This is a genomic window from Pleionea sp. WD8-19 (genome assembly GCF_055326765.1).
Window position 1 is genome coordinate 1 of sequence record NZ_JBUZOU010000022.1, and the last position, 57,671, is coordinate 57,671.

Sequence of the window (57,671 nt, forward strand, 5' to 3'; positions counted from 1 at the left end):
CACCACACCAAAGCCGGTATCCACTTGGCTACTCGATTCGAGCACATTGCCGTAATGGTCGGTACTGAGCACGTTGCTTTTGCTGTACTGCGTTTGGCTGCGGGTTTCCAAATCGTACTGCCAACTTTCGGTTTGACTTGGATACACCCAGGTGACATCGCTGTTGCCACTGACGGTGTGTTGGCTGGTGTAGGCGTAACGTGTTTTGGTCAAAGGATTGATGGCACAGGTGTCATTACCGTCACTGATTAAACAAGTGCGTGCTTCTAAGACTTGCCCGGCCAACGGAAAGGTTTGATGAAAGTCCGTCACACTGCGTGTGCCATCGGGACTGTCGACAATAATACTGTGAAAGCCCTGAAAGCCTCGACCTTGCACATGATGACGTGCGTCTCGGTACTGATATTTGGTGGTATTCTCACCACCGATACCGTTGGACTGCTTAAACGCGCTGACTACCGTCATGGTATTACTGAAATTGAAGTATGGCGGATTAGCGCCACTGCGACTGGTGAGCACATACAGTGCTCGGCCATCGGCGTGCGGTTGCGTTAATGGTTGGTACGTCCATTCGCTGGTTACATTGAAGCCATTGGTGACCTGGGTAAGGCTATCGGTGTTTTGATAAGCGAACTGATAAACGAATAAATCGTGAGGCGTTTCTGTGTTGGTGCGTGTGCCATCGTCTTCGTAACCGACCCCTGTCACAAGTTCTTTCACACCATCACCGTTAATATCCAGCAGTTTGGTGTTTTGCAAAGCGGCGACCATTTCGCTGCTGCCAATGTTGGCCACTTCAAAACTCAAGCTGCCGTTATGAAAACGCGTTAAATGAATTTCGTATTTCCAGGTATCGTATTTGTGCGGAATGCGATCGCCGCCCATGCCGCCGTCTTCGCTCGCCATCGGATCAATAGGACACACCACACCGGGCGGCAAGTCGGTTTGACACATCGCCCAAGCACGACGATTGACGGGCACTATCCAATCGTTAATGCCATCACCATCGTAATCCACCTGGCGAATGCGATTGGCAAGCGATTGTTCTTTGCGCGCTTCTTCGTTGTGTATTTTTCGGTAAACCGGCTCCGCAATGTTGGTATCCACACCGGTTGCTAAACTGCCATTGCCTTGGTTCAGAAACAGCTTCCAGGTGTAATGGGTTGATGTGGATTGGTACGACAAAACCAGTAAATCTTGTAAGCCATCGCCATTTACATCCATCCATTGCTGCATCCCTGGACGATAGTTGCGCTTTACCAGCGACAGTGCCACCGACAGTTGAGTAAAACTGTGATCGGCGTTTTGTCGATACCAAACCACACTTGTGCTGTAAGCGCCAAGGCGGACCAAATCCAAACGGCCGTCGCCATTGAAATCCATCACTTGAAACTCAGTGGCACTAGCGTTAGCGGCCGACATAACGTTGCCATTGACCAAATTGAATTGAGGGGCACTCGGATTGCCATTGTGCAAATAAAGCTTGAAATACAAGTTTTTATCACCGCCGCTACAATTCACAATGGGCGTTCCGGAGTTGTCCGGGTTGGGCGGTAAGTCACTTTGTGTACAAGCGTAACGATTAGGCACCAAGAAGTCGGTGTAACCATCACCGTTAAAGTCGCCCGTATGCCCTTGACAAAAAACAAACGTACCGTATGCATCGCGCGTGTTGTAACAGGTTGCATCAATGCCCGTGTTGAACACTTCAATAACCTGGTTGTTTTCCCAACCGAACAGCACCAGTTCGCCATTATTGTTGGCTCGAATGAATTCGGCTTTACCATCGAGGTTGTAATCAACGTATTGGTTGCCAAACTGTGCGGTCAGTGCCATGCCACCGTTATTGCTATTGTTGGTGGTAGGCGTAACCCATTGGCCTACGGAAGTGATAAAAAACTTCCCGTCTCGGTGCATGTCCAAACCACCGTCACCGTCCAAGTCTTTGCTTTGGTCGAGCGACCAAAAACTGAATTCACCGGCGCTTTTATCGCTACCGTATTGGCCATTCAGTGTTCCAACGGTGTGTTGGTTGCTGTTTAACTTGCTGAACGCACGCGCCGATTCCTGCCAATCGAATTCCGTTTTCGGCAAACAGGTTTCGGTGCCGGTAACGTATGAGCACTCCTGCACGCTGCGCAGCACACTGCGACCCGTGGCATTACTGACCGAACCGTACTCCAATTCGTAACGGCGTAAGCGATCACTGGTATTAACGAAAGTTTCAATGGCTTTTAAGCGCTGGGTGCTTTCGGTTTTTCCTCCAGCCAAAAATGCCACACTGGCATCGGGACGGGTTTCGTATGTGAAGCTGACTTTGCGATTACCACGCACACTGGTACCGGTGTAATCAATGTTGCTCAATAACCACTCGCCTTCACCGTACTGGCTGTAATCAAAGTGAATGGTGTTGCCCGAGGGGTCTTCAACTTTATCCAAAGCCCAACGAAGTACTTCATTGCGACCGCCCGCTTTATGCCGTGCGTCACTGCTCCCGTAATGGTAAGTGCGTCCGTTTTTAAACTGTGCAACGAAATAGCTCGACGTTGAGTTGATGCTGTAGGTTTGTGTCACTTTAACAAAGCTGTCGAGCTCGGTGCGATACACTGCACCACTCTGTCCGTAAGTACCACTAACCACCATCAATCGCTGACCGTCCAAACACAATCGGTCGTCGCTGGCGGAATAAGTCACTGTTAAACTTTTCCCATCTTGCGCCACGGTTTGCCCACAACGATGGATGGATGAAGTGCTGGCGTTTAAACTCCAACCGACTCCGGCAATGCCATTACCACTGCGCGAAGAATAACTGAGGGAAACCGCCGGCTGCATGCCCGCTCTTCCTGGCGCAATCGCAATCGGAATGGAGTAAGTGGCAGCACCACCGGAAACGCCAGCGCCACCTTCGAGTGCACCAACAGTAGCATCGTGGTTGGGAATGGAGTCGCTTGGCAATGTGGCATCAGGGATTAGGCTGCCCGCATCAATGGTCACCGTCACACGCAAATAGCTGCTGTACGCCGAACACATCGCATCCGAACCGTTACAAGCACGCACGCGATAATCGTAAGTACCACTGGTTTTATTACTGAACGCCATGCTGGTCGTGCTGTGCTTGCTGGAAATCTGCACCCAAGCACCGGAATTTTTACGCTCTTGCACGCTGTAGTAAGTCACGGTGCCGGCCGGTTTACTCCAAGAAACCGTGTAATTGCCGCTGCTACTGCTGGAAGGTCCGGTGGGTTTAACAGGCGTATTCGGCGACGATGCCACCGTCACCACATTGCTCGGTGATGACATGCTGCACTCAAGTCCACGGAAGGGACTGAGGTTACACGCCTCTATTTTATAGAGGTAGCTAGCATCAACCCGGTCGGTTACCGTAAACGAGCTGCTTTTATCCGAACGCGCTTCAACAAACGCGTAACTGCCCCCATTTTTGCTTTCGTATAAGCGATACATGTAAGCATTCGAACGCGTGTACGTAATGGTGTAGGTGCCATCGGCATCCGTAGCCGGCCCTTTTACATTCGTCGCAGGATAAGGCGCAGCGGCCGATAAAGTGGTAGCAAAAAACGCGGCCAAAAACAGACCGAGCGCAGATAAAATGCGGTGCATGACAAACCCCTGAAAAATCGGTGTGATACTTTTTTTGTTTGCGAAGTGTTTTTATTGGCGCAAACGGTTATTCATTTGGTGTCCCTGTAAAGCAACAACTCCCTATTGAGACCGCGCGAAGTATCGCAAAAGTGGAAAGTTGGCTCAAGTGAGAAATGTCTCAAATGACACTCATACATTCACCATTATAGGTAAATATTCACATGCGAGATACATCAAAAATCAAACGGAATAATACGCTGTTTTAAGAAACTTTTAACTTCGAGTTCCACTCAATGGGATACACCAATGTTCTTAAACGATCGGCCACTTATTTTGGTGTCATTTGTTTTTCAAGACGAGCGCCGTGATAGCGATCATTCATAAATGGACATTCATTCAGAGTTAAATAAAGAGCGTGAAGCTTTTAAGTTCCAATTTAAAAAACAAGAGTCCTTTAAAAACAAAAAAGCCACTCTCATTAGAGTGGCTTTTTGTAGTGAATGCAATACTTACACTCGTCGACGTCCGATTGCTAATCCAGTTAATCCTAGCAATACAAACCATCCCATTGACCCACTGCTGGCCGGTTGAACGGTATAAGGCACGTCCGATAATCCATCATCTTTTTCAACGATTCGAACGTACTCTAAACGCCAAGTCGGTGCACCGTCATCCGAACTGGCGTATTGAAAAGCAACGGTAATGTTTCCACCAATAAAGTCGGTAATATCAACTTCACCAGACTCTTTCCATTCGCGATTTCCTTCCGACCAAGCCGCTCGATTGGAAATATCAGTCCAAGTAGCTGCACTTACATCACCCGCATAATCAGTCGAAATTAAATGAAATTAAACCATGGACAGGACACCCTTACTTCAATCGTATTGCCCCAAAGATTAGTGCAAGTGTATGGGCGTTAAAATGTTAAGCCACCTTATTACCGAGCGATCACTAAGCAACGCTCAAAACTCTACCACTATCTCATCACCTTATAACCAATCATTCGCATTTATGCCTTGCTTGTAATTTCCGTTCAAACTTCATACAGTAAGACCATTCGACATAAAAGGAGAAAGGCATGCGTTTATTACTCGCTTTAGTGGCCCTGTTGGCAGTTATCGCTGGTTTGGTCTTACTGGTAAATCGTCAGAATACAGTCGAACAAAACGTATCTCATAAACCTTCAAGCCAAAGTACGGACTATATTAAGACAATTAGCGAGCCTGTCTTGAACCAAAAAGAATCGTTTTCGCAGCAACAAATTGCTGCTGCCGAAGCCTATTTCGACCAACTCGAAAATAGCCACCGTATCAAGCAACAGATTAAACAAATGGATGAACTGGATGACGAAGAGCGACAACAAAAAGCCAATGATTTGCTTAAAGAAGTGACCAGTCTCGAACAAGAAAAGATGATAAACAATGCGGAGTCGTTGTTTTTAAAACTCAGCGTAATGCGCTTTTTAATGGATGAGTACGAATACAAAAAGTACGCAGAGCAAGAAATTGGTCAACACAAGCAAGCCGTGGACATAGCATGGCAAAATTACCAGGAAAATCGCGATCCACAGTTTCTTGATTACAAACAACGAGAAAAAGAGCTGGTCCAACGTATTTTACAAATGACGGAGTTTCCCGATGGCTTAACACGTGATCAGTATTTGAGACAAGAAATCGAAAAGTTAAAGCGTGAAGCTTATCGATTGGATAACGGGTAAGAGGTTCGAGGTTCGAGGTTCGAGGTTCGATAAGATTTTGAATTCGTAACGCAACTCGAAACCGCTTTTATCATTTCGTTCCCCGCTCCCAGCTCCTCGCTCCTTTCTTTCCCAGCCACCTCTTGTCACCAATATCAAATCCCCTTACCATTTAGCCCAAATCTAACGCATTTAACCCTTTCTTATCCGTTTCGGAGTTCCAATGAAAATACTCATCACCGGTGGTGCAGGTTTTATCGGCAGTGCAGTTGTTCGATTAGTACTCGAAAATACCCATGATCAGGTCGTTAATGTCGATAAGTTGACCTACGCCGGTAACCTGGACTCTCTCCCCGGCTGTACCGAAAACCCTCGCTACGCATTTGAGCAAGTCGATATTTGCGATGCGTCGGAACTCAACCGTGTGTTTAATGAACACCAGCCAGATGCCGTCATGCACTTGGCCGCCGAAAGTCACGTCGATCGCTCTATTGATGGGCCAGATACCTTTATCCAAACCAATTTAGTCGGTACCTTCACCTTGCTGGAAGCGGCTCGCAAGTTTTGGAGTAACCTTTCTCCAAGTAAGAAAGAAACTTTCCGCTTTCATCACATCAGCACCGACGAAGTATACGGCGATCTAGAAGGTACAACCGATTTGTTTACAGAACAAACCCCTTACGCGCCCAGCTCACCCTACTCCGCGTCTAAAGCCGGCTCCGACCATCTTGTACGCGCTTGGGGACGGACCTACGATTTACCCATCTTAATGACGAATTGCTCCAACAACTATGGCCCCTATCATTTCCCAGAAAAACTGATCCCACATATGATTTTAAATGCCCTCTCGGCTAAACCTCTTCCTGTATATGGTGATGGAAGCCAAATTCGCGATTGGTTGTATGTGGATGACCATGCACGCGCACTTTATAAAGTGGTGACCGAAGGTAAAGTTGGCGAAACCTATAATATCGGTGGGCATAATGAAAAAAAGAACTTGGAAGTGGTGCAACTTATTTGTGATTTACTAGAAGAATTAGCACCAGAAAAACCTCAAGGCATTTCGCAATACCAAGACTTGATAACGTTTGTAAACGATCGTCCTGGGCACGATTTACGTTACGCGATCGACGCCAGTAAAATAGAGCGCGAATTGGGCTGGCGACCACAAGAAAGTTTTGAATCTGGTATTCGAAAAACCGTGCAATGGTATTTGCAAAATCAAAGTTGGTGGCAGCGAGTTCTCTCTGGAGACTATCAACTGCAACGTATAGGAGCATAACCATGAAAAAATACAAAGGGATTGTGCTAGCGGGCGGTTCTGGTACACGTTTACACCCTATTACTCAGGGTTCTTCGAAACAGTTGCTGCCCATTTACGATAAACCCATGGTTTATTATCCTTTGTCCGTTTTAATGCTGGCAGGCATTCAGGATATTCTGGTGATATCCACACCGGAAGATATGCAAGGTTATCAACGACTATTGGGCGATGGCAGCCAGTTTGGCCTTAGCATTTCTTATACCGTTCAACAAAACCCCGACGGTTTAGCACAAGCCTTTTTACTCGGTGAAGACTTTATCGGTAACGATAATGTGTCTTTGGTGTTAGGCGATAATATTTTTTATGGTCAGCATTTTACCGATAAATTAAAAGCCGCAGTGGCTCGTGAAAGTGGAGCGACAATATTTGGCTATCATGTGAATGATCCGGAACGTTTTGGCGTGGTTGAGTTTGATGAACAACAAAAAGCAATCAGCATTGAAGAAAAGCCAGCCAATCCCAAATCGAATTACGCCGTGACTGGTTTGTACTTTTATGACAACGACGTGATTGACATTGCACACATTATTAAACCATCAGCGCGTGGAGAGCTGGAAATCACCGACGTGAATAAAACGTACCTTAAACGTGGTGATTTAAATGTGTCTTTATTAGGTCGCGGTTTTGCCTGGCTCGATACCGGCACTCACGATTCGTTATTGGAAGCCGGTCACTTTGTACAAACCATTGAGCACCGACAAGGCCTAAAAGTCGCCTGTTTAGAAGAAATAGCCTATCGAAATGGCTGGATCACTCAAGAGCAATTATTGAAACAGGCCGAAGCATTAGAAAAAACCGGCTACGGACAATACCTGCAAAAAGTTGCGGAGGGCTACCGATGAAAATCATCGAAACCCCATTAAAAGATTGTGTGCTCATCGAGCCGAAAGTGTTCGGTGATGACCGTGGTTTCTTTTTAGAAAGTTTTCAGGAAAAACGCTATCAAGACATGGTAGGAATTGAGCAACCGTTTGTGCAAGACAATCACTCACGTTCCTCTAAAGGTGTTTTACGCGGATTGCATTTTCAGCACAAAAAACCACAAGGCAAATTAGTGCGAGTGGTACGAGGCGAAGTACTCGATGTTGTGGTGGATGTGAGAAAAGACTCTCCTTCTTTTGGGCAATGGTACAGTGCTGTCTTGTCTGAACAGAATAAACAGCAACTGTGGGTTCCCCCGGGTTTTGCACACGGTTTTGTTGTGTTGTCGAATAGCGCCGACTTTGAATACAAATGTACCGATTACTACGATCCCAGCGATGAAGGCGGCATTATATGGAATGACAAAACCTTAAACATTAACTGGCAAGTACAAAACCCTATTTTATCCGACAAAGATCAAAAATTAGCGAGTTTTAAAGAGCAATTTTTATGAGAGTATTAATTACCGGCAGTAAAGGACAACTGGGGCGTTGTCTCATCGATCAACTTCAAAACACCCCGTTCGAATACTTAGCAACCGATCGCGAAGAGCTCGATATTATCGATGAACAAGCGGTTGACGCTTTTTTCCGTTCTACAGACATCAACTTAGTGATAAATGCTGCCGCTTATACCGCTGTCGATAAAGCCGAATCCGATAAACAACTTGCTTATCAAGTGAATGTTCAGGGACCGAAAAATCTTGCTAACGCATGTGAGCAACAAAAAATACCTTTGATTCATATTTCTACCGACTATGTTTTCGATGGTGAAGCCAATGAGCCCTATTGCGAAAACGCCGCGGTTAGCCCACAGTCGGTTTATGGCCACTCCAAACAGGAAGGAGAGCAAGCAGTTCAAAGCACATGCTCACAGAGTATGATTATTCGAACCGCTTGGGTGTTCAGCGAATACGGCTCAAACTTTTTAAAAACCATGATGCGGCTGGCGCAAGATCGCGACCAACTGTCGGTTGTGAATGATCAAATTGGATGCCCGACTTACGCTGGAGATTTAGCCAAAGCACTACGGGTCATTATTGAAAAAGTTCAGCAAGGGAAACAATTACAAGGCATTTATCACTTTTGCGGCAACTCATCTTGCAGTTGGTACGATTTTGCAAAAGAAATATTCGCTCAAGCTAGGCATAAAAAATTACTGGACAAAACGTTAAACGTCAACAAAATATCTACCAAACAATACCCCACTCCGGCTAAACGCCCAGCGTACTCCGTACTCAGTAATGCGAAAATTGAAAAAGAGTTTGGCATTAAAGGTTCAGACTGGAAACAAGCAATTGGCAAGGTATTGGAAAAGCTTTAAGTATTTTTCGCCTATAAACGTTGCCGACATTCCGCTGTTTTATCCGGCTCTGGCCCAACATACTTGGTGCTGATGTTAGCCAGTAAGTTATCCCCCTTGTTGTCGAAACGAATTTTTCCACTGGCGCCTTGATAACTGAGTTGATTGTGTTTAATCAATAGTGCTTTAATTTGATGGTAATCTTGAATGCCAATGATGTGGCCATCACCGGTTAAGCTTTCCATGGCTTGTTTAAAATCGAGGTTTAATTCCATCATTAACGTATTGGCCATTGCAAACAATATGACAGAGTCATAAACGTAAGCCGCATCATACCCGCTTACTTGAACATCAAACAGCTCAGACAGCTTTTTATTTAATTCGCTATCGTTTGATGCCTCTGATATTAAAACTTCTATACAACGAGAAACACGATTTGCTTTAGATGATTCGATTTGATGCGGCTTCACATTATCTCCCGTTAGCAGTAATGGCAATGAACCTCGCCATTGTTTTTCAAGCTTTTCAATAAATGGAATTATAATGTTAGCACGCACACTTAAAACGATAGACTGCGGTTCAAATCGTTTCATTTTTTCTAACTCAGAACCAATTTCAAGAGCATCGATATTGATGAATGAACTGTAATTCACTTCTTCCAACTTTGCCGTAGGCAATTGTTGTCGGATACCTGCTGCAATTTCCTGGCTGTAAGGATCTCTACCATTAATCAGATAAACACGCTTATCTCGGTTTCGTTTTTTAATTTGATCAACAATCATGGCGACTTGTTGTCGATTGCTGGCAACTAAACGCCAAAAAAGCGCATTGTCCGATAAATCACTTAATTGATTTGCCGAAGCGGCATAAGTAATCAGTGGTACGCGATTTGGAATTGCCGCTTGCTGCATTACGGCTTTCACACTGTCCGATGTTCCTGGCCCAATGATGCCTTTCACATTGAATTTATCAATTAATACGTTCGCGAAACGAGCAGAAGCATCCGATGATGACTCGTTATCGGCACGAATAATGACAAGTGGCCGACCACTGATGCCGCCATTATGATTCACCCAGTCGGCGGCAAAGTCGGCCGCAGTAATTAATTGTGCGCTATAGCGAGGCAAACTACTGACAGGGATAATCATTCCAAAGTGTATTGAACGTTTCGAAATTTTGTTCTTATCGGATTGAAAAATGCCAATACCTTGATATTCGCGATCGGTAGGGATAGCCAACAGCTCATTTAAACTGAGCGACAACAGCTCTTCTTCTGAAATAGCATTCAGCAGGTTACAGGTAAAGATTAAAAATACTGTCGTTATTCGTTTTATTCTGACCATAGCACGCTAGCTTAATTCAGGTCAGTTATTTACTCAATGAATGAGTTAACGAATTTCAAAGAAAGTGAATAATCGTTACGAACGATAATGACAAAAAAGGCCCTCTCGGGCCTATTTTGTTTTGTTGGATATGATTGTTAACTAAAGAATTTGACTGAGCAGCCAGTATAAGAAATTAAAGCCTTTCTGGTAGTCCGAAACCGTATCTTGTTCACTGGCTTGCATCACGGGTCCTGAGCCTTCCATCACATTGTTTACAAAATGATCCAGCTCTAATCCTCTCTCTTGAATATCGGCGTTTGCAAACTCAATAATGCTGGTGCAATGGCTCTCATTAACATCACGGAAATAAGGCAAGTAGTAGCCAAAGTTTTGGTATGTGCTCAGTTCCTGCATTAGGTTTTGCGTATCTTGATGCCATCGGTCATGAATCATTTGATGCCTTGCAGCTTGATCAGGCTCATTGTTAATTTCATCATAAAACCGTTCATAAGAGTAAGATGAATAGTTCAAATCCTGCCAGAACTGAGTGTGACCCATTCGATCGTTGTAATACTTTTCCGCCAATCCACGGTATAACGTGCCCATATTATTCAAGTCAAAGCCAGGAAGGCGCTGATGAAGAAAAGGTAACGGTCCTTCATCGAGACCCCACGCCGATCGAATATGATTGTGCAAGCGCAGCGAAGGATAGGCTTCGTCAGAGGCTCCGACAGGCGCCGGATACACTGGACCTGAGTCATTGATCATGTAACCGTATCGTGGGTTGATATCACCACGTAGACCTTCGTAATTGGTGAGTGATCCCGTGCCTCCCGCAGAACAACCGGTTACCAGCATTTGAGTCGGTTTTTGCAAATTATCTTTTACCCAAGAAACCACCGCACGCATATTTCTTAAGCCGTTATGGTGCCAAACCAAGGGTTCGTTTTCGCCTTTAGGGTCTTCATAAATTGCCACTTTATCGCCACTGTATATATCGCCAGTACAGTAAGGCACATAAACCATATTCCAGTTTTGCGACTTTGTGTAGGTCCAAGGGTGCAGTCGGAACACAAACGGACTTACCAAGCTCGCTGATGGATTCATAAGACTCATGTAATCATCAGGAATCCCATTAGGGTTTCGTGCACCTCGAATACCTGATTGACCGCTACAGCTTGCATAATCCCAACAAGCACCACCACCCTCCAAATAAAATATCGTGTTACTCGTATGCGCGACACGATTTACAAAAAACTTGTACGGTGAACCGTCACCACAAAGTGCGCCAGTTTCAGGGTGCAATTGAACCGTTTGCCATTGTAAATACGCACCTGCGCTAAACTCATCGTCAAATCCCGATGGGCTGGAAAGCAGAGGATAAGGCCCAGTCCGTTGTTCAGCCGTCACCGGATGATCGGCACTCGGCGGAGAAAATAAGTGTTTCAATGTTTTCCAAAAACCGTAATCACCCGGTTCGGCGTAGATTGATAAACTGAATAGTGAGATAAGCGTTGCCCACAACCATTTTTTCGCGTGCATTTTGGTCCTCCAGAGCATTTCGTAGTTATTAGCGTTATGACGAAACTGCGGGCAGACGACACTTAGAAAACGCTTTATAAAGTATCGTTTCTGCATTCGTACGGGGTTTATAACCAATCAACTTGGAAATAATGAATGGAGTCTAGAAAGCAGTGATAAGAAAAAACAGGGGACATTATTCAACAGGATCGTTAAGTTTTTGCAAAAAATGTCCTTTTTATTACTTGTACCTTGTTACCAGTTACCGTTCTCATTCTGAGAACTATAGCGTTTTAAACAGACGCTTAATTGAGCAGCCTAATTCCGACTTACCAAGCTTTTGATCTAATGGAGTTATTTATACAAGTAACTCAATAAGTTATGACATTTCAAACAAGAGATGCCTTTTTGAAAGCGTCTAATTTGCATGCTCTTAAACCGAAACGATTTAAAGCCATTCAGTCACTCATTAAAAAATTATTGCGCTTTGATTGATTAATTTGCGCACAGCAACATGTTCAGTGTGCTCAATCATCGATTAACGCGATAAAAAGTAGTCTTCATCAAACGTTTTCATCCAATCGGGAAAAAACACCGTTATCGACGAAACAATAACACCGTTTAAAAAAGCCTCTGGAAACATCGCTAACAATATCCATTCAACTTTCAATTGGCCAACAAATTGCGATAACGCAAGCTCATTAAGCCATGCGACACCTCCTGTACCCACTAAAATTAAAGGAATAGTTAAAGCCGCTCCTAAAAACCCTAACCCCAGCGTGTAAAAAAATAAATTCGCCGGGTTACGTTTTCTCATCCGGTAATTCAAATACACAATAAAATAGGCAGGAAGTACGCCGTTGAGCCACCAGTGGACACCCCAGCCCCAAATAGAGTGCTCTGATAAAACTAAAAAAGCGACGTTAGCAATTGCTGCAACAATAACCGACAATCGAAAACCCACCATTAAAGCAACACTCGTCATCAGCAAAGGGTGAATTGTCAGCGCTGGTGAGACCAAAAAACTCATCATCCAAAAACCAGTGAGTACAAGGGTACTTCCTGCCAGTAAATGCTGTCTTAAAGGCACTTCAAGCACTTGTGACCATGGCGCTTTTATCACGACGAAAAGGCAAAATAAGAACGCAGATAGATTACTGAATACAAGAAACCAAGAGTGTAATAGCTCTGCAGACAACAGCATAATAAACCGCTCTGTTCAATGATTACGATGAAACGCTTCTTACCGCAAAGAATAACGTATATAGCGCCACTGCAGGCGTATTCCTAAGAAAACATAAGTTGCAGCAAACTCAATTCATTCCAATCGCAATTTGGAATCATCAGCGCCAATTATCTCATGGATTTCAGCTTATCGGGTATTTTAACCGCTAACCCTGCTATCGCTGCCAGTGCAAAGACAATTCGGTTAACCTCGACGAATTATCTGCTTTAAGGCACAAACGATGACAATCAGTAACCAGTGGATTGATTTTTATCGGCACAAAGCCAACGATCATCGGAATCGCTCGTTAGTGGACATTTGGACCATGACGTTTGACGAGCTGGAAAGCGAACACGATTATATACAGTGGCTGTTTCCCTTACCGGAGCCTAGCCCAGTGAATCCGGCAGCCCCTATTCTCACAAATGAGACGCTTGCTGAAGTCCATCAGTCCGCAGACGTTCAACAAAACTTGCTACGCTCATTTGATACCATTGCTGCGTTTTGGGGGTTTGGTCGAAATCAATCCGAAGAACTTATCCGATCCGGCCAGTTCGGCATTCAAAGTAAAAAGTGGTGTTGTCAATACAACCACAACCAACTGCGTATCACTCGAATGTTAAGGTGTTTATCATTAACAAGACACATTGACTTAGCAAGGCGAACTTGTGAGTTTTTACTGTCCGAAATTAATGCATCAGGAAAAAGTTTCAGTGATGTGCCTTCTACTGCTTATTGGATGGATGCTGTAGAAGACAGCGAAACGTTGGAAATAACCATGGATGATATTGCACTTCCAGAATAAGTGACAAAACGGTATTTACCGCGTCTTAACGGTTTTTGTGCTACTTTTATACAGTAGTATTTCCGACCTGCTCAATGAGCGGCATACTGATAAATCACTTTCGCAATCGTATGACAACAATTACCTGCCCTGAGTTTACAGAGCTCGAGCCCGACATCATTGCGGAGTTTAATGGGTGTCTTCAAGAAAACATCATTGAATTGGAACTCTGCCTTAATAAACTCGACGACGATGAAGATCCCGATCTGGTTCATGAATTATTTCGTGCTATGCACTCTCTCAAAGGCAACTGCCGAATGGTGTTACTAACACCGTTTGTCGATGTCACACACGAGCTTGAAGAAATCGTCGCAGAAATGCGCGACGGACAACGCCATTATCATCACTTGTATGGCAGCTTTTTTATGATTGTCATCGAGAAAATGGAATCCATGATCAAACAACTGGCTCAAACCGGTCAGTGCAGTAAAGATGAACTGGATGGGTTAAGAAAACACATTGTTTCGGTTCTTAACGCCAAGCCTGGAGAAGCTACCGATGAACTATCCACGGTAGAAAATACACTTACGCTACTGATTAACCAAAAAGAACAAGCCGAAGTTAGCACCACCGAAAAGCCTAAAAAAACAAAAGCCAAAACCCCTAAGCCCTCACGGAGCTCCAATAAAAAAGAAGAAGACTTAAACTTTTTTAGAAAGCTAGCCTTTCAAATGGACGAAATCAATATTTACCGGCAGGGCAGAACAGAAGAAGAGCTTAATTTATGTTTAAAAACCAATGAGGAAATAGGCAGTCCAGTGAATGCTGAACAATTGATGGCGGCCGTTTATTTACACGACATTGGTATGTTATTTGTTCCAGCAAATATTACGAGTAAAAAAGACAAACTCACCCACGATGAACTCAAAATCATTCGTAACCACGTTTATGTGGGCGCTCAATTGCTACGCAGAATTGAAGGTTGGGATGAAGCTGCAACAATGATCGAACAACACCACGAAAGTTATGATGGTAAGGGTTATCCTTGCGGGTTAGCAGGCAATGAAATCGTAACTGGTGCAAAAATCATCGCGCTATCGGACACCTACTGTGCAGTAACCAAAGAGCGCAGTGATCGTTCCTATAAAAAATCGCTTTTTAGCGCCGCAACACTCATTAACAGTCAAAGCGGAAAACAGTTTGATCCCGACTTGGTTGAAGTGTTTAACGATGTGATAAGAAGTTTATTTATTTTACCCAATCAATAACGTCTACGAAAAAAGCCAATAAAGTAACATCTATTACTTAATGCTATTCACCGCAGCACGTGCAAGCTTTTCAATATCGTCCCAACGCTCTGCCTCTATAAAATCATTGGGTGCCACCCAAGTGCCACCGACACACTCCACATTTGGTAAACTTAAATACTCTGTAAAGTTAGCCGCTGAAATGCCACCAGTAGGACAAAATCGAATGGATTCAAATGGGCCAAAAAATGATTTTAAAGCGGCGATGCCGCCTGACGTTTCTGCAGGAAAAAACTTGAAATTATGATAACCAAACTCTATACCCGTCATAATTTGCGAAGCATTTGCCACACCGGGTAATAATGGAACTTTATGGTGTTGGGCATTTGCCAGCAGTTGTGGTGTAATGCCAGGGCTCACGGCAAATGATACGTTGCGTTTATCCAACTCTTTTAGCTGACTTTCGTTAATAACGGTACCGGCTCCTACAATAGCGCCTTCTACTTCGCCCTGAATTCGTTCAATGGCTGCCAGTGCTACATCGGAGCGTAAGGTAATTTCTAAAACGTTAAGCCCGCCTTTTACTAACGCCTTTGCTAACGGTACTGCTTTCGATAAATCTTTAATCACTAAGACGGGAACCACGGGGGCTTGTCGCATAATATGACGAATGGTTTGATGTCGATTCACAGTCTACTCACTCAAATTAAACAATTTAACTTATAGGTTTTTTAAATAGGCAGCTGCGCCTAGTAAACCCGGTTGGTCATGGGTAACTATTGCTGTGGGGATTTTTCGCAAATAGCGTTGATAATTCAGTTTGTTTTCAAAACGTTTTCGAAAGTCACTTTGTTTTATCCACTTAGAGAATCGAGGTGCAATACCACCACCGATATACACACCACCCACCGCACCAAACGTCAGAGCAAAGTCGCCTGCTATGCTTCCTAATATGGAAAAAAACTGTTGTAACGACTGCACTGCCATTTCATCTTCGCTTGCGGTTGCATTAGCAATACTTTCTGCGTCAGAAAATTGCGCTGTTTTTTGGTAAAAGCTACAAACCGCCCGATAAATATTCACCAGGCCTCGACCCGATAAAACTTCTTCGCAAGAGACCAGTGTTAATTCGTTGCGTAAAAACTGAAGTATATAATCTTCAATTTCGTTTTCTGGAGAAAAACTTCGATGTCCACCTTCGGTACTCAACACGAGAGTTTTACCTTGGTAAGACAACATGCCCGCAACACCCAGCCCTGTGCCTGGACCAATAATGCATCGTTGTTTTTCCGTATTAAATTGGCGATGTTCCGACAGATGAAAAAGGTCATTTTCATCGATTGCAGTTGTCGCCATTGCTGCTGCAGTAAAATCATTAATCGCGACGAGTCGTTTCACACCAAGCTGATTCGTTAATTGAGTTTTAGAGAACTGCCAATGATTGTTTGTTAATTTGACAGCATCAGCCTCTACTGGACACGCCAAAGCCAAACAAGCCTCATCGACTTGAGCTTCAACTTGTGCTAAATAATGATTAATGGCTTGTAAAGGTGAACCAAAGCTCTCGCATTGCAACGATTGCACTTGCATTAACTGAGTCGAGTAATTTTCGATAAGCGCAAAGCGAGCATTTGTTCCACCAATATCGGCGACCAGTTGTAAAGACATATTAATTATCCAAACATAAACATCATTAAATACAATTACTCAACGAAATCACAAAAACGAAATATGGAGGCCCCCTGCTCTGCACCAGAAACCTGCGCTCGCATTAACTGAAACATTTCGCGCCCCATTCCAAAGTGATGCGCCTTTTGAAGCTCAATTGCAGGCTTTCGACTGGTAAGTTCATGCTCATCCACCAGCAATTGTAAATCACCTGTTTCAGCGTCAAGTCGAAGTAGATCCCCATCCTTTACCTTTGCAATTACCCCGCCGTCTGCGGCTTCAGGTGTTAAATGAATGGCGGCCGGGACTTTACCAGAAGCGCCAGACATTCGACCGTCAGTAACCAATGCAACATTGAGCCCTTTGTCTTGCAAAATCGCTAAATAAGGCGTGAGCTTATGCAGTTCTGGCATACCAATCGCTTTTGGTCCCTGAAATCGAACAACCGCAATCGTATCTTCGGTGATTTCGCCTTTTTGGCAGGCTTCGACTAAATCGTGTTGGCTGTGAAACACTCTCGCAGGCGCTTCAACAATTCGATGCGATTGCAGAACCGCCGATGTTTTGATGACGCTTCTGCCCAGATTGCCGGTTAAAATTTGTAAGCCACCTTCCGGCTGAAAAGGGTCATTCGCTGGCCGTAATACGTCGAGATCTTTGGAACGATTTTCACCGCGTTTGAAAACCAATGCATTGTTTTCAATAAACGGCTCCTCAACATAGGAACTGATGGTATTGCCGTACACGGATCGTGCATCACCATGCATTAATCCAGCACCTAAAAGTTCGCTGATAATAAATGCCATTCCACCCGCTGCATGAAAATGGTTCACATCCGCTTTACCGTTCGGATATACCCTCGCCAATAAAGGAACAACTTTCGATAAATCAGAAAAATCATCCCAATTAATTTGAATACCTGCCGCTTGAGCTATCGCAATCAAATGCATGGTGTGATTAGTTGAACCACCCGTAGCCAGCAGCCCAACTATACCGTTTACAATGGCTTTTTCATCAATCACTTCTGCAATAGGGAGATAATGACGGTCCAGTGCGGTAAGTTGCGTCACACGAACTGAGGCATATTCCGTTAAATATTGGCGCAACGGTGAATCAGGATTAACAAAAGAGCTGCCAGGTAAATGCAACCCCATTATTTCCATGAGCATTTGGTTGCTATTCGCCGTTCCATAAAAAGTGCATGTTCCGGCAGAATGATACGAGTTACTTTCAGCGTTTAACAATTCTTCGCGACTCACTTTGCCTTCTGCATAAAGCTTTCGAACACGAGCTTTTTCGTCATTGGTGATGCCTGAATGCATCGGACCTGCCGGAATAAAAATTCCAGGCAAATGCCCAAAGCGCAATGCAGCGATCACCAGGCCCGGCACGATTTTGTCGCATATGCCAAGATAAAGCGCGGCATCAAACATATTGTGTGAAAGTGCGATAGCGGCTGCTTGCGCAATAAGATCACGACTGAACAAGCTCAGCTCCATGCCATCTTGGCCTTGCGTCACCCCATCGCACATCGCTGGTACGCCTCCCGCAAATTGAGCCGTTGCCCCTACCGAGTGAACGGCATCTTTAATGATTTGCGGATAGGTCAAGTAAGGTTGATGCGCCGAGAGCATATCGTTGTAAGCTGAAACAATCGCAACATTTGGCGATTCCATACCTCGCAAAATTTCTTTATCTTTGGCTCCGCAAGCTGCATAACCATGCGCCAAATTGCCGCAAGATAAAACGGTACGATGCGGTTTCTTCTGTTTGGCTCTTTCCATTTGAGCTAAGTAATCACCACGCGATTTTTTGCTGCGCTCAGCGATGCGTTTAGTCACTTGATGCAAGGTATTGTTTAACGTCATGGGTACATCTCAATAGTTATTTCGGCACCAACTCTAAAGTCGACTACGGCGCCCAATAAATTTGTAAGCGTGGCGAATCATTACGTAAAAAGTACCGAACCGGCATTAACAACTCATCACCTTGATGTTCTGCTTTACCTAATGTTTTTAGTTTGTCAGCACCAAACAACAACAAATAAATATTCCGAGAAGCGAGTAACCGATTTAATGTTAAGGTTAAGCGAGGGTGTGGTGCCATTTTTGGGTACGTCACTGCGGTAAAGTTGGGGTTATCTCTTGCAACGGCTTGCTCGGTTTCTTTTGCACAAGGAAACAACGAAGCAGTATGACCATCATTACCCATTCCTAATACAACCGCATCCAGAGGTCCGTTAATTTTCTCTTTCAACTCTTTTTCTAACATGCGCTGGTTTTCTTCTGGCGACGAGGTCACATGAAAAAAGGGAACAAACTGACAATCTTCTGCCTTATTCATTAGTAATGAATCCTTCAGTGCTCGTTCATTACTGGCTTCGTCGGTTGGAGGAACCCAACGCTCATCAACCAATGAAACTAAAACGTTGTGCCAAGGTAAATCCGCTTGCGACAATTGGCGATACATCGCCATCGGGGTTGAGCCACCGGAACACCACAGTGAAGCGTGATCGTTTTGCTGCAAACCCTCTTTTAAATTTTCTGCAATTTTTGCTGACAATGCCGTATTCGCTTCTTCACGACTGTCGAAGTAATGCAAACCTGAAAGTTCTACGTTCATGGTCAATCGGTCCTCGTATGTACTCTGTGAGTTTTAATTATCATCGTCCCGATTGTTAAACCATTTTCTGCCGTCTTTGGCAAGCAGTTGATCGGCTGCGTCTGGTCCCATAGAGCCGGCAGGGTAAAACTCGACCGGAACATCGTACTCCTCCCAGCCTGCGAGAATGGTGTCGGTCCAGCGCCAGGCTTCTTCAACTTCATACCGCGACATAAACAATGTTGCATCGCCAATAATTGAATCGTATAAAAGTCGCTCATAGCCTTTTGGGATATCAGCAGGGTCATACTGATCATGAAAACTCAAATTGAGCGCATCCGACACCAAGTTAAGCGCGCCCGACAAGCTTGGCTCCTGATTCATAAGCATCAGTTTGATGCTGTCTTTCGGTTGCAACCGAATGATTAAGCGATTTGCTTGCGTAGGTAACTTGAAAATGGAATGGTGAATATCTTTAAACTGAATATCTATTTCTGCATATCGGCTGGCAAGTCGTTTTCCGGTTCGTAAATAGAAAGGCACACCAGACCAACGCCAATTATCAATATCCACTTTTAATGCAACAAAAGACTCGGTATCACTGGGTGTTGGATTGTCACCTTCTTTATTGTAAGCAGGCACATTGTTACCATCGACCACACCGCTGCTGTATTGCCCACGCACCGAGTTGTATCGCGTTTTCTTTCCTTCAATGGCACGTAAAGAACGAAATACTTTTATTTTTTCGTGCTTTAAAGCTTCCGGTGTTAAATGTGTGGGGGGCTCCATGGCAATCAGCGCCAACAATTGCAACAGATGATTTTGCACCATGTCTCGTAACGCGCCGACTTTGTCATAAAAACTTTTTCGATTACCCACACCAACCGTTTCGGAAACCGTAATTTGCACGTGGTCAATAAAGTTGTGATTCCAAAGCGGCTCGAACATTACATTCGCAAACCGCAACGCAAGCAGGTTTTGTACTGCACTTTTTCCCATGTAGTGATCAATGCGATAAATGTTTTTTTCATCAAAAATCGCCGCCACCTGATCATTGATCTCAATAGACGACTCCAAGTTGTAACCAATGGGCTTTTCAATCACCAATCTTGATTTTTCATTCACCAGGCCAGCCTGTTTCAGGTGATCACAAATCGGCACAAATAAGCCAGGAGGCGTTGCCAAGTAATAGATATTACAGAGACGTTCCGAGTGTTCACCCAAATGACTTTTTAAAACTTGAAAGTCATCGGGTTTACTCGCATCCACTGATAAAAAGGAAAGTCGCGACAAAAACCGTTCAACAATTTGCGGGGCATCATCAGGATTGGAAGTGGCGTTTTCTCGTAACCCTTCCAGTGCTTCTTTTCGAAAGGTCTCATTGGAAAGTTGAGTACGTGAACATCCTACAATTTTTAGCTCATCGGCCAACAACGACTTACGCTCAAGGTTATAAAGAGCCGGTAGCAGTTTACGGTAAGATAAATCACCATTACCGCCGAAAAGGACCAGGTTACAAGCTTTTTCGTGTATGGAAAATGTCATAATATGAAACTTTATTACATATTTTCACTGAGTAGAGTCACTATTATACGGTTAAAATGTACAATAACAACGAAATAATTGTTAATTTTGCGCCAAAACGGAAAGAAAGTGACAGTCCACCAAGGATTTCATGTAATTTTATTACACAAATAAATTATTATTGATAAAAAATAACATAAATATGAAACTGACTTTCTTAAAAAGGCGGTTGTTGTTATAGTTTTAATACTTTAAAAGATCAGGTTAGTTCATGAAACTGATTAACAGAATAGAAGAAGCATTACAAACGCTCAGTAAATCGGAAAAAAAGGTAGCGCAAGAAGTACTTGCCGACCCACAAAAGGCCTACCAGTCGAGCATCGCCTCATTAGCCAAAGCGGCACAGGTCAGCGAACCTACGGTCAATCGTTTTTGTCGCTCGATGAATTGCAAAGGCTTTCCTGACTTTAAGCTGCAGCTCGCACAAAGCCTAGCCACTGGAACCCCTTATTTCACAGGTGCAGTCTCTCTGGATGACTCAACTCAAGAGTTTACCAATAAATTATTTGATGCGACATTAATGTCGATCAGTGAAGCGCGTAAAGCAGTAGATCCTTCCGCTGTTAGCCGAGTTGTCGATGCATTGGCACAAGCAAAACGCATATTGTTTTATGGCTTAGGCAGTTCAGCCGCTGTTGCTATCGATGCTGAAAACCGGTTTTTCCGTTTAGGTACACCAACCATTGTTTATGACGATGTACTTAAGCAACGCATGGCTGCCGCTGCTGCACAAACCGGTGACGTGCTAGTGATTTATTCTTATACAGGGCGAACCATTCCATTAATTGAAGCTGCGCAAATGGCCTCGCAATCGGGTGCAATGGTCATCGGCATAACCAGTGCTGACTCCCCCTTAGCCAATATTTGCCACTTAGTGATCGAAGTTCCGGGCGATCAGGAAGATACCGATATTTACACGCCAATGACCTCGCGCATTATTCATCTAACTATTACCGATATTTTGGCAACCGGTGTGATGTTGCGTAGAGGGCCAGTTTTTCAAGAGCATTTACGACGAATTAAAGAGTCATTAAAAGAAACTCGGTTACCGAAAGAATAGGTTCTAGGTTCTAGGTTCTAGGTTCTAGGTTCTAGGTTCTAGGTTCTAGGTTCTAGGTTCTAGGTTCTAGGTTCTAGGTTCTAGGTTCTAGGTTCTAGGTTCTAGGTTCTAGGTTCTAGGTTCTAGAAATTTTATATTGTCACATTTGTCCTTGGCGCGAGAGCAAGCAGGTAAAGGCCTCTTGTGCCGCTTTCATCCGCACACCCCCTCCGTTAATACGCGCTCATCCGCTGCTTTTAATCAGCGGTTAAACGCTTCCATAATAAAACTCAGCTCTTTTATTCGTTAATATTTCAACAATATCTCGTTTTATTACCAATCTATATTTATTTAGACTGTGTTTTAGTCTATATTGGCTCATAATTTTCGTAATTTTACAACATTATGCATTGGAGCCTACAATGAAAATAAGAACTGCAATCAATGGCTATGGCCGTATCGGCCGAAATATTCTGCGTGCAGTACTCGAAAATCCGGCTTATCAACACATTGAAATAGTCGCCATCAATGATTTATCACCGACAGAAGTCAATGCACATCTGACTGAATTCGATTCCGTACACGGTCGGTTAAACACCAACATTAGCTTTGATGAAAGCAGCATCACCATTAACGGCAATAAAATACATTACAGCCAAGAACGTGAACTACCCCAACTGCCTTGGCAAGAACTGGGTGTCGATTTGGTTTTTGAATGTACCGGTGTTTTTACCGACAAAGAAGCCGCACTAGGGCATATCACTGCAGGCGCGCAAAAAGTGGTGATTTCCGCACCTGCCAAAAACGTTGATTTAACCGTGGTTTACGGAGTCAATCACCAACAATTAAATGCGGATCACCAAGTGATATCCAATGCATCTTGTACCACCAACTGTTTATCGCCGATGGCGCAAATACTCAATCGTGCGATCGGCATAGAGCAAGGATTGATGACGACCATTCATGCCTATACTGGCGACCAGCGTCTTACCGACTCTTTTCACTCGGATTTAAGGCGCGCACGCGCAGCGGACAAGTCTTTAATACCAACCAAAACGGGGGCCGCTGCCGCGGTTGGTCAAGTATTACCCGAACTCAATGGCAAACTTGATGGTCTCGCCATTCGCGTACCGACTGCCAATGTTTCTCTGGTGGACTTTACGGTTACTTTTGAACGTGATACCAGCGTAATTGAAATCAATGAGTTAATGAAACAAGCGGCCGAAAATGAATACCAGGGAATCCTTGCCTACAACGATCGTCCGTTGGTTTCGATCGACTTTAATCACGATCCACATTCCTGTATTTTTGATGCCACCCAAACCCGTGTTGATGGAAAAATGGCAAAACTTTTTGCTTGGTACGACAACGAGTGGGGCTACTCCAATCGCATGGTTGATACCGCCACGGCTTTAATGGCACAAGTGGAGCAATTAAAAAAAGCGAGTTAAGTTTCCAGTCTTGGCTCAGTTTCATCACCCTGGGATGGGACTGAGCCACCCTTACATCTTCAAAAGTGTTTCGTCACACTGAACATCAATTCGTATTTTTTTCCAGGATCACCTTTAATACGATCTAACTGAAAGAAATTCGACTGGTTGTCACTGTTTTCAAACAGAGAATATCCTTTTACTGTTAATCGAAAAACGGCAGGAACAGTGTTTTTGTATCGATTGTGTTCCCCTTCCGCACGATTCACCCTTAACGACTCAAACATTCTGGGTTTACGCGTATCACTCCGCATAATCGTTATCTGAGGAACCCACTCTCGAGTTTGTCCCAAACCGTCAGCCGAAAGTGGTGTGAAAGTCGGTTCACGCTCTACACCAAAACTCATGTGCGTTCGGTGCGAGACACGATAGTTAATCCCTAACGCGTAATTCTTTTCTTGCTCACTAAAGTCGGCTTGAGATTGCTCAATACTGATTCGAGTATCCATCTCGCTTTGGTATTGATTGGCAAATATGGGGCTGGCTGGAGAAACCAAAAGCAAAATACCAGCAACCACGCGTAGCCATTGCTGTCGCCGAAGAGTTCGCTTGAGCTGTTTTGCCGTTAAAAACCCAAGCGCAACCAAAGATTCTCCAAGCGGTAACCCAGACTCAGCCTGATAACTTAACGCAATGGTCAATTGCTCGTCTGTGAGCTTTCCGGATTCAACCAATAATTGACCAAGGCGATACTTCTCCGTTAAATGCATGGGAACAATCACTCTGGAACCTTTATAAAGTTAAAGATTAGATCAACTCCCTAGTTTTGACTATCTCGTTTTCGGTTTTACAAAAAAACAATCTAATGACGTGATTAGTTATTACTTTCAAAAGTTTAGAAGCAGTCTGCCAAAAATATTTTGAGTATTAAAACCCGCTTTTAATTTCAAAAAAGGACTACCGAATGAATACAGGCAGTGCCGATATTGACCACAAAACTCTGTGCGGTTCTTTCGCGTTATCACTCTGCACGATTTATCAGCTCCAAAATAAAAAGTCGCACAAAATAATTTATCGACAAGAAAAATATTAATTGATTTTCATCTGAGAGGATGTGCGTAGAATTCGCGCTCCGGTTCATGGCAGCCAACTCTTAGCGGAAGTATTCATGAGTGCTTATCAGAAAGTCGAATCCATTGCCGAAAGTATTGCCTGCGGGCTCGTTCAAAGCGGCTATTTCGTTGCTGATAACCTGCTTCACCATGCGCAATGCGATGACTGGTATAATGCGGCGCGAAATATTCCAAAAGCAGCTTTCAAAAATGCAGCTATTGGACATCATCAGAATAAAACCATTAACGCTAATATTCGGCGAGACTCAATCCTATGGTTAAGTGAATCGACACCTGTTTTAGGCGATTACTACCGTTGGATTCGCCAATTGCAATCACAATTAAGTCGACAATTGTTTATCAGCTTGCCCAATATTGAGTGTCAACTCGCTTACTATGAGCCAAACGATTTTTATAAAAAACACAAAGATGCATTTAATAACACCCGTTCGCGCATCATTTCTTCCGTACTTTATCTCAATCCTAATTGGCATTCTGAGCATGGCGGAGAGTTGGTCATGTATTCCCCTGATAGTAAAAGCGAACTGTTTCGTTTGCAGCCCCAGCTGGGAACTGTCATTTTTTTTATGAGTGATCGATTTCCACACGAAGTATTGCCTGCTTCTCGTGATCGCTACAGCATTGCCAGCTGGATGCGACAACGAGAAATCGATACGATTTAAAAACTATTCAACCATTATCCCAGGCCGCACTCAATACGCTTCATATAAGCCAATAATGCCTGCTCATCAAAACCAGGAGATCGCTCCAAACCCTCTACAACCCCCATTTGATCCGCGTGTGCGCGGTGCTGCCCTAACTTTAACTTACCTTCCATCGTTTCGATCTCAATACGAAAGCCTCCAATAGCCTTCACCAACCTTTCGCTTATTTCTGGTGTGACAATTTCTCTCTGTTCCATTAATTCAGGCTCCATTCGCGCTGTTAGTTTTTCCACCAACGTCAACGTTTCTTCATCGTCACACATCGTTATCTTTCCAGTCACGTGCACAGCCGCGTAATTCCATGTTGGCACTGCCGGACTCTTCGCATACCAACGGGGAGAGATGTAAGCGTGCGGTCCGTTAAAAACAGCGAGTACTCGACTGTTTTCAAGTTGTTGAAGGTGTGGGTTAGCCCTAGCTAAGTGCCCGACCAAAAAACCTTCTCCATTCTCTCCAGTTTCATAGAGCAAAGGGATATGAGAAGCATTAAAGCTTTCCGAAACCAGTAACGCAAAAGGAAACTCTCGAATAAAATCAATTTTAAACGGATCAGAAGGCATTTTAAGTTTTTCGGGTGTGTACATTTTTAACGGTAGTCGCTAATTTTGCTTTGAGTGTCGCAATTATCCCAACTTAATTGATAAAAGAAAAGTTAACTCTTAGCTGAAATAAACGTTGCTGTATACCATATAATCAACTATACCTAACAGAACCCTCTTCCATATTTTTCTCGAATATTTGATAGCCTTATGCAGGAATCGGAAACGACTGAGATTCCAGCGATCGTAATTGGCGAAGGTGTAACCGCACTCGGCACCTTACGATCACTGAAGCAGCACCGTGTCACCGTGCTAATGGATTGTCATCATTCCGATTGCGCCGCTCATTCAAGGTGGTATCAACCCATTCGGTTTCTCGGTAAAAATAGAAATGAGATAAATTTTGATGCATTGGCCGAATTACCTTACAAAAAAATGGTACTCATTCCCTGTTCCGATAACTTCATTACACAAATATTTAATTTACCCGACAAATACAAACATCGCTTTCTTCTTTCCTCCTGCGAACCTGCCGCACTGAATACACTGGTGAACAAAGCCGACTTCGCAGCCCAAGTTCAAAAACTGAACATCCATGCGCCTCAAACCTGGATACTTCACGATGAGCAGTCACTGAATCGTCTAACCGAGCCCGATTTCACCAATGCCTTTTTAAAGCCGACAACTTCTGAATATTTTCTGGATGAATTCGGCGCTAAAGGATTTCGGGTCAGCTCCAAGCAAGATGCAATTGAGAAGTTTCAAAAATTTTCACAAGCCGGTTACCAAATGGTTTTACAAAAATACATTTCTGGCCCGGCGTCTAATCACTATTTTATTGATGGTTTTTGTGACCGCCTTGGAAACATTAAGGCCCTGTTAGCACGACGCAGAGTCAGAATTTATCCAACAGATTTTGGTAACAGTTGTTTTATGTATACCGTAAAACCAGAGCAAACCAAAAACGCGGTGGAAGATTTAACGGCATTGTTAAAATCCATTGACTATCGCGGTGTGTTCAGTGCAGAGTTTAAACACGATCCGGAAACCAATGACTTTAAGTTGATTGAAGTGAATGCTCGAGTTTGGTGGTATGTGGGTTTTGCCACCAGTTGCGGAATCAATACACCTTGGATGGCGTATCAAGATGCACTCGAACAACCGGTAGAAGAAGTCACCCAATATCCGATAGGCAAACGATGCGCTTACCCTTACTTCGATTTAAGTGGATACCGTGAATCGAAGGAAAAACCGATCGGGTTTTTAAGCATGATTTTCAGCTGGATTGGTGCTAATCAGCCCATTTTCTGTTGGCGAGATCCTTGGCCTGCTTTACACTCAACAACCCGAGTTTTTCGCAAGTTTTTGTCGCGCAGAATCGTACCGAAACATAAATCTGATTCTAAACATCAAGCATTAAAGTAATTAACTTACATTTATTGTACTCGAATCGACTCAACCCAAATTAACTCACAAGCACCATCCCCTGTATCGGTTCTTGAAAGTGAACTTTGCCAACGCCAACCATCACTGTGACTGACTTTTACGAGCTTTCCAGATAAGGTGATCACCTCACCTTCTCGAACGGCGTTAATATTGCGCGCAACCTGCTCATTGGCCGGTATCAAATGCATATTGGCGCTGCTGGTTTCCACCTCATTGCGAGGAATAACGAACTCATCCGTTCGCCAGTAATACCATCGGTTACGTTGTGAAATATCAAAGTGGGCCAACACGGATTCATCCGACATTTTTCCCCAGCCAAATGCAAAATCAACGGGAGATAAATCTGCTTCACGGCCAAAACTGTAACGCTCTTTACCGAGAACTTTAGCTTGAATATAAAACGTTGCCAAAGGTGTAATTTGATAGCCGTTATAGGTAAAGGAAGGCGCATTCGGTAAGATTTGTTGAACTGGTTGCAGTGGCGCTTTAACGCCTGGTCCGTAGCTTACATCATCAGCAGGCCAAAATATGACAAGCAAAATAATAACAACGATTGACCACAGCACTTTATCCATTAAGCGTCACTCATTTTTGTTCGCTCTTTGCTTGCGCTTCTACTTTATCCGAAAAATATTGATACAGTTTTTCGACTTTACTCGCCACCACGACCTGACAATAGGGTTGCTGTTGATTTTGGTTAAAATAGTTTTGGTGATACGCTTCGGCAGGCCAAAACTTCTCACGAGCAAGAACTTGTGTAACGATTGGCGATGAAAACTCCGACTGCTTTTCAACCATTATTTTCTCAATGAGTTCTTTCTCAGCGTCGTTATCATAAAAAACAACCGAGCGATATTGAGTCCCCACATCGTTACCTTGCCGATTTAATGTCGTTGGATCGTGGATGGTAAAAAAGATATCCAATAACTCATGCAGGCCGATGACTTCTGAGTTGTAATCGATTTTGACAACTTCTGCATGTCCCGTTGTTCCATAGCACACGCTTCGATAATCCGGGTTGTCTTTTTGGCCACCACTGTAACCAGAACGTACCGATATAACCCCTTTTACTCTTTGGAAAACAGCTTCTAGACACCAAAAACAGCCGCCACCTACTACGATCGAATCCATCAACGTTTCTCCTTATGCTTATCTTGTTCGACTTGTTTCGCATGCTCCAGCTTTTTAGCTTCTTCTTCCTGTTCGGATTCATCATCCTCTTCGATATCTTCGCAAATATCGTGCAGTTCTTTTAATTTACTGGAAATTTGTTGGTGTAGCGACTCTAACGTTTCTCCTGCGGGTAAACATAGCAACTCCAGTGCTTGTTCAAAGTTATTCACCGCGTACACATGAAATTGTCCACTTTCTACGGCTTCAACCACTTCTCGCTTTAACATTAAATGAGGCAAATTAGCTTGTGGAATAATAACGCCCTGCTCTCCTGTCAGACCTCGTGCTTTACACAAACTGAAGAATCCTTCAATTTTTTCATTCACACCACCAATGGCTTGCACCTCACCAAACTGATTCATTGATCCGGTAACCGCCAACGATTGCTTAATCGGTTTATACGTTATGGCAGAAATTAACGCGCACAATTCAGCGAGTGTTGCACTGTCACCATCAATCAAACCATAAGATTGTTCCATAACAATATTCGCAGAAAGAGTCAGCGTAAAATCTCGTGCATAACGATTGGCTAGAAAGCCCGATAAAATCAATACGCCCTTGGAATGGATCGATAATCCAAGCTCGCTCTCTCGCTCAATATCGACAATGCCTTTATTACCAGGGAAAACTGTAGCTGTGATACGTGCCGGTGTACCAAAATCTGTCGATCCAATTTCCCAAACGGTTAATCCATTGATACTGCCAATCACTTCTCCTGAAGTATTAATGATGATTTGCCCTTCGAGAAACTCTTGTTGAGTCTCGTAACTGATGCGCGAATGTCGAAACTCTCGTTCATCGAGCGCATCGATAATATGCCGACTGTGGATTTTTTCGTCACCATTTTGTAACCGGATCACATCGGCTTCACCAAGTAACTCAAACACTTCACCAAAGCGTGTCGAAAGTTTATGCTTGTGACCGCATAATCGCGAACTGAACTTAACCAACTCGATAAAACCTTTTTGCGACAGTTCTGCAAAACCTTCTGCCTCGCTGTGTGTTTTAACCAATTGAGCCAAATGCACGAGGTTTGCCTCGTTATTATCCAGATGCTCGTCAAAATCCACCAGAATACGAAATAACTCGCTGAATTCGGCGTCGTGATCTTGCAAAAGATAATAGAATTCGCGACTACCGACTAAAACAATTTTCAAATCGAGCGGAACGCCGTGCGGACTCAAGCCGATGGTTACCGCCGTTTGCCCTTCCATCATCGGCGGCTCCAGTTTCAATTCTTGCGTTTGCAAAGCTTGTTTTAACTGCCCCCAAATATAAGGATCTTCAAATATTTTTTCGGCTTCGAGAACCAGGTAACCACCATTAGCTCTATGTAATGCACCACTTCGTATGTGTTGAAAACTGGTTGTTATCGCCCCCCCTTCATTCCAGTATTCCACACGACCGAACAAATTGGAAAAGGTAGGGTGCGCTTCGTAAACAACCGGTGCGCCAAGTGCCGGGTTATTGGTGACCAGTAAATTGGGTACAAAAGTTTGCTGCAAGAGTTCGCGTAAATAAGTATCGTTTTTCAGTTCCGGCGATTCAATTAAATTAAAGTTCTCCAAAATAATTTTCACCAAGTGCTTTTTCAACTCTTTAAAATAAATTTGAATACCCGTTAAGCCACGATACTTATCTTCTAGTTCGACCACAATAGGGTTGCTTGCCGACTCAATGGTATCGGAATTAAGCACCTGTAATGCGTCGTACGATTCTCGCTTCCATTGTGGCATTTCCAGCAGCGCTTCATTTAATTTGTCTTCGAGCTCATCAATCATCTGATTGATTTCATCGCGCTTGTCCTGAGGCAAACCAGCAAAGGTAATATCATCAACGGGTTTACCATCAATAACAGGAGAAAAGGAAATATTGGAAGCGTCCTGATACAAAGCAAAGCCATTCTGATTAGCATCCTTTTCCAGCGACTCAATGGCAGATTCAAACTTTTGATTGAAGCGCTTATCGATTGCCGTCTTTTTACGTTGATAACTTGGATTTTCAAACGCAGCAGGAATAGTAACTAACAACCGACCGACCATCGCCTGGCAATCGGTTAGAATTTTTTTGCCGTAACCGGTTGGCAATTGAACAGCCCAAGGTTCGCGACTTTCGTCAAAGTTATTAACGTAAATCCAGTCGGGCTGCGATTTTTGAACTTGTGCTCGTGCCTGAAGATGCCGCATAACCATGGAGATTCGACCAGTACCACTGTTACCCATGACAAACAAGTTGTAACCGCGCCGCTTAGTTTCCAGGCCAAATGCCAATGAGCGCTTGGCGCGTTCCTGCCCTAAAAACTCAACCGAAGATTCCAAATCACTCATCAGCTTAAACGGCAACTCTTCTGGTGTGAGCCATGTTGATAATTGTTCAGGTTTCAGTGCGTATTTGGACATTTAATTCTCTATGATAAATGATTAAAGTTTAGCGCTATAAGAAATGGACAACCATTAATTGATAACAAAATGCAGGCTATTAGTTATTAATTGAGTCCCATGCCCACCACCATACCAACGGCCACTCCGACAGCAATAAAGATAGCCGCTACAACAATACCGACCGCCATATTGCCTTTGGTGAGCTCGGCATGGGTGTCAAACGGTGTTACCTTGTCGAATATTTTGTAACCCAGTAGCATGGCCAACAAGGTAATGATAGTGCCAACTATGGCATAACTAAAATTCATTATCAGAATGGACCATTCCATAAACATTCCTCATTTTGCATTGTCATTAGTAGTTCATTTTCGCGTCTTTAAAGACGCAAAAAAACGGAAGTCACTGTGCAATTTGCTTTTTAATTTTTTCTATTTTTGAAACGTAATGAATGGTTTCGCGGCTGTGTTTTCCGGTAACCTCATTAAGTACTTGAGTGATCGAATCCCATTGACGAGGGTTCAAGCCATTATCAATAGCAACCCGCTGCGCTTTTAAAACATTCGACTTGCCCGCATTATACGAGGCAAACATAAAGCGCATTCGCTCAATAAAACTGCGATCTTTTTTCCAGAAATCGAACAGTTTTTTGTTGTACCAAAGCGCAGCAGCGATATTCCAACGCGGTTCTTTCAAGCTCGCTTTTTGCCACTTGTTTTTGCGCTGAATTTCTTCAAAGGTGCGAGGCATAATTTGCATAATTCCCTGAGCACCGACATAAGAACGCGCTTCTGGGTTCAAGTTCGACTCGGCGATGGCCTGTGCTTTAAAGTGCTGCCAGTCAAACGCTGGACCAAAATAATGCTTGGTGTATTTGCGAAAATGCGAATCAAAACGCGTGTGCGCCTTGTACTTGGCAAAGCTGTGATTTGAAGCCACCGTTTGGCACGGTAACCACAGTAAAATGATAAGAATCAGTCTCATACACCATTACAATCGTTCTCGAGAAGCGTGTAACAGTGTATCACTTTGTTGAAAAAAATCTTCCTTCCAATGACCAAAATAATCGGCCACTTTTCGAAACTGTTCAATCAGCCGATTGCGTTCTCCCTGCTGCATCCATTCAAAGGCTTGTTGATAGATATCACCAAACTGCCGTAATACGTCAGCGCCTTGCTTGGCATTCAGTAAGATATCCACATAAAGCTCAGGCTCTTGTGCGAATAAGCGGCCGATTAGCGCGAGCTCCATGCGGTAAATGGGTGAACTCATGGTCATCAACTGCTCTAAATCCGTGTTACTGGCCATTAACTGCCAGCCTGCGACAAAAGTAACGAAATGTCGCAACGCCTGCACAATGGACATGACTTGATCGTGCTCTTCGGCGTTTACCTTTTGTACAACACAGCCCCAAAGCTCAAATTGTCGCAACAACCATTGGCAGTCACCGACCCGGCGCCCATCACAATACAACATCAGTTGTCGGGCCAAGTGTTTAAGGCCAGGGCCAAACATCGGGTGCAAACCAATCACTGGCCCGGAGTGTACTTTTAACATGGTTGTTAAAGGTTGAGATTTTATCGAGGTGATATCAGCAAGAATGGTTTTTGGTGACAAATTGGAAAGCTGCTTAATAACCGCGTCCGTATGGTGAATGGGCACAGCAATCAACACCAGATCAACATCATTTAATAAGGTGTCTGACTGTGGCCAATGCGATCGCTCGAGTATCCGTACCTGATGGCCACTGCGGCGAAAGTGCTCGACAAAAAATTGACCCAGTCGGCCTTCGCCACCCACCACACAAATCGTTTTGGCCGATTCACTGGCGCAGGGATATTCCATTTGCGCTTGCCGTATATACGAGTCACGCATGATGCGCTGCAAAATATCTTGTACCAGATCCGGACTGAGTCCTGCTTTATCAGCTTTTTGTCGAATACGTTGAAAAATCGCTTGCTCACGTTCTGGAACAAACAGAGCATCACCCGACTGCTTTTTGTAAGCCACCAATTGTTCCACACAATGCTGGCGCTTTAACAACAGACCAACCAGCTTATTGTCGCAATCATCAATGGCCTGTCTCAATTGTTCGATCGATTGTTTGCTCATGTTTGACCCAGAGTCAGATTATCGCTGATCAAGTATACCTTCTAGCTGCCGATAACTTTCGTCCAGCAATTCTTCCGTAGATTGCCAGTTAATACAAGCATCCGTTACCGAAACACCGTATTGCAATTGATGGATGTCCGCTGTCAGTTTCTGATTTCCTTCGTTCAAATGACTTTCCAGCATCAAGCCTAATATTGAGCGATTACCCTGCTTAATTTGATTGATCACATTGCGAAACACCAGTGGCTGTAGCCGATAGTCTTTTTGCGAATTACCATGACTGCAATCAACAACGAATCGCGGAGTAATTCGCTCTTTGTTCAACCGTTGCTCGAGCATGGCCATGTGCACCGAATCGTAATTAGGATGTTTACCACCACGTAAAATAATGTGGCTGTGTGGATTACCGCGCGTCGCAATTAACGACACCTCCCCCTGTTGATTAATACCAATAAAATGATGGGGGCTGGAGGCCGATCGCATGGCATTAATGGCGACATCAAGATTACCATCGGTACCGTTTTTAAAACCCACCGGCATCGACAAGCCGGAAGCCATTTCACGATGGGTTTGTGACTCGGTTGTCCGCGCACCTATCGCAGCCCAACTGAACAATTCGGCCATGTATTGTGGCGTAATGGGATCCAACACTTCTGTTCCAGCAGGTAACCCTAAATCGGCAATCCAGGTCAGCAGATTTCGCGCTTCACGCAATCCTTTTTCAACGTCAAACGTATCATTCAGGTGCGGATCGTTAATAAATCCTTTCCAACCCACTGTCGTGCGCGGTTTTTCAAAATAAACCCGCATAATAATAAACAGTCTGTCACTGTAACGGTCATGCAACACTTTCAGCTTTTCCGCGTATTCTCGTGCGGCTTTTACATCATGAATGGAACAGGGACCCGCGATCACCATCAAGCGTTTGTCTTTTCCCTCAAGAATATCACCAATCTGCTGACGATAACGAAGCACGTTTTCTCGTCCTCGAGTTGAAAGCGACGTTTGCTCTTTTAATAGATGTGGAGGGGTTAATACTTCCTCTCGTAATACATTGATATTGTTCAGCATTGGTTTCATAGAAAACTCCAGGGCGGCAGAAGAAAATAAATAATCGCCCAGGTTCAGGCGTAAAAATAATAAAAGCTATAAACAAATCGCTTGCAGGACTCAAGCGAAGCAGATGCAGAAATTTGGCAGGAATGACAATTCATTAGTGCTATTAATACCAAATATTTCCTTCAGGTAAAAATTCCATTTGGTTATCAGTCGTACATCGAGTCCGAAAGCAACTGTTCGTACAACTCAAGGCATTTTTCAAAGCTGTCGTTTTCTTCCAATAAATACTGTTTAAACTCGAGATCAAGGGGCAGAATTTGCGCCAGTTGGTGCACCACATATTCGGCACTGGACAGGTTTACGGGTTCAAGATTGATATCGACCTCTGGCAATTTGGCCAATTTAATGAGCAGCTCTCGAAGCGGTGTCACTTCCGGTGGCAACAATATATCTTCCACTTCAGGCAATATTCTAAATTCGTTGCTTAAATTAAGCTTTTGAGGGTCCTTATAATGCTCTAACACGCAAACCCGACTGCCACCACGGATTTTGATCAACAACATACCATCATCTCGTTGATCAAAATCGATGATATGGGCGAAGCAGCCGACGCGGTCAAAATCGACGTTTGCTGTCACTTCTTCGCCGGTCAAAACTCGATTAACAATAAAAGGCAGTTGGTGACGTAAACAAAAACTCACCATATCCAGGTAACGTGGCTCAAACACTACCAGCTGCATGGTAGCACCTGGAAAAAGAACGGTTTTTAGTGGGAATACCGCCCTTTGTTGTATTGGCATATCGAAATCCTGTTTCTAGTCTTGGGTTTCAACAGTCGTTGTGGCTCTTCTACAAAAATAGCATGAAGTAAAGAATCCATCACCTGTTGCAAAGTAACTAAATTTCAGAATATTTATTTTGGGCTTCAATTAACTTTTTAAACCTTTTCCCGTATTCAGCAGATATAATGCAAATGAGAACAGGGCAACAATAAACGCGCTGATCAGTGTAAATGCAACGCCTAACGAGATATCGGAGTGGCCTAAAAATCCATAACGAAAAGCATTTACCATGTACAAAATCGGGTTGGCCATCGATACGTTTTGCCAAAATTCCGGAAGTAAACTGATGGTATAGAAAACACCACCCAGGTAAGTTAAAGGCGTTAAAATGAACGTCGGCACAATAGAGATGTCATCGAACTTTTTGGCAAAAACGGCATTAATCAAACCGCCCAACGCAAACAGAGTAGAAGTCAGTACGATGACTACCAACACAACCCCTACATTGTGAATTTGCAAATCGACAAAAAACAAACTGATGCCAGTGACAATCAAACCGGTTAAAATACCACGACTGACTCCCCCACCAATATAACCCAGCAAGATATAAATATTCGGTACCGGCGCAACCAAAAGCTCCTCAATATGACGTTGAAACTTGGCGCTAAAAAAAGAAGAAACGACATTCGAGTAGGAGTTGGTGATTACCGACATCATGATAATACCCGGCGTAATGTAAGCCATGTAACTGACGCCCCCCATTTCACCAATGCGCGAACCAATTAAGTTACCGAAAATCACAAAGTAGAGGCTCATGGTGATAGCCGGTGGTAACAATGTCTGAATCCAGATACGGAAATAACGGGTAACCTCTTTGGTTAAGATGCTTTGTAAGGCAATTAAATTTTCACGCATGATTTTGGCCTGCCTGTTTGTTTTCTACAATGCGAACAAATAGTTCTTCGAGTCGATTGGCCTTGTTACGCATACTCAGCACTTTAATGCCCATTTGATTTAATTGTATAAAAAGATCGTTAATGCTATCGGTTCGCAAAACATCCACTTCAATGGTGTGATCGTCAATCTGTCGCAAAGCTTTTCCGGCTACCTCGGGTAGATCACCCTGCCATTGTTCAATATCCAATACGAAGGTTTCCATATCGAGCTTCGCAAGCAATGCTTTCTTACTGGTATTTTCAATAATTTCGCCGTGATCAATGATCGCAATATTGCGACAAAGGCTTTCTGCCTCTTCCAGATAATGAGTGGTTAACACAATGGTTGTACCTTGTGCATTAAGCTCGGTTAAAAACTCCCACATCGAACGACGCAATTCAATATCGACACCCGCCGTTGGTTCATCAAGAATTAAAAGTTTCGGCTCGTGCATTAAAGCTCGCGCTATCATTAAGCGCCGCTTCATTCCACCCGATAAATTGCGAGCCGGTTGATCCCGTTTATCCCACAAGCCAAGTTGCTTCAAAACGACCTCGGCACGGGGCAATGCTAACGAGCGCTTGATGCCGTAAAATCCCGCTTGATTCACCACAATTTGCAACGGGGTTTCAAACTGCGAAAAATTGAACTCCTGAGGAACGAGCCCCAGGCACTTTTTGGCCTGATGCAACTGAGTGTCGAGATCAAAGCCAAACACTTCCACTGTTCCCGCCGTTTTGGTAACCAGAGAACTGATAATGCCTATAGTTGTTGACTTACCCGCGCCGTTAGGGCCGAGTAACGCAAAAAAATCACCCCGTTCAACTTTGAGATCGATGCCTTTCAGCGCCTCAAAGCCATTTTTATAAACTTTTCTGAGTTGAGACAGGTTTAACGCCGTTTCGGTCATTGAATTGCCTTACCATGTTGAACAATTTTCACTCGCTGATTAGCGACATTTAAAGGAAAGGAGTATAACAGAAGCCGATTAGGGGCTGCTTACCTTTCATGTGTCATCACTGCAAGAGGCTAAAGTTTCGCCACTCATTGTTGCCTGCATGCAAGTAAGGGGTATGAGCAGAACACGGAAGCTTTGTTCGTCGATTATTTGGAACAACCAAACGGCACTCCTCACGTCAAGATGCCGCACCTCAAGATCGACGAAATTTTAGACACAACAGTGGTGATGATTAAAAGATAAACAGGCTCTAAGGTTTGTCTTTCAGAAGCACACCGATCCACAACAAAATTAAAACGTTGTATAACAGGTAATATTACCGGTAAGGTAAAAGACTTGTCACGGTTAAAAACTGCAGATGGGTTTAGGTATACTAGAGTGTGATTATCTTTCATATATCAGCACTGGTGATAAATGAAAGATAATCACACTCAAGAACGCAAATGTAATAAGAGAACAACAATGACCACTGAAACAACAAGCACCAAGGATAGGGTAAACCACTTAAGATTTCGGGATTACATTTTATATTGGGGAGTCGTATTTTTTTCACCGGCAACATTGGCTTTACAGGACACACCCTCTTTAGTTCAAAACAATAACTCACGTCTTTTTCTCATCATTGTGATAACGATTGGCAGTGCCGTGATCGCTTACAGCTATTATCGCCACCGATTGCACAGACGCTCGTTACAGCAACTGAAACAATCGCAAGAGCAACTGCATTGGGCACTTTGGGGAAGTGGTGACGGCCTTTGGGACTGGAATATTGTCGACGGTACCGTTAACCGGCAAGGTATGCCAGAAATGCTTGGTTACTCGGCTGAAGAGTTTGAAAGTACGACTGCCCAACTATTGCAGTTAATGCACCCCGATGATACTCAACGCGTCTCTAAAGAAGTCGAGCAGCACCTAGCAGGCTCAAGCTCTCACTTTGAGGCCGAGTATCGGGTTTTATCCAAAGACGGCAGTTGGCGCTGGATTTTAGATAAGGGCAAAGTGGTTTCGCGTGATGCAAAAGGTCAAGCATTGCGGGCAGCGGGCACACAAACCGATATTACAGCACGTAAAAGAGCAGAAGAAGAACTTCGCTTAGCTGCCGAAGTGATCCAGAGTATGAATGAAGTGGTCGTATTGACCGATCAGGACTTACGCATTCGACTGGTGAATCACGCATTCATCCGCTTAATGGGTAAGTCTGAAGCAGACGTATTAGAACAACCGATACAACGCTTTTTTTCCGATCGCCATGATCGTACATTTTACCAACAATTGCTAAGTCAACTGCATAATAACCACTACTGGCAAGGGGAACTTTGGCAAAAATGCGCCAATGGTCAAGAAAGATTAACGCGCATGGAAGTAAAGCGCATTGAGCAATTTAAAAAAGAACGAGAATACTATGTGGTTATTTTTTCCGATATCACAGAAAAAAAACGTTCAGAAGACAAACTGATTTACCTCGCCAATTACGACACGCTGACCGGATTACCCAATCGAGCACTATTTCACAAACGATTGAGCGATGCGATACAGTCGAAGCCACAAAAAGATTTTGGTTTGATTTGTGTAGACGTTGATCACTTCAAGCACATCAACGACTCGTTAGGTCATGGCATTGGTGATCAGCTACTGCAACGAGTCGCACTTATGTTAAAGCAACAACTGCCTACCGGTAACGGAACCGTGGCTCGATTGGCCGGTGATGAGTTTACTTTACTGCTGCCAGGCATAATCGAAAAAAAGGCTTTAGTCAAACTGGCCAACAACATCTTGCAAGCTTTTACTCAACCTATTTTAGTAGAGCAACATGAAATTACCATCAGTCCGAGTATCGGCATCAGTCGATTTCCACTCGACGGACAAGATTCGATAACCTTGTTACGTAATGCCGAAAGTGCTTTGCATTTTGCAAAATCGCGTGGTCGTCGCAACTATCAATTTTACAACCGTGATATTCAATCACAAACACTGCGCAAATTAACTGTGGGTAATCAGTTACGTCGCGCTTTACAGCGTAATGAACTGGAATTGGTGTATCAACCTAAATTAAATGTTCACGACCAAAAATTAACGGGAATGGAAGCATTATTACGATGGCACAACACCAGCCTCGGTGATATTGAGCCTGACGAATTTATTGCCATTGCTGAAGAAACGGGCCAAGTTAACGAAATTGGATTATGGGTATTAAAAGAAGCCTGTAAACAAGCGCGAACCTGGATGTTACACAACCATCAAATTCCCGTTTCCGTTAATATTTCTACGCGTCAATTTCAACAACGCAATTTATACAAAACCATAGCCAATGTTCTGGCCGAATATCAGCTTCCACCGCACTTACTAGAACTGGAAATCACAGAAACCATGTTGCTTGAAGATCCAGATTCCGCCATTACCACACTCTCACAATTGAAACAGATGGGAGTACGTATTGCAGTGGATGATTTTGGAACGGGTTATTCGTCATTAAGCTACTTGAAGAAGTTACCTATCGATTCGCTAAAAATCGATAAGTGTTTTGTAAAAGACTTGCCGCTCGATAAGGATGACGAAGCCATTACCCACGCCATCATTTCATTGGCGAAAAACTTGAAATTAAGTGTTATCGCAGAAGGTGTGGAAAACAAAGCACAACTTAATTTTTTAATGCAAGCAGGTTGCGAGCAAGTACAAGGTTACTTGATCGCTCAACCCATGACGGCACCACAGAGTACATTATTTTGTGTTGAGAACAGTTCTAAGTTCTAAGTTCTAAGTTCTAAGTTCTAAGTTCTAAGTTCTAAGTTCTAAGTTCTAAGTTCTAAGTTCTAAGTTCTAAAATGAATGTTGTTCACAACTCTGCCATATCAACTTTATTTCTCATTTTCTTATTACTTAGTGCTTAGTACTTATCATTTAGCGCTTAGTGCTTCAACCTTTCACTGACAATTAACAACCACTCGGCCGTAACGTTTTCGATCCAGTATTTCATCGAACACATTGGAAACATCTTTTAATGCCACTTCATCGGTAATGATATTCTCCAACACCGATGGTTTCCATTCCGCACCGAGCTTTTTCCAAATGTCTTTGCGTAACGGCATCGCGCAGTTCGTGGAGCTCACACCTAATACGCTTACACCACGCAAAATAAATGGAAACACCGTAGTTTTCAGTTGATGACTGCTGGCCAAACCAATACTCGCCACGTTCCCCCACAAATTAACGTGCGCAATCAATTGCGCCAATAAATCGCCTCCAACGTTATCGACTACACCTCCGAATCGCCCTTGTTCCAAGGCTTTTGATCCAAGGTTAAGTTCTTCAACATTCATCACCTGTTGCGCTCCTAAACTTTGTAGAAAGTTATAGTAAGTTTCGCGACCCGATAAGGCGATCACATCAAAACCTTGTGATGAAAGAATATTCACAGCAATACTACCCACGCCACCTGAGGCACCGGTTACTACTATTGGTCCTTTATCAGGCGATTGATTATTTTCCAACATACGATGTAAAGCTAAAGCCGCGGTAAAACCAGCCGTACCCAATGCCATGGCGAGTCGCGCATCCAACCCTTCTGGCATTGGGATAACAAACTCTTTTTTAACTCGTGCAAATTGTGCCAGTCCACCATCAAACTGTTCACCGATCCCACAACCATTGACCAAAACCCTTTGTCCAGGAACGAATTCTGTTGAATTGCTGCTAACCACTTCACCGGCTAAGTCAATGCCCGCATTGAGCGGAAACTGTTTGAGAATTCTTCCGCGCCCGGTTGCTGCCAATGCATCTTTATAATTGATACTGGAATAATGCACTTTAATCACGACATCACCGGCGGTTAATTCATCTATCTCCATTTCTAATAGTTTGTGTTGAACATGATTACCTTCACTGAATACGCGACACGCTAAAAAGCTCATGATGACATTCCTGAATGTTGAAATTTTTGAAACTCTAAATGCAAACGGCAATAACTACAAGATATACCCGAAGCGATTGAGTATAATCAAACCGTTCCCGACTTTACCAAACGATAGGTTAAATTGATCCTCGGTTCGCTAATTTTACGCTGCCTCGGCACCTGATGTTGCCAGCAACGCTGAAACACACCTCGCATGATCAACAAACTGCCATGCATTAACTTAATTCGTTTGCGGGATTTATGATCACTTTTTAATCGATAATCAAAGTTTCGTTCAGCCCCTAACGAAATAGAAGCGATGATAGGATGCTCGCCCAATTCCGGTTCATCATCACTGTGCCAGCCCATCGCATCGTTTCCATCACGATAAAGGTTTCCCAATACACTGTTCAACGTAAACTGAAAATCGCGACTCAACTGGTTTCGAATTTCAACAAGCAATGGATGCCAGGGTAAAGGTTGATGCAGTACACCCGAATATCGATAAGCGGCATCAGAATCACCATACCAAGAAACCATTCGAGGCACCGCTACTTGTTTACCATACATCTTAATTTTTTCAGTTTGCCAATCGAGTTCCGTTAAAAGCGTTTGAAAGTATTCATCTGCCGTGTTGACGCCTAACCAATCCGGTACACACTGGAGTTGTTCGTCTTCCAATGTCAACAATGACGGTGTGCTATACAAGTTTTGAAACAAATCTGGCATAAGATTATTTTTGAACTTGAACAAATGAATTTATACTCAACCCAGTTTAACTCATCAAATTGGCCTATGACTTCATTAAAATCGGTTCTATTTGCCACGCTTATTGTATTTATCAGTTTCCCGCTGCTCGGAGAAGAGCAAAAGTCGAAAGCGCTTCCTTTTGCGAAACCCTTTTCCATAGAAACCTTGGAAGGCGAGCAGTTTCAGCTTGCTGATTATAAAGACCAAGCGGTATTAATTGTCTTTTGGGCGACTTGGTGCCCTTATTGTAAAAAGCTGTTGCCGGGTATTGAACGATTGCATAAAAAATACGCTGAGCAAGGGCTTAAGGTGATCGCCATTACGATCATGGAAGACGGTGATCCGGAAGCTTATATGAGAAGATACGGATACACCTTCACCGTTGGGCTGGATGGCGATCACTTAATGAACGATTATTTTGTTCCCGGAACACCCACCCTAGCCGTTTTAACTCATAACAATCAATGGCATGCGCATTTACGTACGTCCGACCCGAACAGTGTTGAGCTGGAAAATGCCATTCGAGGTGCTATGAAACAATCTCCTCTTTCCGAAAAATAGCTTAACAGCTCCGATTTGCTGCGAGTTTTGTTAAATTTTCACGTATCTCGGGCAAATACATAAAATGCCAACTGAGTCAATCTTGTTTGCCCCCGGAGATCGGGTTATAAAGGTTCGTTTAGGGGCAGACGCTGCTATTGCAGCGCACAAATACAAGACTATTTTTCGGGAGAAAATCATACATGACGACTTCGCAAAGAGACGATGACGTAATTCCAGACGCGGGAGGTGCAGCTGTGAAAAGAGGACTGGCAGAAGGTGTTCCATCCGATGAGTTTATGGGACACCCCAAAGGGCTGTGGATGCTTTTTTCATCCGAGTTTTGGGAAAGGTTTAGTTACTATGGCATGAGAGCCATACTTGCCCCCTATGTCGCAATGGCATTTTTCGAACACATGGGGAAAGACGCCGAAGCTCAAGCCAGCTTAACGTACGGCGGATACACATCGATGGTTTATATGACGGGTATTTTAGGTGGATACGTCGCCGATAAAATCCTCGGCTATCAACGCTCAATAATGTTAGGCGGCGCGATGATGGCAGCCGGCCTATTTATGCTTTTGACACCCGACTTAACGATATTCTTACTTGGCCTAGCTGTCATGGTCGTCGGTAATGGCCTGTTTAAACCAAACATTTCAACCATGGTTGGAAAACTGTACGCTCCTGGTGATGCACGTCGTGATTCTGGGTTTACGATTTTTTACATGGGTATTAATGCAGGTGCCTTTATCGCTCCAATCGTCTGTGGTACTTGGATCGGTGCTTTGTACGGTTACAAATGGGGTTTCTTCACCGCTGGAATAGGCATGATTTTCGGAATTATGGTCTTCCAACTGCTTAAACATTGGTTAGGCGAAGTTGGTAAAAAACCCAAAGATCGAAATGCTAAAAAGTCGCTTATGCAAGTATTATTTGGTGCTGCAGTACTGATTGCACCGGTCTACATTTTATTAAGCCGCAGCGAAGTTTTAGGGTTTATTTTAAGTATTATGATGCTCGGTTTGGCTGGGTACTTTGTTTACAGTGGTATTAAAAGCGGAAAAAAAGAACAACTGCATCGCTATATTGCCATGTTGATTTTGTTTTTAGCCAATATGTTCTTCTGGGCACTCTTTGAGCAAGCGGGCTCATCTTTAAACTTTTTCGCACGCGACTACGTGAATATGCCTGGCGGCATTGACTTTACAGTCTTCCAATCTGCGAACCCAATTTTCATCATTTTGTTAGCGCCTATTTTCGCTATGCTCTGGCCAAAACTTGAAAAGTGGAATATGAACCCATCCATTCCTCGTAAATTTGCTTTTGGCTTGTTGGGTGTGGGTGTTGGCTTTTACGCCCTCGTTTTTGCCATACAATTTATGCAAGGTGAAAACGGCCGTGTCCCTTGGGAAATGTTAGCACTGTGTTACCTGATCCATACTATGGGAGAGCTTTGCCTATCCCCAATTGGTCTTTCTATGGTCACTAAATTGGCATTACCAAAAGAAACCGGACTGGCAATGGGAGGTTGGTTCTTATCCATTGCGACTGCGAACTACGTTGCTGGCCGTATTGCAGCGATCGCAGCTGGTGGCGGTGGTCATGGTGAAGCCGCGGGTTCTATCGAAGGTTACTTTACCGTTTTCAACCAACTATTCTGGGGAGGACTGATCATTGCAGTCATCTTTTTCTTCGTTGCGCCTTTCATCAATAAGCTGATGCATGGTGTTAAATAATTGATGGTGAATTAAAAAACCCGGCAATTTTGCCGGGTTTTTTGTTATTAAAATGAGATAAAATAATCCCACTTAACGATCATTAAGACTAATAAAAATGAAATCTTTTAAAGTTCCTCATACGCTCGTACTTCTTTTTTCAATGATGGTGTTTGCTTATATCCTGACCTGGATTTTACCTTCCGGTAGTTTTGAAATGGCCAAAAGCGCCAACGGACACGAAGTGGTTGTGCCAGGTACCTACCAAGAGTTAGAAGAGCAAAAACACTTACCGGTTTGGAATCTATTTACCGTAATACCTCGAGCCTTGGGTGAAGCACAAGGCATTATCTTTTTCTTATTTTTAATCGGTGGCTCGCTTGCCGTTTTGCGCTCAACCGGTGCGATAGATGCCATTCTAGGAAAAGTTCTCAACCGATTTGCTCATCGCCCCGCCCTCCTGCTCTTTATGAGTATGTTTGCGTTTATGATTGGCTCAACCTCAATTGGAATGGCGGAAGAATATATTCCGCTCGTTTTAATATTAATCTCGCTTTGTGTCGCTTTAAAAATGGACACCGTTTCTGCCGTAGGCTCAATGGTCATTGGCTATGGCATTGGCTATGGTACAGCCATATTAAATCCCTTTACGGTATTGGTCGCACAAGGTGTTGCTGAAGTCACTCCGACGTCTGGTTGGGAATTTAGGCTCGCATTATTTATTCCCTTTCTAATGATAGGCTTTCACCACTTATGGAAGTACGCGTCAAAAGTACAAAACGACCCTAAAGAAAGTCTAGTGTACGATGTTCCTGAAGCTCAGCCTCCACAACCCAGCGAATACCCCGTTCTAAATGGAAAAAGAAAAACAATACTTTGGGTAACATTAACCGCTTTAGTGTTGATGGTGGTCGGTATTGCCAAGTACCACTGGTATTTTGTTGAGCTCGGGGCCATCTTTTTTGTGTTAGCCATTTTAACCACACTCATCAGTGGCCAAAAATTTGATGATGCCGCAAAAACCTTTACCGTTGGAGCTTCCGAATTAACGGGAACGGCTCTTTTAATTGGCTTTGCTCGAAGTATTGAGCTGATATTAAGCGATGCTCAAGTGCTACATACCGTTGTGAATGGACTTGCCATTCCACTGACTCACGTTGGCGCCGAGCTCTCTGCAATCGGCATGTTAGTCATTCAAAGCATTCTCAACTTTTTTATTCCATCCGGATCAGGACAAGCTTACGTCACCATGCCCATCATGGCGCCAATCTCCGATATTGTCGGCGTTTCAAGACAAGTCGCGGTTCTCGCTTATCAAATGGGTGATGGTTTTATGAATATGGTTGTACCTACCAATGCCGTACTCATGGGAATTCTTGGTATGTGCGGCATTCCTTACAATAAATGGTTTCGCTTTATTGGGCCTTTAATTTTAAAGTTATTTGTCGCTGGCTCATTGGCGCTTGTTATTGCTGTACTTATTGGCTATCAATAACCGCTTTTTCCGCCCGCTCCTCAGCGGGCGAAAAGACTCATGCATCGCCTTTTAGTTTGTATTAAAGCGGTCTAAAAACTATAAATAAAGGAGCTATTACGAATACGGAGATCTCATGTACCTAGTCGCCGACTTTATGACGCCCGACCCAATCTGCCTGAAAGATAACAACAGTTTGCATAAAGGCAGAACCACCATGAAAAAATACGGCATTCGCCATATCCCTATTATTTATGCGGATAGCGGCAACTTTGCCGGCATACTGACACAAAAAGTTGTACTGTCTAATGCCATCTCAATAATCAATACCCAAGGACTGGAGCACCTGGATAATGCGGAAAAATCACTTTCTATCGAAAAGGTTATGGATACCGACGTTGTCACGGTGGAAACCGATACTCCACTGCTAGAAGCCGCCCGCTTTTTTAAAGCCAACCGTCATGGCTGTCTTGCGGTATTGGATGAGTTTAAAGTGGTCGGCGTTTTAACTTCAGGCGATTTTGTGAAATTCGCAATTCAAATTTTAGATGACGAATAATTCGAGTTGCGAGTTGCGAGTTGCGAGTTGCGAGTTGCGAGTTGCGAGTTGCGAGTTGCGAGTTGCGAGTTGCGAGTTGCGAGTTGCGAGTTGCGAGTTGCGAGTTGCGAGTTGCGAGTTGCGAGAAATGATAAACTTTCACTTCTCACAGTCAATAGGAACTTAACAGCTTTAACTCGAAACGAGCAACCCGCAACTCGTAGCAGAGTTACTACCAGATTTTCACGCGCTGCTCTGCAGGTAAGAAAAGTGCGTCGCCTTCTTTCACATCGAAAGCCGAAACAAACTCTGGCATATTACGCAATACTCCGTTTGCTCGATATTCACTGGGTGAATGAGGATCCACGTTTATTCTGCGTTTTAACTCAGCGTCTCGATATTTGCGAGCCCAAACCTGCGCCCAGCCGATAAAGAATCGTTGATCGCCGGTAAAGCCATCAAGCACCGGTGCTTCTTTACCCTTCTTTGACAATTGATACGCTTTATAGGCAATGGTCATACCGCCCAAGTCTCCAATATTTTCACCTAAGGTGAAGGTGCCATTCACGTGAACACCTGGTAACGGTTCAAACTCATCGTATTGTTTAGCCAAAGCAGAGGTTCGCTTTTTAAATTCAGCTTTGTCTTGCGCTGTCCACCAATCACGTAAAACACCGTCTCCGTCGTAAGACGCACCTTGATCGTCAAATCCGTGCCCCATCTCATGGCCTATCACCGCTCCAATACCGCCATAATTCACCGCATCATCCGCTTCCATATCAAAAAAGGGCGGTTGCAAAATAGCCGCAGGAAATACAATTTCATTCATCACCGGGTTGTAATAGGCATTCACCGTTTGTGGTGTCATAAACCACTCATCGCGGTCAATGGGCTTACCAAGCTTGTCACGTTCCACATTGAAGTTAAACTCTCGAGCGGCCATGAAATTTTCCAGCAATTTTCCGGGCTCAATAGTCAGTGCCGAGTAATCGCGCCATTTATCCGGGTAACCGATTTTCGGTCGGAACTTGCTGAGCTTATCCAATGCTTGTTGTTTAGTTTCTTCGCCCATCCACTCCAATCCAAGAATGCCCTGGCGATACGCTTCACGCAGATTTTCAACCAACTCCAACATGCGTGCCTTAGCTTCTGGCTTAAAGTGTTTGGCCACGTACACTTTGCCTACCACCTCACCAAGTAGACTATCGACTGCATCTACGCCTCGCTTCCATCGAGGTAATTGTTCCGGGGTGCCTTGTAATGTTTTTCCGTAGAAAGCAAAGTTCTCTTCATCGAGTGCCTGACTCATCAAGCTCGCATTACCGGTTAGCAAATGCCAAGTTAAATACGTTTTCCAGGCTTGGAGTGAAGTATCAACAATCACTTGATTCAAAGCGTTCAAATAGGTCGGTTGGCGTACAATTAAATGCGTTTGATTGGTTATCCCCAGAGCCGCGAAATAGGCTGACCAGTCAATTGCTTTTGCCAGCTCATCCAGCTTGGTAATGTCATGTTTATTGTAGGTTTTTACACTGTCTCGATTGGCTTCTTTGTCCCAATGGCCGCTAGCAATCGCGGTTTCCAATGCCATTATGTCTTTCGCAGCTAGCTCTCCGTTGGGTAACTCCGCCAACGAGAACATCGTCGCAATATGCTTCATATATTCATTACGAATATTTTCCGAGCTTTCGTCTTCACCGAAATAATAGTCACGGTTGGGTAATCCAAGTCCAGACTGCGTTAAATAAAGGATATATTGAGTGGGTTCCTTAGCATCATTATTAACGTATAACCCGAATGGTGCATCGGCCCCTCGCTTAGGAACCATAGCGAAATATTCCACCAATTGCTTTTTATTCTTAATGGCGTCGATTTCTTGCAAATAAGGTTTTAAGGGATCTATACCACGTTTGTTCAAAGTGTCGATATCAAGCACATTGTTATATAAATCACCGACTTTCTGCTCGTTAGACCCTTTTTCTAGGTTTTTAGCCGATGCTGATTCTTCAATAATCGCTCGTAAGTCTTCTTGAGCCTTGTCTGCTAAGGCACTAAAAGTGCCGTAATTTGACCGATCAGCGGGAATTTCAGTTTTTGCTAACCAACGACCATTAACAAATCGATAAAAATCATCTTGTGGACGAACCGACTTGTCAAAGTTTTCCAGAGTCACACCCGATTTCACCAACGGTTGCTGACTTGCCGCTTCAGGCTTAGGTGGCTTGCCAGAAGTTGCAGCTTGGTGTGACTGAGTGTCTTCGGTTTGCTGACCACAACCCGTTAACACAGTCAGCGCCACTGACGCAGCCAAAAGTTTTAGTCTCATAAATACCCCAACTTATTGATTTATTTAGAAATAGTGCTAAACGAAGGCCGTGCTTCGAAATATTCAGGCAGAATTATATCGGACCTTAGTATTCGTGTGCGCGCTATCTTGTAAAAGTTTGTAGAAATCGATTCAAGCGACCACCCGGTCAGAGTGAACTATATTTAATTGAACAGCACAACCCTACGTTGTTGAGAGAGAATGTCTTATGAAAAGTCCACACACTATTCTGGTCGTGATCAGTGAAAACAAACCACTGCAACCGGCTTTAGAACGCGCCAAAGTGTTTGCGCGCCAAGGTAACATTAACATCACTTTGTTCAGCAGTGTATACGAACCCGCACTGGAGTTAACCGCAATTCTTGCACCCGATGAAAGAAAAATGTTACGAGAACAATACCTGAGTGAACGCGAAAGTTACCTGGCCGAATTACAAGACAAGCATCAGAGCCCAAACATCAATTACACCCTACAAGTGGTGTGGCACAAAAAAATTGCCCAAGCAGCGGAGGAGTACTGCCAAGAACACTCAATCGACTTAACCATAAAAGAAATTGGTGACGATGCGCAGTCGAGCAATCCTTTTGTTATGCCAACCGACTGGCATCTGCTGCGTTACTGCGTCTCACCTCTGTTACTGGTGCGCGACACTGAGTGGAATGAAAACTCCGCTGTTTTAGCAGCGGTCTGCCCAACGACCGACTGCCCGTACCATCAAAAACTCAACCATACGGTATTAGAATACACACGACTGTTATCGGACCTTTTGCACTGCGAAGCGCATGTTGTTAATTCGCATGTAAGCCCTTCGTTACAGGCCCCTATCGATTTTGCAAACATCGACTTAGAAGCCCTACGACGTAAAGTAACGCAATTTCACGTTGAGAAAATGCAGGAGTTAATTGCTCAACATCCGTTTGGAGAGCAGCATACTCATGTGGTTGAAGGCCTCGCAGAAGAAAAGATTCCTGAAACAGCAGAAAAAATAAATGCGCAATTGGTGGTTATTGGCACCGTAGGTCGAAAAGGGTTGAATGCCGCATTCATGGGAAACACAGCAGAACGTGTTTTATCTCAGTTGAAATGTGAAATATTGGCTTTAAAACCCGAAAACTTTGAAACCGAGTAAACCCACTCGGGTTATTTAAGGAGAATTCAATGGCAAACTTGCGCGTTTTAGTTGACATCGATCCTACTGAGCGAGACACGTCACTGCCCAATAAATTAAGGCAGCTTGCCAACAAAAATACCTTAGAGGTAACGCTCTTTATTTGTGATTATCATGGCTCGATGACGTCAAACTTATTGTTGCATCCCGAAAGCCTAAGTAAAGCCATTGACCATATTAAAAATGAACATAGAGAAAGACTCCAAAAGCTTGCCGAACAATTTCCCCATAAAAATATCACTTATACCACTCAAGTCGAATGGCATAAGCCCTACTATGAGGGTATTCTAAAAGCAGCGGAAAACCTACAAGTCGATTTGATCTTAAAAGATGCAAAACCTCACAGCCTGATTCAACAATTACTGTTCACTCCCAGTGACTACCAGCTGCTCAAGTCGAGTGAAATACCATTGTTACTTTCGAAAGGAAAAAGCTGGGATGATGCAAAATGCGTTATGGCCGCCGTTGATCCGGCGCACCAGTTAAGTCAAGAAAGTCATTTAGATGATATTATTATACAGCAAGCAAAAGAGCTCGCAGACAGCCTTGAACTACCGTTAAACGTTTGTCATGTGTTTGATCCAACCGGTTGGGAAGTTGTGATGAACAGCTCTGCATCCACTGGTGTTATGGGACAATTTGTTGTGATCGATAACCCCGACGATCATCATGCTTTGTTAAAAAAAATTCGTGAACAACACAAAACGCAATTGAGTACTTTACAAGAATGTCACCAGCTAGAAGATAAGCAAGTAAATCAGTTAGAGGGGTTTCCCGAAGAGGAGCTGGAAAAAGCCGCGCAAGAGTTTAATGCGGCTTTAATCGTAGTCGGAACAACGTATCGTTCGGGCCTGCTAGGCAGTACGGCAGAAAAACTGTTAGAGCACGTATCCTGCGATATTGTCGCTGTTAAACCCGGTGATTTTTCCGCGTTGGATACACATTAAGGCAATTGCAAACTGTATTTAGTAGGATGTGGTTGTAACCCATCAGAAACAATCCCCGGGTTCATCTGAGCAACTAAGTTTCAAGTTTTTTTCTTGCCCATCGCTCGAGCGATGGGCGCGCATGTTCCGGCGCTCCCACGCTGGTTTTACGCCCATAAATCAAAGTTGACTTCGCAGCTCACTCAATCTTGCATGAGCTGTAACCGATGCCAACATTTGGTCCATCGCCACATTACCATCCACAACCAAATCCGCACGGCTGTTATTGTTCGCAATAAACTGCGTAAACATGGGTCGCACCGACGCCATATACTGCTCTATTACAGCTTCGGCAGTTCGCGCCCTTTCAACCATATCTCGCTTAATTCGTCTCGCTAAACAAATATCTAACGGTGTTTCTACGTATATTTTAAGATCAAAATGAGACAGTAATTCGGTTCTGGTCAGTACGTGAATACCTTCCACTATTAAAACCGGTACCGGTTGCAATGGTTTCGACTCATTGAGCCGAGTGTGTGTTTTATAGCAATAGGTTGGTACATCAATGGAAGCGCCTTGTTTTAACTGAGATAGGTGCTCCGCCAACAAAGAATGTTCGAAAGAGTCAGGGTGATCGAAATTAATCAACGCTCGCTCTTCAATCGTTAAGTGATCCTGAGGCCTATAATAATTATCTTCCGATAAAACCTTACAGAACGAATGCTGGTACTGTTGGTTAAACCAATCGCATAACTGTTCTGCCAATGTTGTTTTACCCGACGCCGAACCGCCGTTCACTGCTATCACTAACATTACATTTGCCAAAATACAGGGTTAAAAAAACCGGGCGATCATACCACAGTGCCAATGTCGACTGAACCGGATATCGGCAGTAGTTTCGATTATTTTTTATACACGCAAAAACAATCTCAAAAATGTGAAAAATCACTTGTCATATTTTTGTAACACGGTACTTTTACACTCTCGTAATTTTGCTATACATCAAGACATCATCTCCCGAGGTTCGTGTGATATCCATTAGAAATCCCCTAAGTTCTAGCCACTTACTCCCAATAGCCGCCGTATTCACCAGCATTAGTTATGCAGAAATACCAGCGGGCTACTACGACAGCGCCGATACCTCTTCACCACAAGCATTACGGCAGTCTCTGCACCTAATCATCGATAACCACACGCGCTTTCCCTATACCTCAAGTACAACAGATACTTGGGACATCTTAGAGCAAGCCGATCAAGACCCGACCAATACAAACAACATTTTGGATGTATACAGAAACTCATCACACGCCAAACAAGGTGGCGGTAACAACTTATATAATCGCGAGCACAGTTGGCCCAAATCTTACGGGTTTCCCGATAACGACTACCAAACTCCTAGCAACTACCCTTTTACGGATACTCATCACTTATTTCTTTCCGATGGAAACTACAATACCGCACGAGGTAATAAACCCTATGATTACTGCATAAGCAATTGTACGGAATACACAACGGAGATTAATAACGGTCGCGGTGGTGTGGACTCAAACTGGACGGCTGGAGAATACACCGAAGGACAATGGGAAACCTGGAACGGTCGTAAAGGCGATGTTGCTCGCGCTATGTTTTATATGGCCATTCGTTACGAAGGCGGTCATCATGAAATAAGCGAATACTCAGAACCCGACTTACGCTTAACCGACGACCGCGAATTAATCGCGCAGTACAACACTGGTGAAAATGAAGCGTTCGGTTATATGGGTATCAAATCGGTGTTATTGGAGTGGCATCGAAACGATCCGGTCGATGATGACGAACGTGCGCGCAATGATGTGATTTACACTTACCAAGGCAATCGAAATCCTTTTATCGATCATCCAGAATACGTTGAGTGTGTGTTCGAACTGGATTGTGCATCACTCGGAGGCGCTGTCGGTGATGACACAGCACCCGCACAGCCCATCGGATTAAGCGCAAACAGTACCGAAGTCAGTGTGACTTTAAACTGGACAGCAAACACTGAAAGTGACGTCAGTGGTTACCACATTTATCGTCGTAACGATGGCAGCAGTTCTTTCGCTCGTATCAGCAACGAACTGGTAACCGGTAACAGTTTTACCGATTTGAAAGTTACAACCGGCAACACTTATCACTATCACATAACGGCCGTTGACACATCCAGCAATGAGTCGGATGCCAGTACGTCTATAAACATCACGGCTCAAGACAGCACCGCCCCCTCAGCGCCAACAAACTTAATGGCAACCGGCGGTAACGAACAAGTTTCACTAGCTTGGGATGCGAACAGTGAAACCGACATCGCAGGTTACCGAATTTATCGAAGTGATGATAACGGACAAAACTATCTTTGGGTTAACCAAAATGCGCTGGTTACCGATACCCATTTTGTCGATTCCGGTTTGCTTCATTCCACTGAGTATAGGTACTACATTACAGCAGTTGACAATAACGAAAATGCCTCTGAAGCCAGTGCAGTAGTAACGGCAACAACGTTAGCCGATTCGCAAGTACCGGTGGCACCTACGAATATTTCTGCAACCGCGCAAGGTGAAAATATTGTAATTAACTGGAATGCCAATAGTGAAAATGATCTGGCTGGTTATAACTTGTATCGCTCAACAAGCGGCGGTTCCGCTTCAAAAATTAACGGTGCACTGCTCACCTCTACTCAGTTTACCGACTCTAATGTAACGGCAGATACCGATTACATTTATTACCTTACTGCGGTTGACACTGCGGGTAATGAGTCGGATGCCAGTGCGGCGGTCACAGCGAAAGTAGAAAGCAATACGGGTGGAAATAACGGTGATGGTAATACCGATGCTGGAAGCAGTGGCGGCGGTAGCTTGTATTTTCTTTTGTCTTTGCTTGGATTGTTAAGTGTTCGCTCACGCCAGAGTATTTAACTGCTTTTTAAATTGGGTACCGCTACTTAACGGTACCCAATTTCAGATTTTAATAAATTACCTTCAAGCTCTACCACTCATCGTATATCCAACCATTTAACTTAATCGATTCAAACACAACTCGAAATTTACAAAGTATTCTATCGACTCACTATACCTCTGAATACCGTTTGACAGGTTATCCAATTGTTCAACACTTCAAACAAAATGTATTAAGCGGTAGTCAAAGCAATACTCAATGTTTTATGTTTTTAAAAAGGTATTTTTGTTGACTTAACTCTTCACCTCGAATGCCCATCTCATTATTTTGAGTTGTGAATATCACATCTTAATTCCTACCTACTTTTTCAATTTCGAGATATCCCACTTAGTAAAAAACAATCTAAACCATTAGAATCGAATCTCAATATATCCCGAGTAAATCTTTTTAACAGCCAATCTCAGACACCATTCACTCTCATATCAACATTCTGCCAGGCAATACCCATAAAAAAATAATCGTAAGCGTCTAACCAAACACACGCTTGACTACTGAGTCAGCTCAACGTTCCAAGGCATCAAGTACTCAATATTGTCCGGTGACTTAGGCAGCTCTTCGAGTAGGAACGTGATGTAAAAGAATGGCGTTAATCCGTTTGCTTTAGCAGTTTCGATAATGGAATAGAGAACCGCACTGGTCTTGGCACAACGACTTCTTCAGGACACCCACAGCTTAAAACCAATAATCACAGATTTCACCTTGACCAACAAGTGCAAATTGATTAAGTTACGTTCAGGACTTAAGTGAATTATACGGACATAACACCATGACACGCGCTAGAAATACGCTCATCGATTTAAATCAAACCACCTATTATCATTGCATCGCCCGTTGTGTTCGACGCGCTTTTCTCTGCGGAGAGGACTCCGTTACCGGTAAGAGCTTTGAACACCGCAAAAACTGGGTGGTGGAACGGTTAAACTATCTGGCCAAAACCTTCGCCATTGAAGTGGCCAGTTATACGGTTATGTCCAATCATTATCACGTTGTTCTACGTGTCGATGTTGAAAAGGCAAGGGATTGGAGTGAAGCCAACGTTGTTCGCCGCTGGAAACGCGTTTGTAAAATTCCACTTCTCGTACCACAGCTTAAGGACACCCACAGCTTAAGGACACCCACAGCTTAAGGACACCCACAGCTTAAGGACACCCACAGCTTAAAACCAATAATCACAGATTTCACCTTGACCAACAAGTGCAAATTGATTAAGTTACGTTCAGGACTTAAGTGAATTATACGGACATAACACCATGACACGCGCTAGAAATACGCTCATCGATTTAAATCAAACCACCTATTATCATTGCATCGCCCGTTGTGTTCGACGCGCTTTTCTATGCGGAGTGGACTCCGTTACCGGTAAGAGCTTTGAACTCCGTAAAAACTGGGTGGTGGAACGGTTGGACTATCTGGCGAAAACCTTCGCCATTGAAGTGGCCAGTTATGCGGTTATGTCCAATCATTATCACGTTGTTCTACGTGTCGATGTTGAAAAAGCAAGAGATTGGAGTGATGCCAACGTTGTTCGTCGCTGGAAGCGCGTTTGTAACATTCCACTTCTCGTACAGCGGTATCTAAAAGAAGAAACCACACTCGCCCTATCTAAAATGGCTCAGGACATCATCGAAAACTGGCGTCAAAGACTGATGGATATTTCCTGGTTTATGCGGTTGTTAAATGAGCACTTGGCTCGCGAAGCGAATAAGGAAGACAACTGTACTGGTAGATTCTGGGAAGGCAGGTTCAAGTCACAAGCGTTACTTGACGAGGCCGCTGTTTTAACCGCCATGGCTTATGTTGATTTAAATCCCATTCGTGCCGATATGGCAAAAACACCAGAAAAATCGGACTTCACTTCCATTCAGCAACGCATCAAACAAAAGAAGAGCCAGCCGCTTAAAAACAAAGTAAAGCTTATGCCACTCACACAATCGAAGCACCCAGTGCATCAACATGGCTTTTCATTTTCAACTCAAGATTATTTTGATTTGGTCGATACCACCGGTCGTATTATCCGAGACGACAAACGCGGTTATATTCCAAGCAACTTGCCTCCCATTTTAGAACGTCTCAATCTCGAGCCTGACGGCTTCTTAAAGCTGATGCGCCGTAAAGATGACATTGCCGGTTTAAATGTTGTGGGCTCACCTTCTTCCTTAACACACTACATCGAAAGCATTGAACAGAAGTTTATTAAGGGCATTGGGATTAGCCGTAAGCTTTACACCTGACATAAAATACAAAAAGAGCACTCAATAAGTTCCTTCAGTTAAGCGCTGATGATTACTCGCGCCCGTGCCCTAAAAAACCATCCGCTTTTCAAATAATTCCACCTAGAAACTCTTGAAGTTTACGCAATATCATTCCATTTTCAAAAAGCACCTAAGGAAATAACCTATTACCTTTTTCGGAACTTTTGGTTTTAACTTTTGGGTGTCCCGATGTTGTTGTTTTAATTTACCCGCTGAAATGCCGCTCGATTTTAAGGAATTATTTAACGGCATTCGTCATTTCTATCAACAGGTACAACCTCATGAAGCTGCATGACGATCAAAAAGTGATGTTCTCAACAAAAGAGGCTGCGCATTACCTTGGATACACCGAGGCGTACTTAAGAAAAATGCGATCACGACATCCCGAAAGAAGTCCGCCTTATGTAAAGCTCAATTCCCATAGGATCCGATATCGCTTGTCCGATCTCGAAGCATACATTCAAGCGCGATTGATCAATTGAGAAAGAAACCAAAAGGAAAAGACCTATGAATAATTTTGTGAACCAAGATTTAGTGATTGGTGATCTCGATACCATCGACGTGGCCAAACCCTTTGATTTGATCCCCAATGGTGATCAACCCCTGCAAGCTGTCAATGTTAAGTTAGAAGACATTGCCAATGGCAAAATGTTTATTGTGGAATTTGAAGTGGTAAGTGGCGAATACAAAGGCCGTAAGATCTGGACCAACTTTGTGGTACAACACCCAAACAGCGACGCCGTGCGGATCTCATTGGAAAAAATTAAAGCCTGGCTCATTGCTTGTCACATGCCATCGCAAGGCTCGTTAAAAACCAGTCAAGTGCATGCGTTAGAAGGCAAAGAGTTTATCGGCCGTGTCGGTAAAGAAGTGGACAAATCCGGCCGCTACCCTGATAAAAACATCATCTTTGGATTTAAACCTTTGCCCAAAGAAATGTCATCACAATCAACACAACAACCCCTAAACGTTCCACAGCCACATATCACGCAAGCACAAACCCATTCTGGCGCAATGCCTAACTTTTTAAGCTGATCCCTTGCCGCCTTCGGGCGGCGCACACTTGAGCGTCCAATAAGCCTCTATGCAATTACGTGATTATCAACAACAAGCGATTGATGCCTTGTTTACTTACTGGCGTCAACATCCGGGTAAAAATCCTGTGATAGTACTCCCAACAGCCGCGGGTAAAACGGTTGTCTTCTCCGCGTTGTTAGAAATAATTTTAAAGCTCAAACCCAGTGCTCGCATTTTAGTATTGGCGCATCGAAAAGAACTCATTCAACAAGCCGAGAAAAAACTATTAACGGTTTTTCCGGAATGTCCGCTCGGTGTGTATTGCGCGAAGCTTAAACGAAAAGAAATTGCTCAAGTGACCATCGCCAGTCGCGACAGTTTGAAAAACATCGTTCACAACGTCGAAAAGTTTGATTTGGTTCTTATCGATGAGGCGCACAACGCCGGACCGAAAGACGAATCCGCGTACAAAAAAATCATTCAGGCATTACGTTTAATCAATCCTAAAGTGAACGTCACTGGGTTTACTGCCACACCCTACCGGATGAACGATGGATTAATTTACGGTGAGGATAGCGCCACAGTTTTTGATGGTGTCGCCTTTAAAATGAACATCAAGCAATTAATGGAACATGGTTATTTAGTTCCAATCACTGCCAAACCGGTTAATGATTTAGGTAAACCCAATCTCAAAGGTTTAGGTGGCAGCAACGATTTTCCGAAAACTTTATTAGAGCAACGTGTGAACCAATACCCACAAGTGGTGGCGGCACTTCTCGAATGGGAACGCATCGCGCTTAAAGCTCAGAAACGCAAACTCTCATTGTTTTTTGCGGTATCCATTAAACACGCCGAATTAATCTCTCAGGTCGCCACTGAAATGGGCTACAACGTCCCAGTCATTCACGGTGATATGGACGATGACGAACGTGAACGACTGATTGAAGCAGCTCACAATTTAACAGTCGATGGCTTAGTGAATGTTGGAGTGTTAACCGAGGGCACGGACATTCCGCCCATTGATTGCATTGTGATGATGCGCCCGACCAAATCACTTGGCTTGTTCATTCAAATGGTGGGACGCGGCGCTCGCCTCTCTCCAGAAACGGGCAAAGTCGATTGCTTGTTATTGGATTTTGGCGGATGTTTGGAACGCTTCGGCCCCATCGATTGCGCAACTCCACCGGAAAAAGGACAAACCATCAAGCGTGTTAAAGCATGTGAAAATTGTCAGGAGTTGGTCAGTCTATACGCGATTAAATGCAAGTTTTGCAGCTTTCAATTTCAACCCCAGCCGGTTCGTATTTGTCCAAACTGCGAGCATGAAAACGCGCCTAGCTCAACACATTGCAGCGCTTGTGATTTGATTTTCGTGACTCACTCTTTCACTGCGCAATCTGGAGCGGTTTTAAGCAGCCAAGGCAAACCCGAATACTTTCAGGTGGCGCGAACCTATTTACACAAAATCAAAGATGGAAACCGCGCTTATTTGCAGTTGGCGTTTCAGTCTCTCGATGGAATGAAAATCGCCTACAAAAGTTTTTATTTTGGTTACCGAGGGGCTGCAGGACGAACCGCACAAAGGGATTGGAATGCACTCACCCTTCCCGGCATTAAAA

At 43.8% G+C, this 57,671-nt stretch carries 52 protein-coding genes (1 of these 52 running past the window's edge); 25 read left to right on the top strand and 27 right to left on the bottom strand.

The window, feature by feature from the left end; translation table 11 throughout:
• Positions 1–3,618: FG-GAP-like repeat-containing protein (locus tag ACTUJY_RS18855; protein WP_463617687.1), on the bottom strand; the 3,618-nt coding region annotated here is incomplete at its 3' end.
• 366 nt (positions 3,619–3,984) lie between these two features.
• Between ACTUJY_RS18855 and ACTUJY_RS18860 the strand changes: the two genes are divergently transcribed.
• The gene (locus ACTUJY_RS18860) at positions 3,985–4,191 is read left to right on the top strand and encodes a hypothetical protein (protein ID WP_463617688.1); all 207 of its coding nucleotides are present in this window, start codon (positions 3,985–3,987) and stop codon (positions 4,189–4,191) included.
• Here the strand turns inward: ACTUJY_RS18860 and ACTUJY_RS18865 are convergent.
• Positions 4,110–4,439 (bottom strand): DUF5017 domain-containing protein, encoded by a 330-nt coding sequence (locus ACTUJY_RS18865; protein ID WP_463617738.1) that lies wholly within the window; start codon positions 4,437–4,439, stop codon positions 4,110–4,112. The two genes, ACTUJY_RS18860 and ACTUJY_RS18865, sit on opposite strands and share 82 nt — an antisense overlap.
• 239 nt (positions 4,440–4,678) lie before the next feature.
• Here ACTUJY_RS18865 and ACTUJY_RS18870 point away from each other — a divergent pair, with 239 nt between their 5' ends.
• From ACTUJY_RS18870 to rfbD, 5 genes are all read left to right on the top strand, one after another.
• On the top strand, positions 4,679–5,317 hold the full coding sequence (locus ACTUJY_RS18870) for a hypothetical protein (protein WP_463617689.1): 639 nt from the start codon (positions 4,679–4,681) through the stop codon (positions 5,315–5,317).
• Between the two features lie 202 nt (positions 5,318–5,519).
• Entirely contained in the window at positions 5,520–6,578 is a 1,059-nt protein-coding gene (gene rfbB, locus ACTUJY_RS18875; RefSeq protein WP_463617690.1) for a dTDP-glucose 4,6-dehydratase, read from the top strand.
• A 2-nt stretch (positions 6,579–6,580) separates the two neighbouring features.
• Entirely contained in the window at positions 6,581–7,462 is an 882-nt protein-coding gene (gene rfbA / locus ACTUJY_RS18880; protein WP_463617691.1) for a glucose-1-phosphate thymidylyltransferase RfbA, read from the top strand.
• The gene (rfbC, locus tag ACTUJY_RS18885) at positions 7,459–7,995 is read left to right on the top strand and encodes a dTDP-4-dehydrorhamnose 3,5-epimerase (RefSeq protein ID WP_463617692.1); all 537 of its coding nucleotides are present in this window, start codon (positions 7,459–7,461) and stop codon (positions 7,993–7,995) included. The genes rfbA and rfbC overlap by 4 nt, the downstream gene beginning before the upstream one ends.
• Complete coding sequence (rfbD, locus tag ACTUJY_RS18890; protein WP_463617693.1) at positions 7,992–8,864, top strand: dTDP-4-dehydrorhamnose reductase; 873 nt, start codon at positions 7,992–7,994, stop codon at positions 8,862–8,864. Before rfbC ends, rfbD begins: the two co-directional genes overlap by 4 nt.
• Before the next feature lie 11 nt (positions 8,865–8,875).
• On the opposite strand, the gene ACTUJY_RS18895 is transcribed toward rfbD, so the two are convergent.
• The 3 genes from ACTUJY_RS18895 to ACTUJY_RS18905 all read right to left on the bottom strand — a co-directional run bounded on the left by ACTUJY_RS18895 (position 8,876) and on the right by ACTUJY_RS18905 (position 12,893).
• Positions 8,876–10,186 (bottom strand): ABC transporter substrate-binding protein, encoded by a 1,311-nt coding sequence (locus ACTUJY_RS18895; protein WP_463617694.1) that lies wholly within the window; start codon positions 10,184–10,186, stop codon positions 8,876–8,878.
• A 141-nt stretch (positions 10,187–10,327) separates the two neighbouring features.
• Positions 10,328–11,710, bottom strand: coding sequence for a pectin acetylesterase-family hydrolase (locus ACTUJY_RS18900; protein ID WP_463617695.1), 1,383 nt, complete (start codon positions 11,708–11,710; stop codon positions 10,328–10,330).
• A 517-nt stretch (positions 11,711–12,227) separates the two neighbouring features.
• A complete protein-coding gene (locus tag ACTUJY_RS18905; protein ID WP_463617696.1) occupies positions 12,228–12,893 on the bottom strand; it encodes an energy-coupling factor ABC transporter permease in 666 nt (221 codons plus the stop codon).
• Between the two features lie 262 nt (positions 12,894–13,155).
• Here ACTUJY_RS18905 and ACTUJY_RS18910 point away from each other — a divergent pair, with 262 nt between their 5' ends.
• Together ACTUJY_RS18910 and ACTUJY_RS18915 are read left to right on the top strand one after the other, a co-directional pair.
• Positions 13,156–13,719 (top strand): opioid growth factor receptor-related protein, encoded by a 564-nt coding sequence (locus tag ACTUJY_RS18910; protein WP_463617697.1) that lies wholly within the window; start codon positions 13,156–13,158, stop codon positions 13,717–13,719.
• Between the two features lie 74 nt (positions 13,720–13,793).
• On the top strand, positions 13,794–14,966 hold the full coding sequence (locus ACTUJY_RS18915; RefSeq protein WP_463617698.1) for an HD-GYP domain-containing protein: 1,173 nt from the start codon (positions 13,794–13,796) through the stop codon (positions 14,964–14,966).
• 33 nt (positions 14,967–14,999) lie between these two features.
• Here ACTUJY_RS18915 and ACTUJY_RS18920 read toward each other — a convergent pair whose 3' ends face one another.
• Genes ACTUJY_RS18920 through zwf form a run of 5 tightly spaced genes read right to left on the bottom strand, consistent with a single transcriptional unit; the run spans position 15,000 to position 20,759 of the window.
• On the bottom strand, positions 15,000–15,635 hold the full coding sequence (locus ACTUJY_RS18920; protein WP_463617699.1) for a bifunctional 4-hydroxy-2-oxoglutarate aldolase/2-dehydro-3-deoxy-phosphogluconate aldolase: 636 nt from the start codon (positions 15,633–15,635) through the stop codon (positions 15,000–15,002).
• A 30-nt stretch (positions 15,636–15,665) separates the two neighbouring features.
• Entirely contained in the window at positions 15,666–16,613 is a 948-nt protein-coding gene (glk, locus tag ACTUJY_RS18925) for a glucokinase (protein WP_463617700.1), read from the bottom strand.
• Between the two features lie 35 nt (positions 16,614–16,648).
• Positions 16,649–18,481 carry a phosphogluconate dehydratase gene (gene edd / locus ACTUJY_RS18930; RefSeq protein ID WP_463617701.1) on the bottom strand — a complete coding sequence of 611 codons (1,833 nt, stop codon included), beginning with the start codon at positions 18,479–18,481 and terminating at the stop codon, positions 16,649–16,651.
• A 43-nt stretch (positions 18,482–18,524) separates the two neighbouring features.
• The gene (gene pgl / locus ACTUJY_RS18935) at positions 18,525–19,235 is read right to left on the bottom strand and encodes a 6-phosphogluconolactonase (RefSeq protein WP_463617702.1); all 711 of its coding nucleotides are present in this window, start codon (positions 19,233–19,235) and stop codon (positions 18,525–18,527) included.
• 33 nt (positions 19,236–19,268) lie between these two features.
• Positions 19,269–20,759: a glucose-6-phosphate dehydrogenase gene (zwf, locus tag ACTUJY_RS18940; protein WP_463617703.1), complete on the bottom strand. Its 1,491-nt coding sequence runs from the start codon at positions 20,757–20,759 to the stop codon at positions 19,269–19,271.
• Between the two features lie 250 nt (positions 20,760–21,009).
• Between zwf and hexR the strand changes: the two genes are divergently transcribed.
• Positions 21,010–21,858, top strand: a complete 849-nt coding sequence (gene hexR, locus ACTUJY_RS18945; RefSeq protein ID WP_463617704.1) for a transcriptional regulator HexR — start codon at positions 21,010–21,012, stop codon at positions 21,856–21,858.
• Positions 21,859–22,259: 401 nt separating this feature from the next.
• Complete coding sequence (gene gap / locus ACTUJY_RS18950) at positions 22,260–23,288, top strand: type I glyceraldehyde-3-phosphate dehydrogenase (RefSeq protein WP_463617705.1); 1,029 nt, start codon at positions 22,260–22,262, stop codon at positions 23,286–23,288.
• 59 nt (positions 23,289–23,347) lie between these two features.
• Here gap and ACTUJY_RS18955 read toward each other — a convergent pair whose 3' ends face one another.
• Positions 23,348–24,049, bottom strand: coding sequence for a hypothetical protein (locus tag ACTUJY_RS18955; protein ID WP_463617706.1), 702 nt, complete (start codon positions 24,047–24,049; stop codon positions 23,348–23,350).
• Between the two features lie 332 nt (positions 24,050–24,381).
• Between ACTUJY_RS18955 and ACTUJY_RS18960 the strand changes: the two genes are divergently transcribed.
• A complete protein-coding gene (locus ACTUJY_RS18960) occupies positions 24,382–25,062 on the top strand; it encodes a 2OG-Fe(II) oxygenase (protein WP_463617707.1) in 681 nt (226 codons plus the stop codon).
• 14 nt (positions 25,063–25,076) lie between these two features.
• Here ACTUJY_RS18960 and ACTUJY_RS18965 read toward each other — a convergent pair whose 3' ends face one another.
• Positions 25,077–25,688 carry an FMN-binding negative transcriptional regulator gene (locus tag ACTUJY_RS18965; RefSeq protein ID WP_463617708.1) on the bottom strand — a complete coding sequence of 204 codons (612 nt, stop codon included), beginning with the start codon at positions 25,686–25,688 and terminating at the stop codon, positions 25,077–25,079.
• 165 nt (positions 25,689–25,853) lie between these two features.
• On the opposite strand from ACTUJY_RS18965, the gene ACTUJY_RS18970 reads away from it, so the two are divergent.
• Positions 25,854–27,068 (top strand): carboxylate--amine ligase, encoded by a 1,215-nt coding sequence (locus ACTUJY_RS18970; RefSeq protein ID WP_463617709.1) that lies wholly within the window; start codon positions 25,854–25,856, stop codon positions 27,066–27,068.
• An 11-nt stretch (positions 27,069–27,079) separates the two neighbouring features.
• Here the strand turns inward: ACTUJY_RS18970 and ACTUJY_RS18975 are convergent, their stop codons facing one another.
• The 10 genes from ACTUJY_RS18975 to ACTUJY_RS19020 form a co-directional block, all read right to left on the bottom strand.
• Positions 27,080–27,664, bottom strand: a complete 585-nt coding sequence (locus ACTUJY_RS18975) for a hypothetical protein (protein ID WP_463617710.1) — start codon at positions 27,662–27,664, stop codon at positions 27,080–27,082.
• A 10-nt stretch (positions 27,665–27,674) separates the two neighbouring features.
• Positions 27,675–28,220, bottom strand: coding sequence for a peptide-methionine (S)-S-oxide reductase MsrA (msrA, locus tag ACTUJY_RS18980; protein WP_463617711.1), 546 nt, complete (start codon positions 28,218–28,220; stop codon positions 27,675–27,677).
• The gene (locus tag ACTUJY_RS18985; RefSeq protein ID WP_463617712.1) at positions 28,220–30,661 is read right to left on the bottom strand and encodes a Lon protease family protein; all 2,442 of its coding nucleotides are present in this window, start codon (positions 30,659–30,661) and stop codon (positions 28,220–28,222) included. The genes msrA and ACTUJY_RS18985 overlap by 1 nt, the downstream gene beginning before the upstream one ends.
• A gap of 86 nt (positions 30,662–30,747) precedes the next feature.
• Positions 30,748–30,972 carry a DUF350 domain-containing protein gene (locus ACTUJY_RS18990; RefSeq protein WP_463617713.1) on the bottom strand — a complete coding sequence of 75 codons (225 nt, stop codon included), beginning with the start codon at positions 30,970–30,972 and terminating at the stop codon, positions 30,748–30,750.
• Between the two features lie 70 nt (positions 30,973–31,042).
• Positions 31,043–31,624, bottom strand: a complete 582-nt coding sequence (locus tag ACTUJY_RS18995) for a transglycosylase SLT domain-containing protein (RefSeq protein WP_463617714.1) — start codon at positions 31,622–31,624, stop codon at positions 31,043–31,045.
• A 6-nt stretch (positions 31,625–31,630) separates the two neighbouring features.
• The gene (gene tyrA / locus ACTUJY_RS19000; protein ID WP_463617715.1) at positions 31,631–32,752 is read right to left on the bottom strand and encodes a bifunctional chorismate mutase/prephenate dehydrogenase; all 1,122 of its coding nucleotides are present in this window, start codon (positions 32,750–32,752) and stop codon (positions 31,631–31,633) included.
• A gap of 18 nt (positions 32,753–32,770) precedes the next feature.
• Positions 32,771–33,832, bottom strand: a complete 1,062-nt coding sequence (locus ACTUJY_RS19005; protein WP_463617716.1) for a 3-deoxy-7-phosphoheptulonate synthase — start codon at positions 33,830–33,832, stop codon at positions 32,771–32,773.
• Positions 33,833–34,017: 185 nt separating this feature from the next.
• On the bottom strand, positions 34,018–34,611 hold the full coding sequence (locus ACTUJY_RS19010) for an LON peptidase substrate-binding domain-containing protein (protein ID WP_463617717.1): 594 nt from the start codon (positions 34,609–34,611) through the stop codon (positions 34,018–34,020).
• 129 nt (positions 34,612–34,740) lie between these two features.
• Positions 34,741–35,508 (bottom strand): ABC transporter permease, encoded by a 768-nt coding sequence (locus tag ACTUJY_RS19015; RefSeq protein WP_463617718.1) that lies wholly within the window; start codon positions 35,506–35,508, stop codon positions 34,741–34,743.
• Positions 35,501–36,439 (bottom strand): ABC transporter ATP-binding protein, encoded by a 939-nt coding sequence (locus tag ACTUJY_RS19020; RefSeq protein WP_463617719.1) that lies wholly within the window; start codon positions 36,437–36,439, stop codon positions 35,501–35,503. The genes ACTUJY_RS19015 and ACTUJY_RS19020 overlap by 8 nt, the downstream gene beginning before the upstream one ends.
• A 510-nt stretch (positions 36,440–36,949) precedes the next feature.
• On the opposite strand from ACTUJY_RS19020, the gene ACTUJY_RS19025 reads away from it, so the two are divergent.
• Positions 36,950–39,238, top strand: coding sequence for a putative bifunctional diguanylate cyclase/phosphodiesterase (locus ACTUJY_RS19025; protein WP_463617720.1), 2,289 nt, complete (start codon positions 36,950–36,952; stop codon positions 39,236–39,238).
• A gap of 170 nt (positions 39,239–39,408) precedes the next feature.
• Here the strand turns inward: ACTUJY_RS19025 and ACTUJY_RS19030 are convergent, their stop codons facing one another.
• A complete protein-coding gene (locus tag ACTUJY_RS19030; protein WP_463617721.1) occupies positions 39,409–40,395 on the bottom strand; it encodes a YhdH/YhfP family quinone oxidoreductase in 987 nt (328 codons plus the stop codon).
• Positions 40,396–40,481: 86 nt separating this feature from the next.
• Positions 40,482–41,105, bottom strand: coding sequence for an alpha-ketoglutarate-dependent dioxygenase AlkB family protein (locus ACTUJY_RS19035; RefSeq protein ID WP_463617722.1), 624 nt, complete (start codon positions 41,103–41,105; stop codon positions 40,482–40,484).
• Between the two features lie 66 nt (positions 41,106–41,171).
• Here ACTUJY_RS19035 and ACTUJY_RS19040 point away from each other — a divergent pair, with 66 nt between their 5' ends.
• The 4 genes from ACTUJY_RS19040 (at position 41,172) to ACTUJY_RS19055 (ending at position 45,417) form a co-directional block, all read left to right on the top strand.
• Positions 41,172–41,687, top strand: coding sequence for a TlpA disulfide reductase family protein (locus ACTUJY_RS19040; protein WP_463617723.1), 516 nt, complete (start codon positions 41,172–41,174; stop codon positions 41,685–41,687).
• 182 nt (positions 41,688–41,869) lie between these two features.
• Positions 41,870–43,405: a peptide MFS transporter gene (locus ACTUJY_RS19045; protein ID WP_463617724.1), complete on the top strand. Its 1,536-nt coding sequence runs from the start codon at positions 41,870–41,872 to the stop codon at positions 43,403–43,405.
• A gap of 97 nt (positions 43,406–43,502) precedes the next feature.
• Complete coding sequence (locus ACTUJY_RS19050; RefSeq protein WP_463617725.1) at positions 43,503–44,879, top strand: YfcC family protein; 1,377 nt, start codon at positions 43,503–43,505, stop codon at positions 44,877–44,879.
• A gap of 115 nt (positions 44,880–44,994) precedes the next feature.
• A complete protein-coding gene (locus ACTUJY_RS19055; protein WP_463617726.1) occupies positions 44,995–45,417 on the top strand; it encodes a CBS domain-containing protein in 423 nt (140 codons plus the stop codon).
• 211 nt (positions 45,418–45,628) lie between these two features.
• On the opposite strand, the gene ACTUJY_RS19060 is transcribed toward ACTUJY_RS19055, so the two are convergent.
• Positions 45,629–47,722 carry a M13 family metallopeptidase gene (locus ACTUJY_RS19060; protein WP_463617727.1) on the bottom strand — a complete coding sequence of 698 codons (2,094 nt, stop codon included), beginning with the start codon at positions 47,720–47,722 and terminating at the stop codon, positions 45,629–45,631.
• A 208-nt stretch (positions 47,723–47,930) separates the two neighbouring features.
• On the opposite strand from ACTUJY_RS19060, the gene uspE reads away from it, so the two are divergent.
• The gene (gene uspE, locus ACTUJY_RS19065; protein WP_463617728.1) at positions 47,931–48,851 is read left to right on the top strand and encodes a universal stress protein UspE; all 921 of its coding nucleotides are present in this window, start codon (positions 47,931–47,933) and stop codon (positions 48,849–48,851) included.
• A gap of 29 nt (positions 48,852–48,880) precedes the next feature.
• On the top strand, positions 48,881–49,837 hold the full coding sequence (locus ACTUJY_RS19070; RefSeq protein ID WP_463617729.1) for a universal stress protein: 957 nt from the start codon (positions 48,881–48,883) through the stop codon (positions 49,835–49,837).
• Between the two features lie 159 nt (positions 49,838–49,996).
• On the opposite strand, the gene udk is transcribed toward ACTUJY_RS19070, so the two are convergent.
• Positions 49,997–50,629 (bottom strand): uridine kinase, encoded by a 633-nt coding sequence (gene udk / locus ACTUJY_RS19075; protein ID WP_463617730.1) that lies wholly within the window; start codon positions 50,627–50,629, stop codon positions 49,997–49,999.
• A gap of 215 nt (positions 50,630–50,844) precedes the next feature.
• On the opposite strand from udk, the gene ACTUJY_RS19080 reads away from it, so the two are divergent.
• Positions 50,845–52,743, top strand: coding sequence for an endonuclease (locus ACTUJY_RS19080; protein ID WP_463617731.1), 1,899 nt, complete (start codon positions 50,845–50,847; stop codon positions 52,741–52,743).
• Positions 52,744–53,271: 528 nt separating this feature from the next.
• On the opposite strand, the gene ACTUJY_RS19085 is transcribed toward ACTUJY_RS19080, so the two are convergent.
• Positions 53,272–53,400 carry a transposase domain-containing protein gene (locus ACTUJY_RS19085; protein WP_463617739.1) on the bottom strand — a complete coding sequence of 43 codons (129 nt, stop codon included), beginning with the start codon at positions 53,398–53,400 and terminating at the stop codon, positions 53,272–53,274.
• 149 nt (positions 53,401–53,549) lie between these two features.
• On the opposite strand from ACTUJY_RS19085, the gene ACTUJY_RS19090 reads away from it, so the two are divergent.
• The 5 genes from ACTUJY_RS19090 to ACTUJY_RS19110 all read left to right on the top strand — a co-directional run.
• Positions 53,550–53,909 (top strand): transposase, encoded by a 360-nt coding sequence (locus ACTUJY_RS19090; RefSeq protein ID WP_463617732.1) that lies wholly within the window; start codon positions 53,550–53,552, stop codon positions 53,907–53,909.
• Between the two features lie 124 nt (positions 53,910–54,033).
• Positions 54,034–55,014 (top strand): transposase, encoded by a 981-nt coding sequence (locus ACTUJY_RS19095; protein WP_463617733.1) that lies wholly within the window; start codon positions 54,034–54,036, stop codon positions 55,012–55,014.
• A gap of 302 nt (positions 55,015–55,316) precedes the next feature.
• Positions 55,317–55,517, top strand: coding sequence for a helix-turn-helix transcriptional regulator (locus ACTUJY_RS19100; RefSeq protein ID WP_463617734.1), 201 nt, complete (start codon positions 55,317–55,319; stop codon positions 55,515–55,517).
• 25 nt (positions 55,518–55,542) lie between these two features.
• The gene (locus ACTUJY_RS19105; RefSeq protein ID WP_463617735.1) at positions 55,543–56,070 is read left to right on the top strand and encodes a DUF669 domain-containing protein; all 528 of its coding nucleotides are present in this window, start codon (positions 55,543–55,545) and stop codon (positions 56,068–56,070) included.
• 49 nt (positions 56,071–56,119) lie between these two features.
• Positions 56,120–57,671 carry the 5' portion of a DEAD/DEAH box helicase family protein gene (locus tag ACTUJY_RS19110; protein WP_463617736.1) on the top strand. It continues 143 nt past the right edge of the window, so only the first 1,552 of its 1,695 coding nucleotides appear in the window; its start codon is at positions 56,120–56,122; its stop codon lies beyond the right edge, outside the window.

Coding starts and splice junctions, on each gene's coding strand:
- ACTUJY_RS18860 (WP_463617688.1), top strand. CDS start 3,985: ATGGACATTCATTCAGAGTTAAATAAAGAGCGTGAAGCTTTTAAGTTC.
- ACTUJY_RS18870 (WP_463617689.1), top strand. CDS start 4,679: ATGCGTTTATTACTCGCTTTAGTGGCCCTGTTGGCAGTTATCGCTGGT.
- rfbB (WP_463617690.1), top strand. CDS start 5,520: ATGAAAATACTCATCACCGGTGGTGCAGGTTTTATCGGCAGTGCAGTT.
- rfbA (WP_463617691.1), top strand. CDS start 6,581: ATGAAAAAATACAAAGGGATTGTGCTAGCGGGCGGTTCTGGTACACGT.
- rfbC (WP_463617692.1), top strand. CDS start 7,459: ATGAAAATCATCGAAACCCCATTAAAAGATTGTGTGCTCATCGAGCCG.
- rfbD (WP_463617693.1), top strand. CDS start 7,992: ATGAGAGTATTAATTACCGGCAGTAAAGGACAACTGGGGCGTTGTCTC.
- ACTUJY_RS18895 (WP_463617694.1), bottom strand. CDS start 10,186: ATGGTCAGAATAAAACGAATAACGACAGTATTTTTAATCTTTACCTGT.
- ACTUJY_RS18900 (WP_463617695.1), bottom strand. CDS start 11,710: ATGCACGCGAAAAAATGGTTGTGGGCAACGCTTATCTCACTATTCAGT.
- ACTUJY_RS18905 (WP_463617696.1), bottom strand. CDS start 12,893: ATGCTGTTGTCTGCAGAGCTATTACACTCTTGGTTTCTTGTATTCAGT.
- ACTUJY_RS18910 (WP_463617697.1), top strand. CDS start 13,156: ATGACAATCAGTAACCAGTGGATTGATTTTTATCGGCACAAAGCCAAC.
- ACTUJY_RS18915 (WP_463617698.1), top strand. CDS start 13,794: ATGAGCGGCATACTGATAAATCACTTTCGCAATCGTATGACAACAATT.
- glk (WP_463617700.1), bottom strand. CDS start 16,613: ATGTCTTTACAACTGGTCGCCGATATTGGTGGAACAAATGCTCGCTTT.
- edd (WP_463617701.1), bottom strand. CDS start 18,481: ATGACGTTAAACAATACCTTGCATCAAGTGACTAAACGCATCGCTGAG.
- pgl (WP_463617702.1), bottom strand. CDS start 19,235: ATGAACGTAGAACTTTCAGGTTTGCATTACTTCGACAGTCGTGAAGAA.
- zwf (WP_463617703.1), bottom strand. CDS start 20,759: ATGACATTTTCCATACACGAAAAAGCTTGTAACCTGGTCCTTTTCGGC.
- hexR (WP_463617704.1), top strand. CDS start 21,010: ATGAAACTGATTAACAGAATAGAAGAAGCATTACAAACGCTCAGTAAA.
- gap (WP_463617705.1), top strand. CDS start 22,260: ATGAAAATAAGAACTGCAATCAATGGCTATGGCCGTATCGGCCGAAAT.
- ACTUJY_RS18965 (WP_463617708.1), bottom strand. CDS start 25,688: ATGTACACACCCGAAAAACTTAAAATGCCTTCTGATCCGTTTAAAATT.
- ACTUJY_RS18970 (WP_463617709.1), top strand. CDS start 25,854: ATGCAGGAATCGGAAACGACTGAGATTCCAGCGATCGTAATTGGCGAA.
- ACTUJY_RS18975 (WP_463617710.1), bottom strand. CDS start 27,664: ATGGATAAAGTGCTGTGGTCAATCGTTGTTATTATTTTGCTTGTCATA.
- msrA (WP_463617711.1), bottom strand. CDS start 28,220: ATGGATTCGATCGTAGTAGGTGGCGGCTGTTTTTGGTGTCTAGAAGCT.
- ACTUJY_RS18985 (WP_463617712.1), bottom strand. CDS start 30,661: ATGTCCAAATACGCACTGAAACCTGAACAATTATCAACATGGCTCACA.
- ACTUJY_RS18990 (WP_463617713.1), bottom strand. CDS start 30,972: ATGGAATGGTCCATTCTGATAATGAATTTTAGTTATGCCATAGTTGGC.
- ACTUJY_RS18995 (WP_463617714.1), bottom strand. CDS start 31,624: ATGAGACTGATTCTTATCATTTTACTGTGGTTACCGTGCCAAACGGTG.
- tyrA (WP_463617715.1), bottom strand. CDS start 32,752: ATGAGCAAACAATCGATCGAACAATTGAGACAGGCCATTGATGATTGC.
- ACTUJY_RS19005 (WP_463617716.1), bottom strand. CDS start 33,832: ATGAAACCAATGCTGAACAATATCAATGTATTACGAGAGGAAGTATTA.
- ACTUJY_RS19010 (WP_463617717.1), bottom strand. CDS start 34,611: ATGCCAATACAACAAAGGGCGGTATTCCCACTAAAAACCGTTCTTTTT.
- ACTUJY_RS19015 (WP_463617718.1), bottom strand. CDS start 35,508: ATGCGTGAAAATTTAATTGCCTTACAAAGCATCTTAACCAAAGAGGTT.
- ACTUJY_RS19020 (WP_463617719.1), bottom strand. CDS start 36,439: ATGACCGAAACGGCGTTAAACCTGTCTCAACTCAGAAAAGTTTATAAA.
- ACTUJY_RS19025 (WP_463617720.1), top strand. CDS start 36,950: ATGACCACTGAAACAACAAGCACCAAGGATAGGGTAAACCACTTAAGA.
- ACTUJY_RS19030 (WP_463617721.1), bottom strand. CDS start 40,395: ATGAGCTTTTTAGCGTGTCGCGTATTCAGTGAAGGTAATCATGTTCAA.
- ACTUJY_RS19035 (WP_463617722.1), bottom strand. CDS start 41,105: ATGCCAGATTTGTTTCAAAACTTGTATAGCACACCGTCATTGTTGACA.
- ACTUJY_RS19040 (WP_463617723.1), top strand. CDS start 41,172: ATGACTTCATTAAAATCGGTTCTATTTGCCACGCTTATTGTATTTATC.
- ACTUJY_RS19045 (WP_463617724.1), top strand. CDS start 41,870: ATGACGACTTCGCAAAGAGACGATGACGTAATTCCAGACGCGGGAGGT.
- ACTUJY_RS19050 (WP_463617725.1), top strand. CDS start 43,503: ATGAAATCTTTTAAAGTTCCTCATACGCTCGTACTTCTTTTTTCAATG.
- ACTUJY_RS19055 (WP_463617726.1), top strand. CDS start 44,995: ATGTACCTAGTCGCCGACTTTATGACGCCCGACCCAATCTGCCTGAAA.
- ACTUJY_RS19060 (WP_463617727.1), bottom strand. CDS start 47,722: ATGAGACTAAAACTTTTGGCTGCGTCAGTGGCGCTGACTGTGTTAACG.
- uspE (WP_463617728.1), top strand. CDS start 47,931: ATGAAAAGTCCACACACTATTCTGGTCGTGATCAGTGAAAACAAACCA.
- ACTUJY_RS19070 (WP_463617729.1), top strand. CDS start 48,881: ATGGCAAACTTGCGCGTTTTAGTTGACATCGATCCTACTGAGCGAGAC.
- udk (WP_463617730.1), bottom strand. CDS start 50,629: ATGTTAGTGATAGCAGTGAACGGCGGTTCGGCGTCGGGTAAAACAACA.
- ACTUJY_RS19090 (WP_463617732.1), top strand. CDS start 53,550: ATGACACGCGCTAGAAATACGCTCATCGATTTAAATCAAACCACCTAT.
- ACTUJY_RS19095 (WP_463617733.1), top strand. CDS start 54,034: ATGACACGCGCTAGAAATACGCTCATCGATTTAAATCAAACCACCTAT.
- ACTUJY_RS19100 (WP_463617734.1), top strand. CDS start 55,317: ATGAAGCTGCATGACGATCAAAAAGTGATGTTCTCAACAAAAGAGGCT.
- ACTUJY_RS19105 (WP_463617735.1), top strand. CDS start 55,543: ATGAATAATTTTGTGAACCAAGATTTAGTGATTGGTGATCTCGATACC.